The following is a 57671-nucleotide window of genomic DNA, read 5'->3' as shown; positions in this document are numbered from 1 at the left end:
TAACGCTAAGCTTGGATCATATTTATTATTCTCAATTGCATTTATCGTTTGTCTAGAAACCTTGCATTTATCAGCTAATGCGCCTTGTGAAATATTATTTTCAGTGCGTAATTCATAGATTTGATTTTTCACACCATTGCTCCTAACCTGTAAAATCGTTTTTACAACATCAGTATATAATTGGCTCATATAGTTGTCAAAAGTTCCTCAAAGAAAAAGGGAGCAATTTTGCTCCCTTACAATAGTTATTTCGAAGCTAACGAATTTGTTAGTTCCTCTTTATTAGCGACAGCTTCTTTCTTTATTTGCATACGTAGAACTGGCCCTATCGCTAATAAAATAAGTGCCATCGCTATACAAAATACAGTAACTAGTGAAGTTAGTTCCTTTAATCCTCCAGCTAGTGAAGTTCCAATTAGCATTGCCCCCATAAACAGTGGTAAAATCGTCCCATTTACTCTTCCAACCATATTTTCTGGTACAAGTTGAATCATAAGCGTACCGACAACAATATTAACACAAGCTAAACAAATACCTGTTCCAAATCTCATGAAACTAGTAATCCAAAATGATGTAGATAGCCCTTCTACTAAAAATGATATCGCTAATATGCCCATACCGAATACAAACATCTTTTTCGGATTCACTTTTGAAGCGAAAATTGCAGCAACAATACCGCCGATTAACATACCTATTCCATCAGCTGCTGCTAAATATTGAACAGCTTCTTTTTCCATGCCTAAACGTTCAATTACAAGAAACACCTCTAATGGAGTTGTTAATCCAACAGCTAAACCCATAATTGTAAAAGTGATCGTAATCATACGTAAATTTTTCGTGTGAAGAACGTATTTCCATCCTTCTTTTATATCATTTTTTAATGAATCTCTTGCCACTTGCTCTTTTTCAACCCATTTTGGTAAAAATGAAAGGGCGATAGCCGATAACAAAAATAGAATGATTAAACTATATAGTGATGTAAATAAGCCAAGTTGTGTATACACAATTGATCCTACAACTGGTCCAAAAATCATAAATAATGACTGTAATGTTTGGTTAAATGCAATCGCATTTGCTACCTGTTCTTCTTTTACATAGCGCTTAAATATACGCGACGATGACGGTTGAGAAAACTGACCTACAATCGCGGAAATGAGTGTTGCAAAAAATATAGCCTGCCAATAATCCAGCTTTAACAACAGGACAATTCCTATAATAGACAGTACACTCAACACATCTCCAGCGACCATTGTTCTTTTCGGATTCCAGCGATCTGCTAATGCACCACCAATGAACGAGAAAATAAAGATAGGTGCATACTCCATGACAGATAATAGAGACACTGAAACTGGATCATTATTTGTCCGCTCCATTATGAAATATAAAAGAGCCATATTTCTGATCCAAATTGCAAATTGTTGTAAAATATCAGATGCCATAACGAGCATAAATGCTCGGTTTTTAAATAAAGCTTTCACTTTCATCCCCCTTCCATAAACCGACCGTTCGGTCTAATTTGTTTTGTAAGAAAAGCAACTGACTTATTATTCAGCTGCCATTCCTTTTAACAATACATCTATTGCCTTTTTATAAATACGTTTCAGCTCTTTATAATCTAACTCGTAGTAAAGTACTCCAAGCCCTGATAATAATCCGTTCACAATATACATAAGATCACGAGCATTATCTTCACGGAACTCTCCAGACTGTATACCTGCTTCAATTAATTTCTCAAACATAACATATGATTCTCTAGTTAAAGCTAACAGTTCATCCAGAATCTCTTTACTTACAACTTGGCTCATAGAGAATTCCTCTATTGCATTTGAAATTGGTTGCTGTATGTCCTCTACATGATATTCCGCGAGACCATATAGTTTTTCAGTACTAGTACTATACAACTTCTCTTTTTCATTCCATTTTTCAACCCAATCATACGTATGCTGTTTCACTACAAATAAAAATAATTCTTCTTTACTTTTAAAGTGATAATAAATGCTTCCTTTACTTCGCTCTGTAATTTCACAAATCTCTTCCATAGATGTAGCTGCATAGCCCTTCTGTGAAAATAGACTTTCTGCTTTATATGCAATTTCTTTCTTTATCTCTTCTGCACTTCTTCTCATATTCACACCTCTTTAAACCGACCGTTCAGTCTAATAATAACAAATCAAAAACCTCTATCGCAAGAAGCTATATTCCTTATTTAAGAAAACGTACTTTCAAACCAAGTTCGAATCATATGTATTGTTCCAAATTTAAATGCTAATTTAACAAGAATTACACCTCCCGCAGCTAATAAAAACAACACTACTTTCCCCTTATTTTTCACTTTCGGTTCCCTTTTCATTTCCATTCCCCTTAGTATGTTAAAAATATTAATCAAACGTTTGTTTAACTGTGTTTATGCATATGTAAGCCGACTAATCAAACGTTTGTTTAAAAAGAAATACGCCTATATAAGGCGCATTTTCATCAATCACCACCGCAGCTTCCTCCGCTATCTCCCCCAAAAGACCCTCCACAATCATGTGAGCCACCATCATGCGAGCTATCATTATCAGATCCAGCAAAGAAAAATAATGGTGATGAGCTGTTAGATGAATTATGAATGTTATTTTGTTTTGTAAGATTTACCTTCTTTTTGTTCGATCGAACTGCTGTTACGATTATTCCAACTACAACAAATAATAGTATGACAATAATAAATTCCATATAAAAGCCTCCCTTATTCCTCGAATAATTGAATGGTTCTCTCTAGATTTTCAAGTGAAATGAAGCGCGATTCTCGAAGGATCTCTTTTCCATTATAAAATAATAAAATTGTCGGTCCTGTAAATACGGCATATCGCCCCGCAATCTCTTGCATGTCTTGTAGTAATATCTCTATTTTCTCTACGTAATCATAATTCTCTAATACGCAATTTACTTTTCTTAGCATAACATCACAAACACCACAATTTTCCGTTTTAATAAACAGAAGTACCAATTGTTGTTCTTCGATATAGGTCGCTAATTCTTCTATCGTTTTAAATGTAGTCATCTTATCCCTCTTAGCGTAATTTACGAAATACTTTTTCTTGATACATACGAAAAGCTGAACTATCTTTAATCTTTCTCTTTTCCATTACCTGCTGAAAACGAAGCGTTTTTACTGTTAACTCTTCTCTTAATTTCTTTCTCTCTTCTTCATCATAACAGCAAGCAATTAGATCCTCTATTTTTAATATATCTTTTTGTAGTTCCATTTCTGGTGGAATCATTCCCGCATTTTTTAAAATTTTATAACTCATTCTAAGTTCTGGAGGTACCATTGAAAAATCTTCTAATTGTAGTGGTTTTCCTTTTCCCGGAAGATAATCAAGATCACCATTCCGTATTGCTTTTCGAATTTTTTCTTCAGCAATGTTCAAAAACACATCCACACTATTCCCTCCTTTACATATTTTTACTATTATTTTACATGATATTTCCTTATCTTTCTACGTCTTTAATAATTGGCTCCATACAATTTTTTCTCAAATTTATTTATAATGAGCTATTTCCTCCCATACCGATCTTTCGTTTTCATATATAGTTTGTATTCAAGCCTTTTTGTATTGAGAAAGTCTTTTACAACTGAATAAAGCGTTTACACTAAATCTTACATTTGTTACGATTTAATCACCCCCAGCTCCCTTGTATAGACTTCGTGATGTCTGATCATTTTATCTAGACGTTTCATACGTCTAGATTCATTTTGATTTATTGGCGTATGCCTTTAAATATATCTTTTATTTTGAAAGGAGAAATGGCTATGAGGTCTCAAAAATTCACACTGCTATTACTATCTCTACTACTTTTCTTACCTCTTTTTCTCACAAATTTTATTACTCCAAATCTCGCATTAGCAGATTCACCAAAGCAAAATCAAAAAATTGTTGGGTACTTTCCTTCGTGGGGCGTTTACGGACGTAATTATCAAGTTGCTGACATTGATGCATCAAAACTTACTCACCTTAACTATGCTTTCGCTGATATTTGTTGGAATGGAAAACATGGAAACCCTTCTACTCATCCTGATAATCCAAATAAACAAACGTGGAACTGTAAAGAATCTGGTGTACCATTGCAAAATAAAGAGGTTCCTAATGGTACTCTTGTACTCGGGGAACCATGGGCTGATGTTACCAAATCGTATCCTGGCTCAGGTACAACTTGGGAAGATTGCGATAAATATGCCCGTTGCGGAAATTTCGGAGAACTAAAACGATTAAAAGCTAAATATCCTCACTTAAAAACAATTATTTCCGTTGGTGGCTGGACTTGGTCTAACCGCTTTTCTGATATGGCCGCTGATGAAAAAACAAGAAAAGTATTTGCTGAATCTACAGTAGCTTTTCTTCGCGCATATGGGTTTGATGGCGTAGATTTAGACTGGGAATATCCGGGCGTTGAAACGATTCCTGGTGGTAGTTATCGTCCTGAAGATAAACAAAATTTCACTCTCCTTCTTCAAGACGTCCGAAATGCTTTGAATAAAGCAGGTACTGAAGATGGCAAACAATATTTACTAACAATCGCTTCAGGTGCAAGCCAACGCTACGCTGATCATACAGAGCTAAAGAAAATTTCTCAAATACTCAATTGGATTAATATTATGACATATGATTTCCACGGCGGATGGGAAGCTACTTCTAATCATAATGCAGCTCTATATAAGGATCCAAATGACCCAGCAGCAAATACGAATTTTTACGTAGATGGTGCTATAAATGTTTATACAAATGAAGGTGTTCCAGTCGATAAACTAGTATTAGGCGTACCCTTTTACGGACGTGGCTGGAAAAGTTGTGGCAAAGAAAATAACGGACAATATCAACCTTGCAAACCAGGTAGCGATGGGAAACTTGCTTCTAAAGGTACTTGGGATGATTATTCTACCGGTGACACAGGTGTGTATGATTACGGTGATTTAGCAGCCAATTACGTTAATAAAAATGGTTTTGTACGCTACTGGAATGACACAGCTAAAGTACCTTACTTATATAATGCGACTACAGGCACATTTATTAGCTACGATGACAATGAATCTATGAAATATAAAACAGACTATATAAAGACGAAGGGTTTAAGTGGAGCAATGTTTTGGGAACTAAGCGGGGATTGCCGTACAAGTCCAAAATATAGTTGTAGTGGTCCAAAATTACTTGATACGCTAGTAAAAGAATTACTTGGTGGACCTATTAGTCAAAAAGATACTGAGCCACCAACGAATGTTAAAAATATTGTAGTTACGAATAAAAATTCAAACTCAGTTCAATTAAACTGGACTGCATCTACTGATAACGTAGGAGTTACGGAATATGAAATTACTGCTGGAGAAGAGAAATGGAGTACAACAACAAATAGCATTACAATTAAAAACTTAAAACCTAATACAGAATACACATTTTCAGTAATTGCCAAAGATGCTGCTGGAAATAAATCACAACCTACCGCTCTTACTGTCAAAACGGATGAAACTAATACGACACCTCCTGATGGAAATGGCACTGCTACATTTTCAGTCACTTCGAATTGGGGCAGCGGTTATAACTTCTCGATTATAATCAAAAATAATGGAACGACTCCTATTAAAAATTGGAAATTAGAATTTGATTATAGCGGCAATTTAACACAAGTTTGGGATTCTAAAATTAGTAGTAAAACAAATAATCATTATGTAATTACAAACGCAGGATGGAATGGCGAAATTCCTCCTGGTGGATCTATTACAATTGGTGGTGCAGGAACAGGTAATCCTGCCGAACTTTTAAATGCCGTCATTAGCGAAAACTAGACGTAATATCCATTAATTATTTCACTAAAGTTTGAATTTAGGTTCGAGCAAGACTTCCTAAATTCAAACTTTTAATTTTATGAAAAATCAAAAATATTACAATAACCTATTATAATTATATTTAGTTTCTAATATGAAGTTTATATGAAGTTCATTTGAATTTTACATGAATTTCCTTTAATTTCTATTGTCTTCCTATAATATCCACATTATCCTTTATATATAGGAATTATTTTCATTCCGTTTTGAACTATCTATATATATAAAGAAAGATAGTCACCTGTTAGGGAAAGGCTTTCGTATTATTATAAATATAACAAAAGAAAAAGCACGCTTATAAGCGCACCATAAGAGTGCTTCTTCATACAATTCTCATGTAAGAGTTCTCGAAAATCATGTTAATCACAAAGAAAAGGCATTAGCTCATAAAAGCTAATGCCTTTTCTTTATTCATATTGTTCAGCATTCCAATCTTCTATATTCCATACTTTTGTTATCCACGATTCATAGAAAGAAGGTTCATGTGAGACAATTAAAATCGTTCCTTTGTATTGTTGTAACGCTTCCTGTAAAGCCATCTTAGTTTCTACATCCAAATGATTAGTCGGTTCGTCTAAAATTAAAACATTGCTTTTCGTTACGATAAGTTCACATAAACGCACTTTCGTTTGCTCTCCACCGCTTAATAAACGAATAGGTTTTAATACGTGTTCTTCTTTCAATCCACACTTCGCTAATGCTTGGCGCGCTTCTTTCTTTGTCATATCTGGTCGTTCTGCCCAAACTTTCTCTAACGGTGTTATTTCTGAAGCAAACTCTTCCTGTGCAAAATAAGCAGGATTTACTCGGTCCCCAACAAAAATCGAACCGCTTAGCGGCTTTATTTGACCTAATAACGTTTTTAATATTGTCGTTTTTCCAATACCATTCTGACCAACAATAGCTATCTTTTCTCCTTTTTTCACTTGTAAATTCAAGTCTGGAAATAACGGCTCACTATAACCCACTCTTAGTTTCTCAGCCTGTAATATACGACTTACTGGTTCATTATAAACAGTACAAGCAAAACAGGACTGAGGTACATTATTTACCTTTTCAACCCTTCGCATTTTCTCCAATACTTTCTCTCGACTTTTTGCCTGTTTTGCTTTTCGAATTTTATTTTTTTGAATAAATGTTTCTAACTGAGCAATTTCTTTTTGTTGTTTCACATACGCCGATTGTAATTGTTTCCTTTGTACTTGGTAACTTTGTAAAAACTTTTCATAATCCCCTACATATCGCTTAACTTTTCGTTCTTCTAGATGGTAAATGACATTCGTAATATTGTTCAAAAATACTTCATCATGCGAAATGATAATATAAGCTTTTTCGTACAGTTTCAAGTACGATTGCAACCATTCTATATGTGCTGTATCTAAATAGTTCGTTGGTTCATCTAGCAATAAAACATCAGCTTTTTCTAGAAGAAGCTTTCCTAGTAATAACTTTGTCCGCTGTCCTCCACTTAACTTTGAAACATCCTTTTCCAATCCTATTTCAAACAGCCCTAAACCAATTGCCACTTCTTCAATTTCTGTATGAATTTGATAGAAATTAGAGTTTTCCAATATAGTTTGTAACTCTCCATACCTTACTAACAATTTTTCTACTTCTACTGCTTCAGCCATCTCTTCTGCAATTTTTAACATTTCGTATTCAATCGCATACAAGTTAGAAAATGCACTTTGCAAGTATCCTTCAATTGTTATTCCTTCTTGTAAATCTATATGCTGCTGCAAAAATCCAACCTTCACATGTGGAAACCATTCAATGTTCCCATCATCATGTATAAGTTCTCCTGTTAAAATTCTTAGCAGTGTTGATTTTCCAATCCCATTTTTCCCTACTAACCCAACATGCTCCCCCTTTAATAATCGAAAGCACGCATTATATAAGATGGTTTTCTCACCATACGAATGACTTAAATTTTCTACTGTTAATATACTCATTTTTTTCTCTCCTTTACTTATCGTCCATAAGCTAAATAGAGAGACCAACAGTATGAAGCCTTATTTAATTATGCATATAAAAATGGGTAAGGTGAATACACCTTACCCATTACATATTATCGTAAAAAAGGATTAAGGTTCTTTACCTGCTGTCTTCAATTTAGCTTAATCTTAAAAAATGGGCAGACTTCTCCCATATCAAGCTAAAACCATTTGAAGAACAGTTGATAAAGTCATTTTATCCTTTCACTCCTTTAACATTTGTTATATTAAGAGTATAAACTACTCTGTTATATTCTATTCTCTATTTTCCCTTTTGTTCCTTCTCCATCTTTTCATATTCTAAAAAAAGCCTCTTAACAGTAATTATACTAAAAACTGTTAAAAGGCTTTTTCTATTTTTTCATATAAGGAGCTAACACACTTAAAATCTCTTCTTTATCCTTTTTTAATTCGAGTGATGTTAACATATCCATCGTTCTCGGTCTAGGTAATTTCACTTGTACCTCGCCAACTATTGACGCTGGTCTTTGAGATAAAATAAATACGCAATCTGAAAGCAAGATTGCCTCATCTAAGTCATGTGTAACCATAACGATTGTTTGCTTCTCTTGATGCCAAGAGTTTAAAAGCCAGCTATGTACTTCCATTTTTGTAAATGCATCTAACTTTCCAAAAGGCTCATCAAGCAGCATAATTGGCTTTTCACATAAATATGTGCGCAGAAAACTAATTCTTTGACGCATACCACCAGACAATTCATCTGGATAATGGTCTGCATATTCATCTAGTTCGAACTGCTTTAATGCTTCCATTCCTTCTGTCAGCCTTTGTTTTTTCGGCTTTCCTTCAATTTCTAACGGAAGAACGATATTTTGCAAAGCTGATCGCCACGGTAGTAATAAATCTTGTTGTGGCATATAACTAACAACATCTTGCTCTTGTACTTGCTTATCTTTATACATTACGTTCCCGCTTGTTGGTTTTTCAACATTTGCAATCATGTTTAATAATGTGCTTTTCCCGCAACCACTCGGTCCTACAAAAGAAACAAACTCTCCCTCTTGTATAGAGGCACTAATATTCTCTAATACATTCTTTCCGTCGAAAGATTTCACTATATTTTTTATTTGTAATCCGCTCATTTTTCACTTGGAAGGAATTCATTTGTAAAAGCATCTTTTACATCGATTTTCTTTTTAATAACTTTGTTGTCATATAAGAAATTCATGTAATTCGTCCAAATTTCTTCCTTCTGTACTCCCCATGCTTTCGCATCATCTTGATACTTCGTACTTAACCATTTCTGGCTTTCTTGAACTAAATCTTTATTTACATCTGGAACAGCTTTAATTAAAATATCAGCAGCTTCTTTCGGTTCCTTAATTGCAAAATTATAACCTTCTGTTGTTGCACTCATAAACTTTTTCACAAAGTCTTTATCTTGCTTCGTATGTTTTTCACTCGTAATAATAACAGGACTATAGAAATCAAGCGCTGGATCTAAGTCTTTCACCATAATCGTATTTAACTCTTTTCCTTGGCGCTTCGCTTCAATACCATCCCAACCGTAATAAATCCATTCGAAATCTGCATCACGGCCGATTGATTTAAAGAAATCTGTTTGTCCTAAGAGGATTTTTTCAACTTTATTAAAATCAGCTTGATGCTTATCCATAATCGTCTTTAATGTCGCTTCTTCCGCTGGTCCTCCCCAGCCGCCATAACGTTTACCTTCAAAATCTTTCGGTGACGTCATATTATCTTTCTTAAGCGATGCAAACGCTGAAGTGTTATGCTGAATAATCGCTCCTACAGATACAACAGGAATTCCTTCCACACGAGCTAATGTTACATTTTCTTGTGCGCTTATTGCGAAGTCTGCTTTTCCTGATGCTATCATTTGCTCTGCTGTTACATTGTCACCTGGTTGAATAATTTCTACATCTAATCCTTGCTTTTTGTAATAATCTTTCGTTTGCGCTACATACAAGCCAGTATGATTCGTATTTGGAAACCAATCTAATACTACTTTTACTTTTTGATCTTTACTTGCACTTTCTTCTTTCTTCGCCGGATTACATCCAGCCACACCTACCGCTACTAAGGCAGCTAACATAACTTTCAAACCTTTTTTCATTTTCTGCCGTCCTTTCTATATATCCATGGTGCTGTTATTCTTGCCATAAACTCTACGATAAAATACAGGCATAATGTCACTATAACGATGATTGCTGCAACACCAAATACTCGGGCAGTCAAAAAGGATTTTGTAGCCCTCGTAAGCATAACGCCTAATCCTTCACTTGCACCGAGCCATTCTCCGATAATTGCCCCCATTACGCTATATGTAACTGCAATTTTTAAACCGGAGAAAAAGTATGGAAGCACTGCTGGAAATTTTACTTTCTGGTAAACTTGCCATTTTGTCGCCTTCATTGTTTGTAACAGCTTCAACATGTTTTTATCTACTGTTTGAAAACCTTCTAAAATACTAAGCGCAATTGGGAAGAAACAAACGAGTATTACGACCATTACTTTCGGCAACATCCCATATCCAAACCAAATAATAAATAGCGGTGCAAGTACAACAATTGGAATTGTTTGCGAAATAACGAGCAATGGATTTATTAAAATACGAAATAACGGTATAACGTCCATAATAATTGCGATGCTCGTCCCCAATAAAATTGCAAAGAATAGTCCAATTATAACTTCCTGCAGTGTTTGCATCGTATTTGGTAATAGTAAATCTTTCATCCCAATTAATTCTTGAACAATGGCAGAAGGCTTTGGTAAAATCCACGGTTCGATTTTAAATAATGAAACAGATCCTTCCCATATCGCAATGAGAAGGATAAGCCAAATAGTTGTAATAAGTTTAGATTGCTTCTGGTTTTGCATATTCATCACGGTACTTCCAAACCTTTTCATCTATCGTTACACCAGTGCTTGGACGATAATGGATTTTAATAGAAGTAATCACTTCTTCTGCTCCAGCATCGACGCAAGCTTGTTGCGCACGTTTAACGACATCAAGAAGTACATCTAATTCTCCTTCCAAAGTTGTTTCCATTGCCCCTACTTCATAACGAACTCCCGATTGTTGCACAACTTCAATTGCTTTATCGACAACAGAATATACATCTTTCGTTTTCGCTTGTGGTACTACTGAAAATGACATTGTAACTTGTTGTGACATAATAAAATCCCCCTTATAAAATTAGATTTCAAAAATAAGAAAAGGCTTTCCTACTGCGTAGGAAAGCCTTGTATGCAAGTTATTATAGAATAACATATGCTACATCACTTTAAGTAACTCCCTACGCTGGCATTATCCAGATCAGGTTGAGGGTCGATGTTTACTTACATCCTCTCAGCCAATTGGCTCCCCGGTCCTTAATTCGTTTTCATTGTAGCATGATTTATTTTATTGAACAAACAAAAGCATGCATAATCATTTCATTATTTTTGGAAAATATCCAACTTTTTCACCATGAGCTAATAACTGCTGTATAAATTCTTTATTGATTGCTGGTACTATCAATTCTTTTTTCTTAATCCATTCATTCGTTCTACGCGTACCCATTACAATCTCAGATTGCTGCGCTCCATCTCCTGCAACTTGAGAAGCAATTAACTCTGCTATTACTTCATTTTCCTTCGCTAATTCAAGTCCGGTATTTACATATTCTGAAAGTGGAACCATTTCAAGATTGTATCCACACTCTCCAATTAACTGTATAAATTGTTCAAACTCAATTTGATGTGGATGACAAATATGTAACGTCTCTCCTACAATTTGCGAATCTTTTAAATACAATACAATTGATTTACTAGCAAAATCAATTGGTGTGAAATCAACTTTCCACTTCACATTTGGTGCTTTCCCAATTAATAGCATTGTTTTAATAAGACGATAAAATGCGTTTCCTTCAATATTTTGTTGGAACGAACCTGTTTCTGAATGACATGCTAAATTACCTGCACGATAAATATTTCCGCGCAAACCATTTTTCATTGCTTCACGAACAATGTTTTCCGCTTGTAGTTTACTATTTGAATATACATTCTCTAAGTCTACACTGTAATTAAAATCACCAGTTTTCATGTATGTATCCCATTGATCTACCGCTAATTCTAACGGGATACCAATTGTAGAAATAAAATGGAATGTAGCACCTTTCTCCGCTAATGCTAGCATACGGCTAGTTCCTTGGACATTTATATTTTCAAATTGTTTTACATCTCCAAAATGTCTTACATCTGCACCGCAATGAATTATCGTATCCATCTTAGAACTGATGAACATAAATTCTTCTTCGCTCATCCCAAGATACTCTTCCCCCAGATCACCAGCTACGGCCTGTATACGCTGTAACCATTCTTCACATATATCACTAAAGTAGCCTGTTAATGTATCTATAATTCTTTGTTGCACATCTTTGGTTGGTCTTACTAAACAATAAATAGTAGCAGATGTATCTCTCAACAATTCATATAATATGTGTGATCCTAAATAACCAGTAGCTCCTGTTAAAAAGACATTTGAAATCTGGTTTTCTTCCAAAACGTTTGCATACGTGATAGTATCTGGTTCGTGAATCACTTTATATTCACGAAATACTTCTTCTTTCTCTACTTTTACTTCTCGCTCAATTCGAGCTAATCCATATATCGTTCTTTCTTTAAAGAAATCTTGAATTGTTAAATGTGAAAAATCTTCTTTTAACAATGTTAAGACTCGTAATACTTTTAATGAATGTCCACCAATTGTAAAGAAATCATCATGCACTCCAACTTTTGAAATTCCTAATACTTCCGCCCAAGCGCGCGCTATTTGTTTCTCTGCTTTATTAGAAGGTGCAACATATTCTTGTAGACGAACCGGTTCATACTTTTCTTCTAACTGAGCTAACTTCTTAACATCAATCTTTTTATTAGGTGTAAGTGGTAATTCATTAATATAAATTAGTTTAGATGGCACCATATAATCTGGTAATTGCTCTTGTAACTGATAAACTAATTCTGGTATTTCTTTTTTATTTAAAGTTGTATAGAACGCGATTAAATATTGGCTACCTTCCTTACTCTTCTTAGCAAACACAGCATTTTCTTTTATATTATGATTTTGAGAAATTTTACTTTGGATTTCTCCTAGTTCAATACGATGTCCTCTAATCTTTACTTGATCATCTTTCCGATGTAAAAATTCTATATTTCCATCCTCTAACAACTTAACAATATCACCTGTTTTATATATATTAACTATAGGATTGAAAGGGTTCTGAATAAAAGCTTCAATTGTTTTATTAGGCTTATTAAAATACCCTTTTGCTAATCCTACTGAATCTATATATAATTCACCAGGTACACCAATTGGACAAAGATTCATATTCTCATCCAAAATCATAACTTGATAATTAGCACATGGTTTACCAATGGGAATACTCGCAACATCCTCATTTAACTGACTAGGTATTTTATAGGTTGTCGTCACTACAGTACATTCTGTCGGTCCGTATACATTATGAATTTCAACATTTGTACCTATTCTTTCTCTCCACAATTTAATAACCTCTACAGGCAACATTTCACCGCCAATCGCAATTCTTTTTAGGGAAGCTAGCTTATATATATCTTCTTCTGCTAAATAAGTTGCTACTTGTCGAACAAAAATTGTTGCTAATGCCAAGATCGAAGTTGCTTTCACTTTATAGATTGCATTTGCAAATGCTTCTACAGACAATCGCTCTTCCTCTAATAATACATACAAGTTTCCTCCGCAGAATAAAGAAGCAAATGACTCCCATACAGAAGCATCGAAACTAAAAGAAGGAAATTGGGCAAATACATCCTCTTCTGTCAATTCATATTGCTTTTGCATCCAAGTGTACAGATTAACAACCCCTCTATGTGCTAACATCGTTCCCTTTGGATTCCCTGTTGAACCAGACGTATAAATCATATAAGCTACATCATCACAATGAATAGACAACTTTACATCTATATCTTCACAAGTTTCACTATCATACATTGAAACTGTTTGAACTCCATCACATGTTATAGGCGTCTCTTTCATCAATATAACTTTCGCTTGGCTATCTTGAATAATGTACTGTATTCTACTTTCCGGATAATCTGGATCAATCGGAACATACGCTGCACCAGCTTTTAATATAGCTACCATACTTACTACTGTGTCTATGCTACGTTTCATAAATATTCCAACATAGTCTCCTAATTGGACGCCATTTTTAATTAACATATGAGCTATTTGATTACTTTTTTTATTTAGCTCCTCATAAGTTAAAGTACCTTCCCTTGAAGATAAAGCTATACGATTTGGAAATTGAGTAACAGTATTATAGAACATATCGACGATACTTTTCTCAGGATATACTGCTGTCGTATCATTCACTTGACTATAAAGTGCCATCTCGGCCTCTGTAATAATATTAAAATTCTTTATATAATTATTCTTATTTTGTGATATACCAATTAAAACACCTTGTATTTGTTGTGCATAACGAGTAATCGTTGTTTCCTTCCAATTAACACTATTAAATATTATTTCTACACTTTGCATATTTTTACTAAATACAAATTGTAATGTATTCGTGTCTTGTAGCTCATAATATGTTTCACCAATAATAATAAGTGACATTTCATATAATGTATTACCGTTTTGAAACTCTTCTATTTCTTCCTCATTCATTTCTTTAATTTGTTCCAGTTGCTCTTCAATCTGTAAATTCAAACTTTCATAGGAGAGAAAATTAGAAACTTCAATAGTAATCGGAAATAAACTTCCTCTTACATGATAAAGCACGACAATATGTTTTTCTTTAGAAATATGATATAACCACGTTGCAGTCGCTCCTATTAAATCTACAATGTGAGTCAAATTTGGAAATAGTTCAGTTTTCCTTTTTATCCTAAGTTCCGTTCCTTGCACATCTTTAGGTATTTTAATACTTCCTTCTACTTTCCCTAAAAATTCTTTTACCGTCTCATTATAAGAAATTGCTAATTTCATATTTATGTAAATTCCTCTCTTAAATATAATAAAGGTGTGAAAATTCACACCTTTTTCATCCCTTATTAACGGGCAGATTCGTTCAATTCATAATCAGTAGCGGAGATATCCCCTTTGATTAGAATTGAACTTTCTCCTTATTCGCTTTTAAACTCACCAATAAGCTCTTGTAATTCCTGAGAAAGCCAACTTAAAGAAGTCGCTAATTCTGCAATATCTTGTACTGATATTTCTTGCTCTTTCATGCTTTCTTCAACATTACTACTGCTGTTGGCATAAGTGTTTGCAATATGTGATAATTCATTTACGACTTGAACGATATTCTGGCTATTTTGTAAAATGTCACTCGAATTACCCGAAACAGCTTTTACTTGATCTGTAACAGATTGCGCTGATTTGGAGATTTTTTCAAAGAAATTCCCACTACTTTGAACAAGTGAAATTCCAGTTTCTACTTCTTTTGAACCTTTTTGCATTGAAACTACAGCATCTTCTGTCTCAGCTTGTGTTTCACCAATTAATTTCGCTATATCTTTAGCAGACGCTTCCGTTTGTTCTGCTAATTTTCGTACTTCATCAGCAACAACTGCAAACCCTCTCCCCGCTGCTCCAGCACGTGAAGCCTCAATAGAAGCATTTAAAGCTAATAAATTTGTTTGATTTGAAATACCTGTAATTACAGTTACGATATCACTAATTTCTTTTGACCTTGTTTCTAACGAATAAATGATGGAAGATAAATCTTGTACTGCATTTTGAATTAAACTCATTTGATTAATAATTTGTCCAATCACTTCATTACCTTCAATTGAATGTTGCTCCATACCTTCAGAAGCAACCGCAACTTGTTTCGCAGCCCCAGTTATCTCTTCTACCTTATCTTCCATTCCATGTACAATCCCTAAACATTGTTGTACTGAAGTTTTTTGAGACTGTGCCCCTACTCTTAAACCTTCAATAGAACTTGCAATCTCTTGAACTGCCATGCTGTTTTCCTCTGTACTCGCCGACAATTCTTGTGAAGAAGAAGAAACTTGCTCAGCAGTTTGCCTTACTTTATCTATAATCCCTTTAAATTTTTCAATCGTGTTATTGAAATAAACATTAATAATTCCAATATCATCTGGTCTTTCTTTTAATTTAATACTTAAGTCACCTTCACCAATTTTACGTAACCCTTCTCGTAAATCTTTTAATGGAGCTAACGAGTGACGCACGATAAAGAATTGAGTAATAGTCGCAATTGCTAATGAAATAATGATAAAGAGTAAGCCCTGTATCATAAACTTCTCTTTTGTAATAGGAACAATGGAAGCATCTAAGTCAGCCGCAATAATTGCAACAATATTATTTTCTCCATCTGTAATTGGTTCTAATATTGTCACCCACGAACCTATTTCATCTTCATATACTTCTGTCATTTGGGCCTTTTTCGTATCAATGACTTTATCGTATGCCTTCATCCAATGAGCGGGTTGTTCATAATAATCTCCCGGCTTTATAGGGAACGCTTTTGTTAACTCTGTAGTCAAACCAACGAGTTGTAATTCTCGCTTTTCATTCGGCTTTGCTCCTGTAACATACGTTTGTCCAACACTTTTCAATTCTTTTGACACTTCATCTAATTTCTCTGTTAACTTTTCTTTTTTCACTTTTTCGGCTGTAGGATCTTTCGCCATGTCTCTAACTAATTCTACATCCAATTTTTTCAATACTATTTCTCCTGTTTCAATAGACTGCCTTTCAAATAAAGACATCATACTATTTTGAAACATGTTGAAACTTAGTGCACCCATACTTCCAACAAGTGTCAAAATAACTAATACGGTTAATAAGACGTTCTTTTGAAGGAACGATAACTTATGCCAATATTTTTTCATTAATATCCACCTTCCTTAATTAACATAAACAAAAAAACAAAATATATGAATATTTTGTTTGAAAATGTTTCTCAATATGTTCGAGAATAAAAAAAAGCCAATGTAAAAGCATTGGCCAAGACCAACCCTATCCGTCCGGTAACTGGCTAGCATAGCCTTTCGACCTTAGCTCCTGTAGTTTTGCGTCCTCATGTTTCCATCAGTTTGCCTTTCTCGCTGAACGAGTTGAACGATATGGGAGTTCTATGAGAATTAATTTATTCTCTTTCAAAGATTACAACATATAAATCAAAATGTCTACTTATTTAGAGATATAAATACAAATTTTTAATGCATTGCTTTTTCAAAATAATTTCAAAAAGTACGTGAATGTTACTTTTTTTGTGTTATATAATAAAAAATGTATAAACAACAAGGATTTCTTCGGGTATTTATTTAATTTTCATTCAAATTAAACTATTCGAATATATCTTAACTAATGAATTTCGGAGGTAGTTTATCATGTTTTGGCTACAATTTCTTACCTTGTTACTCTGTATTTTTATTGGTGCACGCCTAGGCGGAGTTGGTTTAGGAGTAATGGGTGGAGTTGGTATGGCAATACTCGTTTTTGTCTTCCACTTACAACCAACCGCGCCTCCTATCGATGTAATGCTTATGATTTTGGCAGTAATTACAGCTGCTGGTGCTTTGCAAGCTGCTGGAGGAATGGACTATCTTGTTCATCTAGCTGAAAAGGCATTACGAAAAAATCCAAAGCGTATTACTTTTTTTGCTCCAATTGTTACTTATTTATTCACACTATGTGCAGGCACTGGTCACGTTGCCTATTCTGTACTTCCTGTTATTGCAGAAGTCTCTCGTGAATCAGGGATTAGACCGGAACGCCCAATGTCGATTGCCGTAATCGCTTCTCAACAAGCAATTACAGCTAGTCCAATTTCAGCTGCCACAGTTGCTCTTTTAGCAATGTTAGCTGACTATAAAATCACTTTATTAGATATTTTAAAAGTGAGTATTCCCTCCACTTTCATTGCTTGTATGTTAGCAGCATTCGTTGCTAGTAAGATGGGAAAAGAATTAAGTGAGGACCCTGAATACTTAAAACGATTAAAAGAAGGAATGATTCCTAAGCTTGAAGAGAAAAAAGAATTTGTAGGTGTAAAGGGCGCAAAATTATCAGTTATCCTTTTCCTTGTAGGAACCTTCCTTGTTGTACTTCTTGGTTCATTTGAAGCACTTCGTCCAGGATGGATAGTCGATGGGAAGTTAGCTCGCCTTTCCATGCCGAACACAATTGAGATGGTTATGTTAACTATCGCGGCTCTTATTATTATTTTCTGTAAACCAAATGTAGAAAGCATTGTGTCTGGTAACGTCTTTAAAGCAGGGGCAACAGCAGTTGTTGCTATTTTCGGTATCGCTTGGATGGGAGATACTTTCTTTAACGGAAACTTAAATATGATTCAAGGATCTATTCAGCATTTAGTAACAAGTGCACCTTGGCTATTTGCCATCGCGCTATTCATTCTATCTATTTTACTGTACAGCCAAGCAGCAACAGTACGTGCCTTAATGCCACTTGGACTATCCCTTGGTATTCCACCAGCACTACTGATTGCAATGTTCCCTGCAGTAAACGGATATTTCTTCATTCCAAACTATGGAACAATCGTTGCTGCCATTAACTTTGACCGTACTGGTACAACAGGTATCGGTAAATACGTATTAAATCATAGCTTTATGATTCCAGGTTTAATCGCAACATTTACTTCTATCGGCATTGGAATGCTTTTAATTTCTATTATGTTTTAAAGAAAAAGCACAAACCCTTATTTAAAAAGGTTTGTGCTTTTTTAATCAAACGTTTGTTTAAAATTTTGGGCAGTCCATTTCTCCATGTAGCACTTAAAATACTACACGTCCTTCCCTACAAACTTCTCTTTACTTCTTCAGCTAATTTTCTCGTACTTTCATACGCAGATTCAGCTAAACTAATTGCTGAAATAACTGAAACACCGTCCGCACCCGCTTCTATAACTGCTGCTGTATTTTCAATTGTAATCCCACCAATACCAACGATCGGCACTGTAATTCCTTGTTCTCTAAAATAAGCTAATCCTTTCGTTCCTTGAACCGCTTTCGTATCTTTTTTCGTACTCGTTGTGAAAATAGGTCCAACGCCTAAATAATCTGCTCCATTTTCGATTGCAAAGCGTGCTTCTTCAATTGTATGAGCAGATACGCCGATAATTTTATCTCCCATTTTTTCACGAACAGATGTAATTCCTTCATCATCTTGTCCTACATGAACACCATCTGCATCTAATTCAATGGCTAATTCTACATCATCATTTACAATGAAAGGAACACTATATTCCTTACAAAGCGTCTGCAATTCTTTTGCAAAGCGCACTCTATCTTCTCCGATTAAAGAACCTTCCCCCTTCTCGCGAAACTGAAAAAGTGTCACTCCACCATCTAACGCTTCTTTCAATACAGCTAAAGGATCCTTCGTGCAGTTATTGCTTCCCATAATAAAATACACTTGTAATAACTTAGACATTTTCTTTGTTTCAATGCGCATCGTATGTTTCATCCCCCTTACTCTAACTCCTCAATCTTTCCATACTTCTCAATATCACCAGCAGTAGTATTCGCTAACTGATTTAAAAATTCAATTTGGAAACTACCAGGTCCCTTTTCCACGGTCTTAGCAGCTGCCAGTTCCGAAGCTACACCATAAAACGTTAATGCTGCTACTGCTGCTTTTACATAATCTTTTTCCACTGCTACAAATGCTCCTATTACAGACGTTAGTAAACAACCTGTTCCCGTAACTTTCGTTAAAATAGGGTGACCGTTTCGAATAACAATAGTTCTCTCTCCATCTGTAACAACATCTTCTTTTCCAGTAATAACCGCAACTGTATTTAATTCGTCTGCTGCCTGCCTTGCAATACTTACAACATTGCCATTTCCAGTACCAGCGTCTACCCCTTTAATTTCCCATTTCTCATTAATAACGTTTGCTATTTCAGCCGCATTGCCGCGGATAATTGCTAAATCTATTTCGGCTGGAATATGTCTCGCAACTTCTGTTCGATACGAAGTTGCTCCTGCACCAACTGGATCAAATAGTACTGGCACATTGTTCACATTTGCTGATTTACCAGCAAGTAACATCGCTTCTACTTCCTCAGGACGAAGTGTTCCCATATTTAATACTAAAGCTCCAGCAATGCTAGCCATTTCTGCTACTTCTTCTTTTGCATACGCCATTACAGGCGATGCCCCAAGTGCCAACAAACCGTTAGCAGTAAAATTTGTTACAACAACATTTGTAATATTATGAACGAGCGGATTAGATTCTCTCACCAAATCCACTACTTTACTAATTTCTTTCATATTCATCCTTTTCATCTCCTAACTATAATGATGGGAGATACACAAAAAGGCACTTTGCGCGTACGCAAAGTGCCTGAATATGTGCTTTTACACTCTCCCTACGCTGGCATTATCCAACAGGTTCAAATGGTCAATGACGGACTAGTAGCCATACTCTCAGTTTGTATCCACAAACTCCCATGTGTTTCTTATTCATCTACTTCAAAGTCTACTCTTATTCTAGTAAAATAACAAGTTCTTTACTTTTTCTATTTAATATAGAAGCAACTGATAAAGTGAAACTTTAATTAGTTGGGATTTTGTTCCCTCCATTAAAAACCGATCAAATATGGAGCGAAACTGAATCTCAAGAAGATGTATGCTATATTTAACTTATGGAAATTTGAAAGGATGTTTTTAATATGTCAAAAAGCGTTGTAATCGCTGAAAAACCTTCCGTTGCACGAGATATTGCTCGTGTACTGAAGTGTGATAAAAAAGGAAACGGCTATCTTGAGGGTAGTAAATATATTGTAACTTGGGCTTTAGGTCATCTCGTTACATTAGCAGATCCAGAAAGTTATGATGTGAAATATAAAAAGTGGAATTTAGAAGATTTACCGATGCTACCTGAGCGTTTGAAATTAACGGTTATTAAACAAACTGGTAAACAATTTAATGCTGTAAAAAGTCAGCTACTTAGAAAAGATGTAAATGAAATTATTGTAGCAACAGACATCGACTTATCTCTATAAAATATATCTGCACATAAATTCTAAAACACCTTTCATCCTTCATTTAACAATGATATCTAATATATTTATAATTGCACATAAAAAGAAAATTGTACGTTAAGACTAGCTTTCTTATTAGGTGTATTTTCCCTAAAGAAAAGGCACCCTTTCGAGTGCCTGCCACCATGAGCTATGTTATTTGAAAGAATATAGGCTCAAGTTTATTATGGTAGTAAATTTATAAATTTTGATAGTAGTTACAATAAAATGTATTAAGTTTTAAAACAGCTTGTAATACTTTTTTCGGATCATTTTTCTCAAGCATTTGTGTAATTGATAAATAATATAACTTGTCATTTAATTGGTTTAATTTTATGGTCATTCTTAACCCTTTAAGTTCGTTTAGCATTAAATGATATCTTTTAGCATCGTCGGGATTACTAGGGATATTTTGTTTTATAATACGCTCACAATCTAGAGCTAAACTTATAAATTCATGATGATTTGTCATGCTATCCTCCTAATAAATTTTATTGTAACCAACTGTTATCTATCTTATTAATCCAGTATTGCATAGCTCCACCTTCTCTATATTCTTGAACTATACTTGTACCTTTAAGATATTGAGTTTGCGAAGCTGTAAATCCTTTAAGTATTCTCGTTCCTTTAGGTACCGTGATTTTATATTGTATATTAAGCGGATTCCCCCAAGCTTCTAATACGGCTAACTCATTTCTAGTTTCTTCAATATTTCTTTCTTTATCTCCCCACCAATAGCCAAGACCATATTTAGATTCCGGTTCACCAGCCTTGCTTCTTCTATATAAAGTAAGTAGCTGATCAGTCTCTATAATTTCTATTTTTAATTCCTTAAATGCTAATACATCCGAATTTGTTTCTTTAAAATCAAAATTAGAAAATCCTGAAGAACGTATTACCTCTCTCTTTAAACTTGCTCGTTCCATTATACTCAGATTTAAATTATCTATTTTATCTAGGGCCTGATTCATTTCTTTAACTGACCAATTATTCAAATCACTATTTCTAATATAGCTAATTTTTTCTCCTAGATTAATATTATCATTAAAAACACTAGTCATTTGCTCAATATTGCTTAAATTGATGTTTTTTTCCTTTGCATATGTAACCGATAAAGGAAAAGAACTTATTAATAAAATTAACATGATTATAATAGAAAAATACTTTTTCATACTTAATTCTGTCTCCTTATATGAATCTATTTTTAACTATTTCAATTAGAAATAAAATCTAATTTTCTTAAAATAAATTTCCATACCGTTTCTTCTCCTGTAATGACAGAAGCTCTACCAACCATTCCTGTATGTAGTTCTTGTAAATCTTTTGTATCAATTGTGGCTTCTAGTTCATACATATACCCTTTAGTATTTTTATCAAAAGTAGGATATGCTGATACATATGTTATTTGCCCCATTTGTTTATCCGTTTTCTGTAACTTAAACGAATATTGTACTTTATCTCCTTTTTTTATTCCTTTTATCTCTTGAGCTGGTAATAAGATTCTTACTTTTTTTTGGTCTTCTTTTGGGATAATCGAAACAATTTCTTGGCCAGGATTAATTAAATCCCCTTGTTGTAAGATGGCAGGAAATTGTACAATCCCGTCTTTTTGTGCTTTTATAATTGTCGTTTCATTTTGATGACGCAGTCCATCTAACTCTTGCTTTTTAATAAATAGTTCTTGTTCTAGGGATTGAATACGTTGATTCACTGAAATCATAGATTCTTCTTTATATTGTTTTAAAGCATCTTTCTTTTGTTCTTGCTTTCCTTCTTTAGTAACATCCACTTTTGTTCTTTCATGCTCTAAAGTTTCTTTTCGTTGTTGAATACGCTTTTCTACACTATTTTTTTGGGATTCTAAATTTTCTTTTTTATCATCCATTACTTGTTTTTGTTCTTCTAATATATTTTCTTTTGTTTTTTGTTTTTCAATTATGTCTATTTCTCTTTGGATATTTTCGTTTTCTGCAATTAATCCTTGTAAAACTTCATCTTGTTCGCTTGAAATTTTACTATTTTCTATTGTTTTTATTTCATTGTCTTTTTCATTTTGTATAGATTGATATCTTTGATCATAAGCCTGATATTCTTCTCTTATTTTTTTATCCACATCATCAAGAAAAGAAGATTTATGAGACTGGATACTCTCTTTCAACTGTTCTAACATCCCTTTTTGTTTTTCTAAATGTTCCACAATTTGATTCATCTGATTTTGTTTATCTGTTAATTCCTGATTTTTTAATTGAATTAAAATATTTCCTTTTTTCACTTCATCACCAGGCTTAACAGCAACTGTATCAACCACACCTACAATTTGAGTACGAGACACACTTGCATCTGATTTTCCTTGTATCATTGCCGTTCCCTTACTTACAATATCTATCTTACTGACATAAGCCCAGATTAAGAAAACAAATAAGCTCATCAAAAGAAAAACAAGTAATCCAGCAATAAAACGAGGTGGTTTTCTTTCTAATAATTCCTTACTATCAGTTAGTTGATCAAACGAATAAAGCTTACTCATCTTGAACACCTCGCATTACATAAGATTGAGATTCTATGTGTTCTATATGAACAGTTTGATTCTTCCACAAACGGTAATACTCTCCTTTATGGAATAATAATTCTTCATGGGCGCCTTGCTCTTTAATATTTCCTTGTTCCATCACGAAAATTTGATTTGCATGCTGTATTGTACTTAATCGATGCGCAATCATAATTACAGTAACTCCTTGTAATCCCAACTCCTTTAACATATCCGTAATATGTTTTTCCGTTGTAGAATCTAAATTACTTGTCGCTTCATCTAAAATTAAGATATCTGGTTTTTTTAATAACGCTCTTGCAATTGCTAAACGTTGTCTTTGTCCACCAGATAAATTGGACGCATTTTCTTCTAAGAGAGTTTCATAACGTAACGGTAATTCACCGATAAACTCATGTATACAAGCTTGCTTACATACGTCTATAACCTCTTCTAGAGTAACTGGTCGTGCTAAACCAAAACATAAATTTTCATAAATAGAAGCACTAAAGAAGAATGACTCTTGAGAGACATATGCAATTCGATCACGTAATGCAGTACGGCTTATCTCTTTGATATGATAATCATCATAATATATATTTCCTTGCTGAGATTCATAATAATGCATTAATAGTTTTGAAATGGTTGTTTTACCTGATCCACTCTCTCCTACAAATGCTACTTGACTACCTGACTCAATTGAAAAACTTATGTTATTTAGTACATTTTTACGTGTTCCATAACGAAATGTAACATTTGAACATTGTATTTTACCTGATAATTTTTTAGGAGATACTTTATTATCCTCTTTTTCACTCTTTTCTTGATCTAAATCAAAAATTTCATTTAATCGTTCTCCAGCGACTAGTGCAGATTGCATGGTAGGCTGAATACCAATCAAATTTTCAATTGGATTTAAAAAATATACTAAAAGTGCATTATATGTAATTAACTCACCTATCGTCATATTCCCTTTTAATACTTGTATGGAACCAACCCAAAGGATGATAGTTCCACCAATTAATTCAAGTCCCATTTTAATAGAACCTTGTAAATTGGATAGCATTCCTCTTTTAAATACATGCCTTAATAGATTAATAAAACGACTTTCAGTTTGAAAAAACACTTCTTTTTCTGCGTTATAAGACTTTACAGTTGCAATTCCATTTAAAGATTCTACTAAATAGGAATTTAATTTTGCATTACTTTCCATTTCTTTGCGATTAATAGATTGATACGGCTTATGGAAGGCAAAAATAATACCAATATAGAAAGGTATTATTAATAAAGTCACACCAAATAAAATAGGACTATGGACATATAACAAAACAGCTCCTATTGTAACCATTAATGTATCAATCATTAAAGTAACTGTTATGGTTGACAAAGCATCGCGTATTTTACTTGCGTCCATAAATCGAGAAATAATTTCGCCCACTTTTCTTGTTTCAAAGAAATTCATTGGTAATCCTACAACATGACGATAATACCCAAGCATTAAATGAATATCTATTCTCCTACTTAAATATAAGATTAAATGAGTACGAAAATAAGAAAGCAGTATCTTAAATATATACAATATAATAATTCCAATTGATACAATATGAAGTGTCTGTATCAATTGATTCGCCACGATATCATCAATTAAAAATTTAAAATAAAATGCTCCCAATAACCCAAATAAATTAAAGAAAATAGAAGCAAAAAACAATGGTATTAATAAACTTTTTTGTTGTTTTAATAATACAAGAAATCGTGAAAATGTTCCCTTTGATTCTTTTCCTTTTTGAAAATTTTGTCCAGGAGACATTAATACAAGAATACCTGTCCAAATTTGACAGAATTCTTCTAACAAGTACGTAACCAATCCCTTTTCTGGATCAGCAATATAAATTTTATTATCTTTAACCTTATGAATTACTACATAGTGTAACAAACCACCATTGACTACAACATGAGCAATTGAAGGTAATGGAATTTCTTTTAAATCTTCGGGTTTTGTTGCTTTTACAGCTTTTACTTCAAACCCTAGTTTTTCACCAGCCTCCATCAAACCTTTAATATTTGTTCCCGCTAAATCTGTACCAGCCACTTCTCTAATCTTTGAAATAGAAGTAGTAAACCCATAATGGCGAGAAATCATCGCTAAACATGCTGGACCACAATCTTTTAAATCCTGTTGCCTAATACAAAAAAACTCTTTTTTGAACAAAATCGCAGCCTCATTTCCTTTATATTTAAATATAACAAGTTAAATATTATATCTAAATATAATAAAAAAATAGACAATATGTAATTTTGCATATTGTCTACCTTTCCTGGAAATAAGTGTTATTATAAAACCCGTGATTGTTATATCGCGATTAAGAAATTTTAATAATAACATTTTTATACTATTAACTAATTAATTACGTGTAATAATCAAAAACATAATAATAAGGGGTATGAATCATTATGAAATTAGAATTACTTACAGAAAAAGAACTTTTAGAAATTTCAGCTGGTGGGGCTGGTAAATGTGTAGCAGGTATCGCTTCTGGCGCAGTTGGTGGATTCCTAACAGGAGCTAGCTACACTTGGGAATTTGGTCCTGCTGTAATTTATGGCGGCGGAGTAGGCGCTTTAGCTGGCGGCGTTGCTGGCGGAATTGCTGGTTGCTAATAAAAAATAAAAGGAGAATCATATTATGAACTTAGAGACACTTACAGAAAAAGAACTTTTAGAAATTTCAGCTGGTGGAGCTGGTAAATGTGTAGCAGGCATCGCTTCTGGCGCAGCATTAGGATTCCTGAATGGCGCTAGCTACACTTGGGAATTTGGCCCCGCTGTAATTTATGGCGGCGGAGTAGGCGCTTTAGCTGGCGGCGTTGCTGGCGGAATTGGTAGTTGCTAATAAAAAATAAAAGGAGAATCATATTATGAACTTAGAGACACTTACAGAAAAAGAACTTTTAGAAATTTCAGCTGGTGGAGCTGGTAAATGTGTAGCAGGCATCGCTTCTGGCGCAGTTAGCGGATTCCTAACAGGAGCTGGATACACTTGGGAATTTGGTCCTGCTGTAATTTATGGCGGCGGAGTAGGCGCTTTAGCTGGCGGCATTGCTGGCGGCGTTGGTGGTTGCTAATAAATTATATATCTAATAATGATTAGAATGAAAAAAGCGATTAAATTAGGTTTTTAATTTAATCGCTTTTAATTTATATAAGCTAGAACTAGCAATTGTAATATGTATAAAATTTCTTACCTTCTAATGGTATGCTTAAAATATATGTTATCCAATTTTAGAATTTACAGAAAGAAGGGTTTAATTCTATAGACCATATTTCACTTATATTCTAATTTCAACTAATATAACTTTTTCAAATTAAATAATGAAATTACATACATGCTAGAACCAAAGAATAGGCCTGCACAAACCCATATAATAATATCAGAGAAAGAAACTGATATTTTTCCTGAGCTTAAATAAGGAAAAACATAACACATTAATATAAACATTTCAAAGGTCCAAAGCAAACCCGCTCTAATACTAGATTTTTTAATCTGTTTTTTCTTTTTAAAAAATTCTTCTTTTGTAGAGCACTCTATATCATTCAATCTTTTCTTTTTTAATTTCCACATTAGATAGTTAGCGTAAAGCATATTGACCACAAAGGTAATTATAGTTCCTATGGATAAGGTGTGATTAATAGTATCAACTACTAGCATAATAAACATAGCTAGTATATTTACATACCATAACATTAACCCTGCAATAGCAAACTCTTTGTTTATTTCTTGTATTTGATATTCATCTCTTTCGCTTACTTTGTTTATAAATCTTAAGTACATTTTTTCTAAGATATTTTTCATTATTACAACTCCTCCCAAAACAAATCATTTAAAGTAACTCCAAGGGTTTGACAAATCTTAATACAAAGATTTAAAGATGGATTATATGCGCCTTGTTCAATTAAACCTATTGTTTGCCTGCTAACATTTGTCAATTTTGCTAATTCTCCTTGTGTCATACCTTTTTCAAGTCGAATCCGCTTAACTTTGGTAAGCATCTAAAAACCCTCCAATACTATAGTTTACTTTTGTTAGTTATATATTACATTTGTTTTTTATATATGTCAAGCGTCATATATATATGAGATCCCAGTGCGAATTCCGACATAAAATAAGCCGAATTTTCTATCCTAAGAAAATTCGGCTCTCATTATTTGGAGGTAATCACTAATTTTTTCATATTTTTCTTCATATTCTTTTATTCATAAGCATTATTTTATATTATAATTAACACATTTAACATGCTATATCAGTTCAGTTATATGTGAAATTCCATTTTAAATAATTCATTTTGAATTTTCTTGAACTACATTTTCCACAACAAGAGGGAAAGAACAATCCGCAATACTCCTCAAATTTTCTTTTCTATACCGTATCAATGATTGGAATTTCACTTTAGGAATCCCTTGTTTTTTTAATAAAAATCTCCCTTTATAGAAGGGGATAATATGGTACAACTTTATTTAAAAGCTACATCCATATTGGTTAATTTAAATTGTACATAACAAAAAAGAATTGCCCATCAAAACTTTAGATAGACAATTCCTTTTTATTCATTTAATCAAACTTTAATTTCTTTAAAGCTTCTGCGAATGGGTTGTTTAATGGCTCTTCTTCTTTTTTCTGTTGTTTCATATATTTTTGAACGTCGCGTTTATCAGCTTTATTTCCAGATTCTTTTTTACGTCTTTCTTGGAATGTCGATAATTTCTCGCGATAGCCACATTTACATGCAAAGATTTGACCTGCACCTTCACCACGTAATTCCAGTTTCTTCTTACATTGCGGGCAACGAGCATTTGTTGTACGAGATACATTTTTACGGTGTCCACATTCACGGTCTTGGCATACAAGCATTTTTCCTTTTTTGCCGTTTACCTCTAGCATTGGTTTACCACAGTCTGGACAAGACTTCGTTGAAATGTTGTCATGTTTATATTTTTTATCACTCGATTTAATTTCAGAAACAATTTCCTTCGTATAGTTCTTCATTTCGGAAATGAATACTTCTTTTTTCAGTTTACCCTTTGCAATTGCCTCTAGCTTTTGTTCCCACTCACCAGTTAGTGTAGGCGATTTTAACTCTTCTGGTACTAAATCAAGTAACTGACGGCCTTTTGAAGTAATATGAATATCTTTACCACGTTTTTCAATTAAGAATGAATTGAAAAGTTTGTCGATAATATCGGCACGTGTCGCTACAGTACCTAATCCACCAGTCGATTTTAACGTATCAGCAAGTTGTTTATTTTGCGTATCCATATATTTTGTAGGATTCTCCATTGCTGAAAGTAAAGTCGCTTCGTTAAAGCGTGCAGGTGCTTTCGTTTGACCTGATGTTTGCATAATTAGCTTTACAGTTAATGTATCGCCTTTTTCAATGCGAGGTAAAAGTTGCTCTTTTACGTCATCAGTTACATCATCGTCTTCAAATCGATTTTCGTATACTTCCTTCCAACCAGCATGTAAAATCGTTTTTCCGCGTGCAATGAACGTTTCACTACCAACTTTGGTACGTAATGTTAGTTGCTCATATTCGAATGCTGGGAATAAAACAGCTAAGAAACGTTTTACAACTAAATCATAAATTTTGCGTTCTTTATCTGTGAATGCTGAGAAGTTAACGTATCCTTCTGTTGGAATAATCGCATGATGATCGCTTACTTTACTATCATCAACAAATGATTTGTTAGGTTTGATAGGCTTTTGTAATACTTTATGTGCGAAGGGACGGTATTCTCCAACACCACATGCTTTTAGACGTTCTGGAAGTGTTCCAACGATATCAGATGAAATGTAGCGTGAATCTGTACGAGGGTACGTTAGCACTTTATGCTGTTCATACAATTTTTGCATAATATTTAATGTTTCTTTCGCAGAGTAACCGAATTTTTTATTTGCATCACGTTGCAATTCAGTTAAATCGTAAAGACCAGGAGAGAATGACTTCTTCTGTTTCTTATCAATTTCCACAACAGTAGCATTTTGTTTATCTAAACTTTTTACAATACCATCGATTTTTTCTTTATTAAAACTACGGCTATTGCCATTTGCATCTTGCCAAGTAAGTTTGAGCTTCTCCATTGTTTGAGCTTCGATGCCGTAGTAAGTTTGTGCTTTGAAGTTCTTGATTTCATCCTCACGACTAGCGATCATAGCAACAGTAGGGGTTTGTACACGCCCGCAATTTAACTGGGCATTAAAGCGAGTTGTTAAAGCGCGAGTTGCATTAAGACCGATATACCAGTCAGCTTCTGAACGTGCAACTGCTGAAGCGTATAAATTGTCATAGACTTTACCTGGTTTTAAATTTGCAAAACCATCTTTAATTGCTTTATCTGTTACAGAAGAAATCCATAAACGCTTAATTGGTTTATTTACTTTTGCTTTTTCAATTATCCAACGTGCGACTAATTCACCCTCTCTTCCTGCATCGGTAGCCACAATCACCTCATTAACGTCATTTCGAGTAAGTTGATGTTTCACAGCATTAAACTGTTTTCCCGTTTGCTTTATAACAACTAATTTCATACGTTCTGGAAGCATTGGAAGATCTTCAAGATTCCATGTTTTATACTTATTATCATAAGCCTCAGGATCTGCAAGCGTCACTAAATGCCCCAGAGCCCAAGTCACGATGTATTTGTCACCTTCTAAAAATCCATTACCTTTTTTTGTACACTTTAATACTTTTGCTATATCACGTGCAACTGATGGTTTCTCAGCAATTACTACACTCTTTGCCATTTATTCAAACTCCTTTACTAACTATATACCGTTTAATATACCACAGTTTTCAAGAAGAGCAGTAAGGATCACCTTATATATCAGCCATAATTGACATAACTAGTTTAAGAATCACCAAACAGAAGCATTAAAAAAATTAAAATTTGATTAAACAAAAAGGTTCCTACCTCTATCGGTAGGAACCTTTTATTTTAGTGAATGATTTTACTTCCTTTTGCATTCTCAACAAATTTTTCACTTGATTTGTTAATTGGTGTTTTCAGTAATAACGCAGCAACAATCATAACTACTACGAAAGCACTTAACACAAGTAAATCTCGCGTTACGATATCCCAAAGCATTCCACCAACTGTTTCACGAATTGCGCTAATTGCGTATGTGAATGGTAAGAACGGATAAATCGCTTGGAAGAACGCTGGTGTCATTTGGATTGGGAATGTTCCGCCCGATCCTGCTACTTGTAGTACAAGTAAAATAATCGCCATCGATTTCCCAACGTTTCCGAAAATAGAAACGAGTGAGTATACGATACAAACGAAGACTCCACCAATAAATAAACTAAATAACACAAACCAGAACTTATCGACTACGTACGTACCGAGTAAGAATATATCTCCCATCGATACGATAAACGCTTGTGAAAGACCTATCGTTAAGAATGTTAATAAACGTCCGAAGTAAATTTCATGGCTCTTATAATTCGCGCCCTCTTCGTGTACTTCTACCGTTAATAATGAAACCATTAATAATGCGCCTACCCATAATGCAAGCACTGTATAGAATGGTGACATCGCTGAACCGTAGTTCGGCATCGCAAATAATTTATTTTCTTTTAAATTTACTGGATTCGCAAAGTAATCACTTTGCTTTTCAACATCATTTTTCAATAAGCGTATAATGTCTTTTAAATCCTCTTCAGATTCAAAATCACGAATTTTATCTGCTAATTCTTTAATCTTTTTCTCAGTAGCTGGCATTTCAGCTTTAATGTCTGCTAATTTCTTTTTACCATCTACTAAACCTTTTGATGAATCTTCTAGTAATTTTTTAACATCTGGAAGCTTTTTGTCTGCCTCTTTTAAAATTTGAGATGTATTTTTAGACATCTCTTTTGTGCGAGCAATTGCTGCATTGAAATTTGGAGTGATTTCTGAGTCATATTTAGCTAAAATGTCACCAATTTGGCCCGAAACACTTTTAGACACTTGATTAATACTTTCAATAACATCAGCTGCTGGTTTTTGACCTTTATTAATAGCGTCAATTCCTTTATCAGTTAAATCCATTCCTTTTTGCAAACCATCTTTTGCTTTATTTAACTTAGAAATTGTACCATTAAGGTTTTTATCACTATTCACATCAGCTAACACTTTATTTGTACTTTCCAGAACTGGAATCATGTCATTAACTAAATTCCAACTTGATTTGAACTGCCCATTCAAATCATTTAAGGCTACTTTTGTAGAATCTAATCCGTTAACACCTTTGTTACTTAAGTCTTCTCTTGCTTTTTCAAGCTCTGTTTTTAATCTGCTGTAATCATTTACAGCTTTATCATATTTCTCTCTACCATTGTCTAACGCTTCATTTGTTTGGTTTACTAACTCATTTGCCTTTTTGATATCTTGATTTAAATTACCTCTTAGTTGCTGCGCATCTTCTTTTACATTCTCAGCTTTGTTTTTCAATTGCTCAGCTGTGCTTACTGCTTTTTCGAAATCTGCTACAAACGTCGCATTATAATCTGCTTCTGCTTGATTTACCAAGTTATTTATTGTATCCAATTTTTTATTAGCAGCATCTCTTACATCTTGCTTCACTTCTTGCCCTGTACCAATAATATTGGCAATATCTTTAACGCCACCATTTGCATTTTCAATAGCTGATTTAAGATTTGTTAATCTTTCTATTCTCTTTTGGAAGAATTCTTTTCCAAAATCAGTTGATGCAGACTCTTTAAATTTAGTAAAGACATCAATTAAATATGAAACACTATCTGCTCGACCTTGCAGCGTCTCAGAAACCTTATTAAGATCTTGTTTCGCTTTTTCTGGATCAAAATTACCATTTTGCAACCCATTTATAACGCCTTGTGCATAAGTTGTTCCAACACGTATTGAACTAAAAACATTATTTACAGTTTGATTAATATTTTTAGCAATGTTTTTATACCCCTCACCATTCACTTGCGGTAACGCTGGAATTTCTGGTATTTGTGGTACTTGCGGAATAGTTATATTAGGCAACACTGGGAATTTAGCTGGATCTGGAAGTGCCAGATTGAAATCCAATGATGGATTCTTTAAGAAATCCGTAATTGCCGCCGCACCATCTAAACCTTTTTGCATTACCATTAAATTATTCTTAATAGTTCCCGGAGCACGATTCAATGTTTCATCATTTCTCGCAAAGAATTTATCTAAATTCCCTAACGCTTCTTGCCCATCATTCATAACACTCTCTACAACTGGCAACTCTTTTTGCGCTACTTTCACAACATCTTCTGCTCGAGTTGCATCATCTAATGCCTTATCCATAAGTGTATTCATTTCTGGGAACTGCGCTTCTAACTTAAATACAAGATCTTTTACTTTTTCGATACTTGGTAAGTTTGTTTCTAAATCGATTCCAAGGTCATTGAAAATTTTAAAAATCTCACCGTTTGCTGTTTTTACAAAGTTTTTACTAATTTCTTCTGTAATACCTGATGCACCTTTTGCTGTAATCTTCGGTGCAATCGCGTTTACTTTTTCATTCACATAGTAATCCAGTTCTGGTTTTTTGGGATTTTCATCCAGAACAGTTGCAATTTTTTCAGAGAAGTCTTTTGGAATCGTAATACTTGCATAATAATCCCCACGCTCAACTCCGTAAATCGCTTGTTTTTCATCTACAAATTTCCAGCCAAGATTTTTGTTTTTCTTAAGGGAGTCTACAATCTCTTTCCCGATATTAATATCTTTCCCTCTTAAATTAGAACCTGCATCTTGGTTAGAAACTGCAATGGGAACCTCTTTTGTATTTCCATACGGATCCCAAGAAGCTTTAATGTTAAACCATGCATATAACGATGGTAAAATCATTAATCCTAAAACAATAACAATTGCAGCCCAATGTTTGGCTACATTCCGTAAATCTGTCTTATAAATACGCCAAATCTGTTTCATAGAAGTTATCACCTAATTATATATTTTTCCTTCTTTAGAAAATGATACATGCATTTTGCAATTATATCACTTTCTACATCGTGTATTAACCAAAAACGTACTATTTTTTCCCATTAACTTTCACTTACTTTATTATATAACGAAGTGAGTCAAAGTATGAATACAAAATGACCAAATCGGTTTTACATTCAATAATAACAAATATATATGAAATGTCATAAAAAATACAAGTATTTTCTCTTGGAAATACTTGTATTCCTAAAAAAAATCCTCACAGCTTTTATTCTCTGTGAGGATTTCTTCTATTATATATCCAATTGAACCTCTACACCGAAATGATCTGAAATTACATTTCTGTTTGTACCATTAAAAATAACTTTTGAAGAATGAACTTTTTTACTTTGGTTACACAATATTAGATCGATTCGCAAATTATGTTTATTTTCATCCCAACCAGCAATCTCGCCTTGGACAGTCGTTCCTTCATCATTCTCTATTGCTAATTCATATGTGTCATACAACCCTTTTTGCATCATATACTCATAACCTTCGCCTTCCAAGCGAGCATTGTTATTAAAATCCCCCATTAAGAAGGCGAGCTTATTACTATCTACACGCTCCATCAAACGATCAACTTGCCCTTTGAATGACTCTTCTTCATCATTCCACCAACCGAGATGGCAAGAGTAAAACGTTATATCTTTACCATTATAAGCAATTGTTGTACTTACAATTTTACGCGTTTTCCAATACGTTGTATCCTCGTTTTCTGAAATAAAGAACGTATCTTCTTTTATAATATTATGCTTCGTTATAATCGCTAATCCTTCTTCGTACACGTCATAACCAATATGAGAGAAATCCCAAGTAATATTGTAATCTTTTACATGTAGTGCTTTTAACTCTTCTAATAGTAAAAGTCCAAAATTATCTTTTTTCTTGTTACCGCATACATTTTCAGCTTGTATGGACTGACTTACTTCTTGCAATGCGATGACATCGTACTCTTCTTCTTGAATTACTTTAGCAAGGTATTTTATCTTTTCTATTTGATTCTCTTCTTGCCAAGAATGACAGTTTAAAGTTAGCAATTTCATATTATTACGCACCTAACATATCTTGAATGTCTGACTTTAATACGTCAGCTTTCGGACCATATACTGCTTGTACACCTTTATCTTTTACAATAAGCCCTAAAGCACCATTTTGTTTCCACTGTGCTTCTGGTGCAACAACATCTAAGTCTTTTACTGTTACACGTAAGCGTGTCATACAAGCATCTACGTCAGCAATATTTTCTTTTCCACCTAATAAATCGATAACTTTTGTTGCTAATGAACCATCTTGTACATTTCCTGTTCCTTCTGATGCCTCATCTTCATTATCTATATAGTTACCTGCACGCCCTGGTGTTGGTAAGTTGAATTTTTTAATTAAGAAATTAAATAGTGAAAAGTTAAGACCGAAGAACACTAATGAAACAATAACAAAGTTGATTAAGTCTCTTGTTAAACCTGCGTTAACCATCATTGGTGTACGAGTAATTAACTCAATAAATCCGAATGCATGAACACGTAAGTTAATTAAATCAGCTAGCGCGAATGCAAGTCCTGTTGTAATAGCATATACAACATATAATACTGGAGCAATAAACATGAACATGAATTCAATTGGTTCTGTTACACCTGTTAAGAATACTGCTAATGCTGCTGATAAAAACATTGGTTTATATTTTGCACGCTTTTCTTTATCAACGTTACGGAACATCGCAAATGCAATCCCCATTAACGCTGCTGTTGAGCCGATAACTTGTCCAGCTTTGAAACGAGCTGGTACAACGTTATTTAATAAATCGTTATATGCCTTCGTATCTCCATTTGCTAATAAATTATTTAAATCTGTAATCCATGCAAGCCATAATGGATCTTGTCCTGCTACAACTTGTCCAACTTTTGAACCAGTTAGCATCGTATATGTTCCGCCTAGCTCTGTATAGTTCATCGGAATCGTTAACATATGGTGTAAACCAAATGGTAATAATAAACGCTCTAACGTTCCATATACAAACGGTGCAACAACTGGTGCACTATCTTTTGAAGCTGCAATCCAGCGACCAAATTCATTTAACCCACTTTGGATGAATGGCCATAGAAGTGATAATACAATCGCAGTAACTGTAGACCAAAGAATTACAACGAATGGTACAAATCGTTTTCCATTAAAGAATGCTAATGCCTGTGGCAGTTTATTATAGTTATAATATTTGTTATATAGATTAGCTCCTAAGAAACCTGTGATAATCCCCACGAAAACTCCCATGTTTAATGCTGGTGCACCAAGTACAGAAGTAAAGTAATCTTTTACAAGTAAATCTCCTGCTATTACTGAAGAAACTGTCGCTTTTGAATCCGCTAACATTTGAGCGTTTACGCCAAATATAGCTCCTGTAATTCGGTTTGTTAAGACGAATGCTAATAGCGCTGCAAATGCACCACCTGCACGATCCTTCGCCCAAGATCCCCCAATTGCTACTGCGAATAAGATGTGTAGATTTGTAATGATTGCCCAACCGATGTCTTCCATTACGCGAGCGATTGTATGAACTGCGTTAACATCCCCAGCAGACATACCAATTAACTTACCGATGGAAATCATTAAACCAGCTGCTGGCATTACGGCTACAACAACTAATAACGCTTTCCCGAACTTTTGCCAAAAATCAAAAGACGTAATTTTCATCTGTTCTTCCTCCCCTTTATTTATAACAACATAATGATTTAAATTATAATTTCTGTTCCCTTTATGAAAACGATTCCTTATGTTACTTTATTTTTATCTTTACGCAACCGTTTTCATAAATCTATTTTAATAAAAGCGTTTTCACTTTGCAATAGAAATTTATTTTTTTTCATAAAAAAAGATGCTCAAAGAGCATCCTTTTTTATTATGAAATGCGATAAACCCTTGTTTCATAAGGTTTTAAAGCAATTGTTGTTACTTCTTCATGTTCCGCAACTTCATAGTTATTTAAAAGCAAACGTTTGCGTTCTAGTGCAAATAAATCCTCATTATACACTGCTTCCTCTTTTGAGATATTACTAATTACAATGACTTTTTCATCCTGTAACGTACGTGTATATGCATAAATTTGTGGATCGTCTTCTAAAAGTAAATCGTACGTACCATAGTTCAGTACATCGTGCTCTTTTTTCAGGGCAATCATTTTCTTATAGAAATTGAAAATAGACTTTTCTTCATTTTTTTGCTTTTCAACATTAATTTCTTTGTAATTTGGATTCATGCTAAACCAAGGTGTACTTGTTGTGAAACCAGCATTCATCTCATCATTCCACTGCATAGGTGTACGTGAATTATCGCGGCAAGAAGCCCATATAATCTCCATCATATCTTGATGTGGTACGCCCTCTGCAATTTTCTCGCGATATAAATTTTTAATTGCTACATCATCGTAATCTTCAATATTTGGTAACTGAACATTTGTCATACCAATTTCTTGTCCTTGATAAATAAACGGTGTACCGTGCATAAAGAAATACATCGCTCCTAGAGCTGTTGCACTTTCACGCCAATATTGTTTATCATCTCCCCATGTTGAAACGATACGTGGTTTATCGTGATTTTCAATATATAAAGCGTTCCATCCTTTATTCTCTAATCCTTTTTGCCATTTCGTTAATACTTTTTTCAATCCTACAACATCAAGGTCTTTCTTCTTCTCTGCATCCCATAAACTTAAATGTTCAAACTGGAATACCATATTGAACTTACCTTGCTCTTCTCCAACCCAAAGCTCAGCATCTTCAATCTTAACGCCATTTGCTTCACCAACAGTCATAATATCGTACTTAGAGAATGTATTTTCTTTTAGCTCTTCTAATAAAGGTTGAATACCTTTCACATTCATATGTTTATCAAAAGATGGCACATATTTTAACTCTTTTGGATTTGGCATATCCTTAAGGCCTTCTTCTTTTTTAATATGACTGATCGCATCAACGCGGAAACCATCAATACCTTTATCAAGCCACCAATTAACCGTATCATATAGTACTTCGCGAACTTCTTTATTCTCCCAGTTCAAATCTGGTTGTTTACGTGAGAATAGATGTAAATAATATTGTTCTGTTTCTTCATCATATTCCCATGCCGAACCATTAAAAATACTTTCCCAGTTGTTTGGCTCCGCACCATCTTTACCATCATGCCAAATATACCAATCACGCTTCGGATTATCTTTAGATGAACGTGATTCAATAAACCATGGATGTTCATCACTCGTATGATTAATAACTAAATCAATAATAAGCTTCATATCACGCTTATGAACTTCATCTAGTAAAGCATCAAAGTCTGCCATTGTACCAAACTCATCCATAATATCTTGATAATCACTAATATCATAACCATTATCATCATTAGGTGACTTATACATTGGACAAATCCAAATTACATCTATACCTAAATCTTTTAAATAATCCAGTTTTGCAATAATACCTTGTAAATCTCCAATACCATCACCATTTGAATCCATAAAGCTTCGTGGATAAATTTGATAAGCAACTGCTTCTTTCCACCATGTCTTATTCATAGTCCTTCTCTCCTTTTGCATCCCATCAGAATTTTATGCAAACGTTTTCGTAACACTATCATAACAAAATATGAACAGTTTGCAACTGTTTTCATTGAACTCTATGTAGATTCTTTATTCTTATGCTTTATTTATTTCTCACAAAGGTAAATCTCATTCTCCACCTCTCCTTGTCCACGCGTATTACAGACATTTTTCATATATTAATAAAAAGCTCTGATTATTTTGGAAAGGAGTAAGAAATTGAAGCAAACAAAATTAACAGGTCGTATCGTTGTTCCCACAGATCCTGACTACAATGTAGCCCGAATGAATTTAAATTTAAGTATTCCAAAACTCCCTTGTATTATTGTTTTTTGTCAAAATAACAAGGATATCTGTAACGCCTTAAAATGGGCACGTGAACGTCATATACCATTTCGGTTAAGAAGTGGACGTCATAGCTATGAAAATTTTTCTCTTTTAAATAGAGGACTTATTATTGATGTGAGTGAAATGCATCGCATTACTGTTAATACAGAGAAATTAACAGCAACAATTGAGGCTGGTGCAAATCTTGGCACTGTTTATAAAGAACTTTGGAATTACGGTGTTACAATTCCTGCTGGTACAAGTGCAAGCGTTGGAGTTGTTGGATTAGCACTTGGCGGTGGTATTGGTATGCTTTCGCGCTTATTTGGATTAACATGTGATCAATTAATAGAAGTGGAAATGGTACAAGCGTGTGGAAAATTTGGTGCAAAACTCATTCGTGCAAATGAACAAGAAAACTCTAACCTTTTTTGGGCATGCCGTGGTGGCGGTGGTGGAAACTTCGGAATTGTCACTTCCTTAACTTTTCGAGTCCACCCGATAAAAAATGTATCAATTTTCTCAATTACATGGGAATGGGAAGACTTTATTGCTGCATTTCAAGCGTGGCAAAACTGGGCACCTTATATAGATGAACGTCTCACTTCATCGATCGAATTATTCGCCAAGCAACGAAATAAAATTGAAGCACAAGGCGAGTTTGTCGGTTCTCCCTCTGAACTCCATTCCCTATTATCCCCTCTTCTTGAAACTGGTAGCCCCTCTCTCTTTATAGAAGAAGTTCCTTATATAAAGGCTGTCGAATTTTTTAATGGCGGTAACATCCCTGAAAATTTCAAGCGCTCTGGTTCCTATGTCTATAAACCTATTCCCCTTAAAGGCATTCAAATCATGCAATACTTTCTTTCTCATGCACCAAATAAAGATGCTAGTATTTGGCATCAATCGCTCATAGGTGCTGTTGAAAATATTTCGCCGAATGAGACGGCTTATTTTCATCGTAAAGCAATTATTGCTCAAGAATACATTACCTCTTGGAAATGCGATGATGAAGAAAATCAAAATATACGCTGGGTTAAAGATTTACGAGAAAGCTTAGATCCTTATACACTAGGTGACTATGTGAACTGGCCCGATATCGACATTAAAAATTGGCAAACTAGTTATTATGGCTCTAACTTTCACAGATTGCGTAAAGTAAAAACCATGTATGATCCTTGTGATGTTTTTCATTTCCAACAAAGTATTCCTCCTTTTCATACGTGAAACAAGGGGATAACATAAAAAATCATCCAATATACCGTTACCTTGCAGTATGTTGGATGATTCAAGTTGATTTTCTATATCGTTTCAAATTATTGCTCCTACTCATAAACTTTTACTTACAGATTAATTGTACTTCGTATCATTTTCATGCAATGAATGTAATTTAATATTTGGTACTTTATCTTTTTCAATACCATTATTATAAGAAACAGGAACTTGAAATTCGAATTGTTTTGTCTCGTGTTTTTGTAAATAGACTGGTTTCGGTACTGAATAACTTTTTGAATTCTCGTTTGCATTATCATATAAAACAACTTTTAATGCTTGTGAATGATTACGATAATTTTTTAAAGTAACAATGCACTTCGGTTCGATATTATCTCCATTTTTCTCCATACTACACTGGCTATCTTCTTTTTTATATTCTATTGCTTCTACCCCTGTTTTTCCTGCGTAGTACCATGTTTTATTCAATGTCTGGATGATGTTATTTAAAATAAACGGCATCATTACAATCAATATACTAATGCCTACTACTTTTATCTTATTCATTTTTCTAAATGTACTAGACTCCTTTTTTCCTAGCCATTTTAAAAATAATATAAATGCAATTACATGTAGTATGAAAGAAACAATCAATATATTTGAGACTTTATAATTCATATAAACATACGTATGTATCGGAACCTTATAGACATTGAATAGTTTTTCCCCAATTAATTCATTATCATTTGGAATTTTTAATAATAACAAAACCCCTATACTGTAACAAATAGCTACTAATCGATCATACTCAATACGAATCATTCTTTCTCCCCTTCACTTTGTTTTTTATTATCGATTTTAGCTATTATTACCATACTATACAATCTTTTTATAGAGGATAACGTAAAAAAGTTCCTTATAAATATATAAAGAACCTTATTAATATACATTATGAATTAAAAAATCAATATACAATTTTCACATTGAGATTTCTTCAAAATATGTTGGATTGTGTATTGTAATTTTTTTATCTAAAATTGTAACAATGCTATCATTTTTTAATTGTTTTAATACGCTGCTAACTGTCTCTCGAGATGTTCCAGATATTTTGGATATTTCAATTGTTGTAAGTGGACATGAAATTACAATCTTTTCCCCACTCTGTTCTCCTAAATCCTGCATTAAATAATTTAACGTTTGGATAACACGATCTTGTGCATTAGGAATTGTAATATTTTGCACTCGATTTTCATTCAATTTTAATATAGATGATAATTGCTGAACAACGTACATCAATTGCGTTCTGCTGGATTTTACCATATCTTCAAAGATTACCGTTGGAATATAATATACCTCCACATCCGTCATTGCTTCTGCTGTATAGTTATATCCTCTGTCTGTAAACATACCACCATAAGGAAAAATAGAATACCGCTTTACATAGTCATCGTATAATAAGTTCCCATTTTGATTAACCCGCTCTAACTTTACAAAACCATCTAACATGAAGTAAATTCTTTCCCTTGAATCCCCTTCTAAAAATAAAAATTGACCTTTTTTATAAGTTCGCCAATAAACAAACTCTGTTAAGCCTTTCAATTTTTTTTCTGTTAAATGAGCAAATAATTCGAACTGCTTTAAGTCTTTCACTACGTTCCGTCTATTCATAAAATTCCCTCTCTCTTGCTGTATGTTGGAGCGAAAAATCAAGAAAGCGTATTCAATTTGAATTTTATCATAATTAACTTGTATATTCAGATTTCATCATGAAAACTTTATGAACAATGAATACAAAAAATATTAATAAATAAAAAGAATGAAGTTACTAACTCCATTCTTTTTTAATACTAAGTAGCGTACATAATAATTTTAAACACACATGCATACATTCTGTTTTGAAATAATAGTACCGGCTTTTTCTTCTAGTGCTTCATATACTTTTTCTAAAGACGTAATAATTGTTTTTCTTTTTGGATTTGTATTAACAAAATTAATAGCAGCTTCAATTTTTGGAAGCATGCTTCCCGCAGCAAATTGTTGTTCTTCAATATATTCTTCTAATTGATTCACTGTGACATACTCTAATTTTTTTTGATTCGGTTGATTATAATTTACATACACATGATCAACTGCAGTTAAAATAACGAGCGTATCGGCATCTACTAATTCTGCTAATTTCTGCGCAGCGAAATCTTTATCGATAACCGCTTCAGTTCCTTTTAACCCTTCTTCAGAATCAATTACTGGAATTCCACCTCCGCCCACAGCTATCACTATGTTTCCATCTTCGACCAAAGAATTAATCACTTTATGTTCATGAATACTTACAGGCTTCGGTGATGGAACAACACGTCTCCATCCTCTACCAGCATCTTCTTTAAATACTGCTTTTGTTTCATCCATTAATCTTCTGGCCTCTTCTTCTGTATAAAAAGGACCAATTGGTTTAGTTGGATTTTTAAATGCCTCATCTTTTTTATCCACAACAACACGTGTTATAACCGTTGCTACATCTTTGTTTATATTCCGTTTTTTCAATGCCTTTTCAATTGCATTTTCCATCCAATATCCAATCATCCCTTGGCTCATTGCCCCACAAGTATCTAATGGCATTGCAGGTGTCTTTTCCGTTTCTGCAGCTTTTTGCTGTAATAAAATATTCCCCACTTGCGGGCCATTTCCATGCGCAATTACTATATCCACATCATTTTCCATTATTTTCACAAGTTGTTCCGCCGTTTTTTCCAACGCTTCTTGCTGCGCTCCCGCAGTAGCCTCTCCAGACTGTATCGCATTTCCCCCTAGTGCAACTACAATTTTTCTTCGTACCATATTTCAGCCCTCCAGTTCATTTCGCTTTCACAGCGCTTTATAAAGTAATACTGCCTGTAATTAATCCATAAATCGCAAAGAATGCTAAAGCACCAATTGCTACGGATGATGCTAATTCCACTCGAGTAAATATTTGCTTCGAACTCTTTTGCTTTTGAACATTGTAAAAAATAAAAATACCTGGCGCATATAAAGTCATTGTTAATAATAAATACTCTAAACCGGCTGCATAAACTAACCACACGCCATAAATACTTGCGATCAAGCCAATTATTATATTTTTATTTCGATCTGCTTCTTCAGACTTTAAGCTATGCTTCAGTTGATAAAATGCTGAAAAAGCATATGGGATTAAAATAGCTGAAGATGCTAAAGAGAATGCAAAGTTATACGCCTGATCAGAAACGACGAATGTTAACAAGAATATTTGTATTAAACCATTTGTTATCCATAATGAATTTACTGGAGCCTTATTTTTATTTTCTTTTGCGAACCATTTTGGAAATACTCCATCTTTAGCCGCTAAATATGGAATTTCAGAAGCGAGCAAAGTCCAACCTAACCAAGCACCTAATACAGAGATGACTAAACCTAAATTAATAAAGATAGCACCCCATTTTCCAACAACACTTTCAAATAAATAAGCCATAGCCGGATTTTTCAAACCAGCAATATCTGCTTGTTGCATAAGTCCAAGAGACAATAATGTGATTAAAATGTAAATGATGAGTGTACCAATTAAACCAATAACCGTTGCTTTCCCTACATCACTTCTATTTTTTGCTCGACTGGATAAAACAACAGCCCCTTCTACCCCAATAAATACCCATAGAGTTACAAGCATTGTACTTTTAACTTGGCTGCCAACTGCTCCCCATGAAAAAGAACCAGTTTGCCCCCAAAATCCATCTAAGAACGTATCAATATGAAACGCGAAGATTCCTATAACAATAAATACAAATACAGGTACTAATTTTGCGATTGTAGTTACTAAATTCACAAGTGCTGCTGATTGAACTCCACGTAAAATTAACATGTGAACACACCACAATAATACGCTTGCACCAATAATGGATTCTACATTTTGACCGCCTTCAAAGATCGGGAAGAAATATCCTAATGAAGAAAATAATAATGTACCGTAAGCTACATTCCCAAGCCAAGCAGATAGCCAGTATCCCCACGCACTATTAAACCCCATAAAATCACCAAATCCTGCTTTTGCATAGCTAAAAATACCACCATCTAAATCTGGCCGTTTTACAGTTAGATTTTGAAAAGATAATCCAAGTGCAATCATCCCAATTCCTGTTATAACCCAGCCAATAATAATGGCTCCAGCACCAGCACCTTTTGCCATATCACTCGCTAAATTAAAGGCTCCACCGCCAATCATAGACCCAACTACAAGAGCCGTTAGTGTAAACAACCCTAATTTCTTATCTTCACCCATTCCACTCACCTCTCTTTAATTGCAATAACAATACAAAAGCAATAGTGAATGATAGTGTCTAAAGGAGGAGAAAGAAGAAAGGAAGACTCCCTTTCTTCTTTACTCCATGTTTCCTAAAGTAGCTGCCATAACCGCTTTAATTGTATGCATTCTATTTTCAGCTTGATCAAATACTTTTGAATGTTTACTGCGGAATACTTCGTCAGTTACCTCCATTTCTTTCAACCCATATTTCTCGTAAACTTCTTCGCCATACATCGTTTCAACATCATGAAATGCAGGTAAACAATGTAAGAAAATCACGTTTTCATTCCCTGTTTCTTTAATCATTTTCATATTTACTTGATAAGGTCTCAATAACTCGACACGTTCAGCAAATTTTTCTTCTTCCCCCATAGACACCCATACATCTGTATAAATTACATCTGCATTCGCAACAGCTTCTTCCACATTACTTGTTATCATTACCTGTTCATTATATTTTTTTGCTAAATCAATTACTTCTTGTGCAGGCCATAAAGATTCTGGTGTGCAAATACGTACATCCATTCCAACGATTGCTCCACCAACTAGTAAGCTATTAGCAACATTATTTCGTCCATCTCCAACGTAAACGAGCTTCACATTTTTCAACTTCCCTACATGTTCTCTAATTGTTAATAAATCTGCTAGTGTTTGTGTTGGATGCCACATGTCTGTTAATCCATTCCAAACTGGCACACCAGAATTTTGTGCTAAAGATTCTACAGTCTCATGATTAAATCCACGAAACTCAATTCCGTCAAACATACGCCCTAACACTTTTGCTGTATCCTCTACGGATTCTTTTTTCCCAAGCTGAATATCACCTTTCCCTAAATATTCAGGATTCGCCCCTAAATCTGTACACGCTACTGTAAATGCACAGCGCGTACGAGTGGAGGTTTTTTCAAATAAGAGCGCTACATTCTTATCTTCTAAATAATGATGCGGGATACCATTTTTCTTTTTCTCTTTTAATTCTGCTGCCAAATCTAGAAAATATAACAATTCTTCTTGTGTAAAATCTTTTTCTGCTAGAAAGCTTCTTCCTTTTAAATTTGGTCTAGTCATTAACATACTTCATCCCTACTTTCTCCGTTATTTATACTAAATATCTTTACGAACAATTGGCATACTCATGCAACGTGGACCCCCACGACCACGAGATAATTCCGAACTTAGCACTTCAATTACTTCTATACCATGCTCCCGTAATAACGTATTGGATACATAGTTGCGATCATATGTAACAACTACACCTGGTGCGATTGCTAATGTGTTCGAGCCATCATTCCATTGTTCACGAGCAGAAGCAATTACATCTCCTCCTCCACATGGAATAAGAACTAATTCACTTAAGCCTAATACCTCTTTTAATGCTTCCATTAAAGAAGTACGATGTGTAATTTTAAGAGTTTCCTCATCTGATCCTTTTTCTAAAATATAAATATTCATATTCCCTTTTGGCCCTTGAATGGCTGGATGAATTGTAAACTTGTCATAATCAACCATTGTAAATACTGTATCTAAATGCATAAATGCTCGGCATTTTGGAATTTCTATCGCTAACACTTTCTTAATTTTATTTTGTCGGCTAAAGAGATTTTTAGCTAAACGTTCAATTGCTTTAGCTGAAGTACGAGCAGACACTCCAATCGCAATTGTTTCTTCATTTAAAATTAGCTCGTCGCCACCTTCAATTGGAAATTTATAATCACGATCTAACCAGATTGGTACATTATGTTTTGCAAATCTTGGATGATATTTGATGATGTACTCCATGAATAATGATTCACGTCTACGCGCTGGTTCTCTCATCTTATTTATCGTTAAGCCATCGCCCACGCTAGCTGCTGGATCACGAGTAAAATATAAATTAGGCATTGGATCTAAGTAAAACGGATAATGATCTTCCATTAATTCATATAAATGTGTCTTCTTACTTGTTTCAATTTCGTTTTTCCGTACACCGCCCATAATTTTTTGAATTAATTCTTCATTTGAAAAGGAAAGTAAATATTCTTTTAAAGTTTGATGTGCAACATTTACGTCAGCCTGTCCTTCTTTTAAAATACGATCAACAAATTCTTCTCGAAGTTTTTTATCTACTAACGCCTCAGCGGCTAGTTTTTCTAAATAAAGAACTTCAACACCCCGATTGCGTAACGTTTGTGCAAAATAATCATGCTCTTTTTGAATAATTGGTAAGTATGGAATATCATCAAATAATAATTGCTGCAAATAATCTGGCGTCAAGTTTTCCACTTCTTTACCCGGTCGTTTTAATAAAACCGTTTGTAATTCCCCAATTTCTGAAGTAACATGTATCGGATGTTTCATTTGTTGTACCTCCTTTTAAATATGTTTGATGTCTTACAAGTACATAATAAATGCTCTGCACTTTTATCTTTGTGAAAGCATCCACATTATCATTGTGAAATATTAAACAAGTTATTTTTTTAAAATCATACGAATTTGTATTTTTATAACAAACTCTCTCGCTTTTTCAATAAAAAACACATATATTACGCATATATGTTGAATATTTAACTTCCGCATTTAAACAAAAATCCTGTTTTTAATTTTATTAAAAACAGGATTTTTGCATCTAAATAATTAAATTTAATCTTTCTTCTATAATCTCCCTATCTGATTTCGACTGTGAAATTATAAGGCATGTATCATTTCCACATATACATCCTATTTTTTCTTTCCAATCTAACTCATCAAATAAAACACCAATAACATGTGCATTACCAGGTAAGGTTTTAATAACCATTAATTGATCTACACAATCAATTTTCACAACAACTTCTCGTAATTTTTTCTTTAACTTTATATCAGTTTGTAAATGCTCTTCTGAGAAAACTTTATATATCATTAATCCTTCTTGAGAAGGTACCTTCGTTAAGTTTAACTCACGAATATCGCGAGAAACCGTAGCTTGTGTTACTAATACATCTTTTTTTGCTAACAATTCTACTAATCTTTCTTGCTTATCTATTTCATACTCCTTTACAAATTGTTTAATTAACCGTTGTCTTTTTTCTTTTTTCATAAAAGACACCCCTTTTAATATTATAGCTCGCTATAATTTTCATCCGAAAGGGAGAGAAAAGAATGTTGCGGAAACGTTCATAGTTTAACTGTAAATATTAAATCAAACTAAATAAAAAAGAGAAGAACAGCATTCTGTTCTTCCTTTTACATTGAAAATCGTTCAATTGTTTGTTTCAAATCAGTTGCTTGCTTCTCTAAATCCTTTAATAATTGATCGATTACTATCATATTTTTAGACTGTTGTAGCGTCACACGCGCCACTTCTTGCGAACCAGCTGACGTTTCTTCAGCAATTGCTGCTACAGCTTTTGTTTGTGCTCCTGTTTGATGAATGTGGCTCACTTGTTCATTCATATAACTACTAATTTGCTGAGTTGCATCGGCTACTTCCATAACACTTGATGACATTTCTTTTAAAATTAATTCCGTAGCTTCCCCACGTTTCGCCTCTTCTTTAGCTATTTTCACTTGTTCTGTCATTTTCATTGCAACTTGTTGTACTTCATCTTGCATATTCCGTAATAACTGAGATATGTTTCTTGCAGAATGATCACTTTCATCAGCAAGTTTACGTACTTCTTCCGCAACAACCGCAAAACCTCTTCCATGCTCTCCTGCGCGAGCTGCCTCAATAGAAGCATTTAGTGCTAATAAATTCGTTTGGCTAGCAATCGCACTCACAACAGACACAATATGTTCTACTTGTTTCATTCGTTCTTCTAACTTCTGTACATTTTGCATGGAATCTTCATTTTCTTTTGCCAATGTTTGAATACCTTGAATTAAAGACGTAAAGACACGAGTACTATGCCCTAAAGCTTGAACCATTTCTGAAGACAACGTATCAGACTGCTTCGCTTTTTCTTCTACTTCACTTGCAATAGACGTCGTTGTATCAACAGCAGAAACAATTGCTTGAATTGATGCTGCTGATTGCTCAGCGCCTGAAGAAATCTCTGCAAGAGTCTCAGATACACCTTGCGCTTGTCTCGTTGCTTCGCCTGTTTGTTTTCTAATCTGCTGTACTTGATTGTTTGTATAAGAAAATGTTGTATCAATATTTTTTACCATGCCCCTTAAGTTTCCTAACATCATATTAAATGCAACACTTAAAGATTTAATTTCATCATCTGTCTTCGGTAATGGAACATCTTCACGAATATCACCCTCAGCTGCTTTTCTTGCCGCTTCCTCTAACTTGCGAAGCGGTTTAATTAAAAATACGGCTGCTCCATATGCTAAAATTCCAGACCATACTACCCCTAATAACATAACGATAATATTATATACTGTTTGACTTACATAACTTTGAAAATAATCGTATATCACGTAAATAAAAAATATACTTGTTGAATATGTAATGAGAGCTAAAACTGTAGTGAATAGCATAAGTTGTGTACGTAATCCAAAAGAAAATGTTTTCCTTTCTTTTTCCATCTTCTCTTTCCCCCTTTTTATAAGCAATATAAATACTACCTATATATTATTATCCATATTTTCATTATAGAAGGATATAGGGATTTTAAAAATTATTATTTCTTTGAATATCAAATTGCACGAAAAAAATAAAGGATTCTGACAATTTGTGACTAATAACAGAAATAAGGGGCAACATTTGTAAAATATATTTTTAACTGGGGGTTTTGTATGATTCAAGTTCGAAATCTAGTAAAATCATTCGGTTCACTTGATGTGTTAAAAGGAATTGATTTAGAAGTAAAAGAAAAAGAAGTTGTTGTTTTAATTGGTGCCAGTGGTTCTGGTAAAAGTACATTACTTCGCTGTCTTAACTTTTTAGAAATGTACGATGAAGGCGAAATTCACTTACAAGGTGAGCGAATTGATCCAAAGCATTCAAATTTAAATAAAGTCCGTGAAAATGTCGGTATGGTTTTTCAGCACTTTAACCTCTTTCCTCATATGACCTCACTAGAAAACATCATAGAAGCACCTATTCACGTAAAAAAATTAGAGAAAGCAAATGCAAAGGATATTGGAAATCAACTTCTCCAAAAAGTCGGCCTTCAAGATAAAGCGGATGTAACTCCTCATCTTCTTTCAGGTGGTCAAAAACAGCGCATTGCCATTGCACGAGCTCTTGCAATGAGCCCTAAGATTATGCTATTTGATGAACCTACCTCAGCTTTAGACCCTGAACTTGTTGGAGAAGTATTGCAAGTTATGAAAGAACTTGCTGAAGAAGGGATGACAATGGTTATTGTTACTCATGAAATGAATTTCGCAAGAGACGTAGCTGATCGCGTCATCTTTATGGATGATGGAAAGATTGTAGAAGATGCTACGCCAGCACAATTCTTTTCAGCTCCATCACATGAACGAGCAAAACAATTTTTACGCAACGTTTTATAATGTAACTTCTGTTTCAAACGAAAAGGAATACATTCATACGGTGCACAACTAATCATCCAAATAAAATATTTCAATAACATACTAAAAAACCATCCGTATGATCAATATATAGGAGGGGTTTTATGAAAAGAAAACTATTAACCATTGTTGCGAGCATTACACTATGTACATCCTTCATACTAGGAGCTTGTAGCAAAGAAAGCTCTACTACTTCATCAAATGGTGAAAAAGAATTTCGCTATGCGATGAGTGGATTATACAAACCTTTTAACTATAAAGAAAATGACGGCAAACTTGTCGGCTTTGATGTAGAAATCGGTGAAGCTCTTGCTAAAAAGATGAACATGAAGGCTACGCCCGTTACAAACCCATGGGAAACGCTGATTCAAGGTCTTCAAGCGAAGAAATATGATGTAATACTGGGTAGTATGGCAATTACAGAGGAGCGCTTAAAAGCTGTTAGTTTCTCAAATCCGTACTATCGCTCTGGCGCCCAAATTTTTGTAGCTAAAAAGAATACCGCTATCTCTTCTCCAGAAGATTTAAAAGGTAAGAAAATTGGTGTTGTAAAAGCTAGTACCTTTAAAAATCTTGTTGCAAAATATACAGATCAAATCACAGAATATGACAGCGATATTACTGCTCTTATGGACTTAGAGCCTGGGCGTGTCGACGCAGTAATTACGGATCAAATGGTTGGTCTACGTATGATAAAAGAAGGAAAATCAAATATAAAAGAAGCCGGAAAACCATTAAATCTTGATGAAATGGGAATTGCTATTCGCAAAGATGATAAAGAAATGGTTGAGAAAGTAAATAAAGCGTTAGATGAAATCATTAAAGATGGTACGTATGAAAAAATCAGTAAAAAATGGTTCGGGCGTAATATTCTTGGTGAAGAGGAAAAAACGAAGTAAGTAAGTTAGCCATTCAAAAGATTCATAAACAGTGCCCCACTGATTAAGTGTTCATTTTATGTGGGGCATTTCATTCTCTACTAAAATCTATACAATATGAGGTGAAACGCATGTTTGAAATTTTTATCTCTACCTATCCCACACTCTTAAAAGCTACTATTGTCACATTACAATTAACATTAACTTCCCTAGTACTCGGTTCATTAATTGGATTATTATTCGCTTTCTTTCGAATCTCTAACAATAAAGTTTTAAATAGTATCGCTCATATCTATATTGCTATTATTCGTGGTACACCTTTAATCGTTCAAATCGCAATTCTCTATTTTGGCATTACATCTGTCATTGTTTTCTCCCCTTTTTGGGCAGGAGCAATCGCTTTAGCAATTCATAACGGTGCATATGTTACGGAAATTTTCCGAGGATCCATTCAATCCGTCGACCGTGGACAATTGGAAGCCGCTCGCTCCTTAGGTATGCCTTACCCTTTAGCTATGCGCCGGATTATATTACCACAAGCATTTCGTCTGTCTCTTCCTCCTCTAGGAAACCAATTTATTATCGGATTAAAAGACTCTTCACTTGTTGCTTACGTAGGACTGTCCGAATTATGGGGATCAGGTTTATCAATTGCAGCAGGTAACTTCCAACAATTAGATACTTACATGATTGTTGGTGTATACTACCTCGTAATTGTTCTTCTATTTACTTATTTCGTTAATCTTTTAGAAAAACGATTACAACGAAAAGAAACTAACTCCGTCCAATTCCATAAAAAGAACAAAAAGGAAGTTTCTTTATAAGAAAAAGCAAGCCTGAGATGGCTTGCTTTTTCACTGCAAAAATATATTAATTTTTACTGATTTACTTTTTTAATACTCTCGTCTTCCTCTATATGTTCCTCACGATATGAAATATTATGAGGATCTAGTCCATTTCCTAAAGAACCATAGAAATGCTCTCTATGCGGATCCACTAATTCACTTCCGTGATAATACACACGTGGTGTATTCCATAGGGCTGCTAATGCTTTTGTCATCGGCATTTCGTGATAACGTTCCGGCCACATTTCTTTAATCTTCTCTTTTACTAACGGATAGTATTTTGAACTCATAGCCGGGAACAGATGATGTTCTGTATGATATGAGAAATTGAAATGTAAAACGTCTACCCAGCGCGGCACTGTTACTGATAAACAGTTTGCTAACGGATCATTTACTGGAACAATTGGATTTAAGCGGTGATTTGTTGCGATATATGCCATTACAATAAAGTTAGCAATTAACAACGGAATGACATATGCAAATAACCATTTTCCAGGTCCCATAATAAACAATAAACTAATCCAAACTGTCCAAGGCAAAAGAAGTTGAAGCCATACAGATTTTTGATTGGATGACTTGAACTCTTTTATAAAATGAAAGAACATTCGAGTCGAATGCAATGTAAATTGAATTGTTAGTGACAGAAAACTAAAGAATGAACGTACATGTAGAGGCATACGATATACCCAACTCAAAAACTTACTCTTCTTAAGTTTCTCAAGTGTCGGCCATGCATCCGGATCATTCTCTTCATGCTGTGTATGAACATGATGCGTTGCATTATGCCACTTTCTCCAAAGCTTTGGCCCTGTTGATAATGGCATAAATGCAATCGCGCCTAAGAAGTCACGAAGCCATGCCTTTCTTACAACAGTTCCATGTAAAATTTCATGCCCTAAAAATCCTAGTGAAGCAAAACATAATCCAAGAACAATCGCAATTCCTAGATTCGCCCACACATTCAATTCAAATACACCAATCGATATTAATCCCGCCAATGCCACAAGCAAATAAGCCAGTCCACCAAATAAACGAGTAGGCACTGGTTTAAATGCTTTTTTCGGCAAATGTGGTGATACACGTGCTGCATACCACCCAAACGTATGAAGCTCCTTCATCCTTTTGCCCCTTTCTTATGCCGCGCCTTGCGCAACTTACATATATCAATTCTTGCTTCCAGATTGATTTTACTAGATGATCCAAAAAGCATCTATTATAAGGAAAATATACTCACTCTATCGTCACTTATTTTTCGCTTTTATTATCAATGAAAAACATTTCTCTTTTTACCCTCTATCAACCTTTCCACATGATGAATCATAACAATAGAATTTCTATATTGTCAACACCTTTTATGACCTAGTAATAAAAGGTGGTTATATTTTTATAATCATACTTTATTTCACTAAAGAAAATGTATAGATTTCATAAGGATTTACCCACTATATATAGACATTTTCTTAAACGGCATAGACTCTATCTCATTCAATAACTCTCTATGTAATCAACAAATAGAATCATTTGAATTTAGTTTTATATAAATCCTACTTCTTCATAATGCCCCACCTAATTAATTATATTAAAATAATTCATACACTCTTTTAATAAAAATAGACTTCCTCTAAAACAACACACATGAATTTCATATAATATGGAAATATTAAAAGGAAAATTGTTCTAAAATCAGGAGGTTTCCGCAATGACAGGTGATACATTCCCACAACTGCCGCTATCTTATTGGATTGAATCTACTCAATTTCCTACTTTCCCTCGTTTATCCGAAAATATAAAGACGAAAGTTGCTATTATCGGTGCTGGTATTACAGGTATTACTACTGCCTATTTACTTGCAAAAGAAGGCATCGATGTTGTTTTAATTGATTCTGGTCGTATTTTAAACGGAACGACTGGGCATACAACAGCGAAAGTAACAGCACAACATGATCTTATTTATGATGAATTAATAAATCATTTCGGTGTAGAAAAGGCCCGGCTTTACTATGAATCAAATAATAAGGCTCTACAATTCATAAATAAAACTGTTCAAACATATAAAATCGACTGTAATTTCTCAAATGAAGATTCATATTTATATACAACTACCGATAACGGATTAAGAAATTTATCGAAAGAATATGAAGCTTATCAAAAATTAAATATACCTTGTGACTATGTTCAATCTCTATCGATTCCTATTCCAGTACAATCTGCGCTTGTAATGAAAAATCAAGCACAATTCCATCCCCTTCTTTATTTAAAAACACTTTTAGAAAAGTTTGTGGAGATGGGCGGAAAGGTCTACGAACAAACAACAGCCATGGATGTGGAAAAGGGCGATTATCCACAAATAATCACAAAAGAGGGCCATCATATCACTTGTGAATATGTCGTCTCTTGTTCACATTTTCCTTTTTATGATGCGAATAGCTTTTTCTTTACGCGAATGTACGCAGAACGCTCCTACGCTCTTGCAATAAAAGTAAAAACGGAGTATCCAGGTGGCATGTATTTAAGTATTGATGATCCAAAGCGCTCCTTACGCTATATAACAAACAATGGAGAAAAATTAATTTTGATTGGCGGAGAGAGTCATAAAACAGGACAAGGAATAAATACGATGCTTCATTATGAAGCACTCTATTCTTTTGCTGAAGCCACTTTTGGAATAGATGAAGTTCCTTATAGATGGTCAGCACAAGATTTAATTACTCTAGATAAGCTTCCTTATATCGGACATATTAACGAAAGAAATCCAAATATATTTGTTGCAACTGGATATCGCAAATGGGGAATGACAACTGGAACTGCTGCCGCTCACCTACTGAAGGACTCCATCCTAAAAGTTCACAGTCCCTATAAAGAACTGTATGCACCATCACGCTTCCATGCAAATCCAGATATAAAAACGTTCCTCTCCCAAAACATTGATGTTGCGAAACATTTAATTGCAGGAAAGATTGAAACCGCATTACGTAAGCCAGAAGATCTCGAAGTTGGTGAAGGATCTGTCGTACATGTTAACGGTAAACGAGCAGGTGCTTATAAGGACAAAGAAGGAAAATTACATATCGTCGATACAACTTGTACACATCTCGGCTGTGAAGTTGAATGGAATAATGGTGATTGTACTTGGGATTGCCCTTGCCATGGTTCTCGTTTTTCAATTGAGGGAGACGTTCTTGAAGGCCCAGCAGATCAACCGTTAAAACGAGTTGATAATGAGTAAACAAATAAAGAAGTTCAACAGAATTACTGTTGAACTTCTTTATTTGTTATAAAACCTTTTCAGATAAAATTCGACACAAGGAGGAAAATATTAACATTAAATAAAATAATATATTCATCTACACATTAAAAGGGGTGAATATTATGCAACCTTCAGCTTCAGCTCCACCTCATCTAGAATCTACAGAAACTATCTTTCCAATCTCTATTACAAAACTTGTTGTTTTTATTTGTTGGCTAGCCATTTTAGCTGATGGATATGATTTAGGTATTTACGGTGCCGTTCTACCAAAGCTCCTAGAAGACAAAAGCTGGGCGCTATCACCAGCGCATGCTGGTACAATTGCAAGCTATGCTTTATTTGGGATGTTTATTGGGGCTATTCTAGTTGGAACGATTACAGATCTAATTGGGCGTAAATGGACGCTTATATGCTGTTTAGCACTTTTTTCTATCACAATGGGTTTAGCGGCTATCGCTCCTTCTCCTGAGTTATTTGGATTATCTCGATTTATAGGAGGAATCGGATTAGGCGGTGTTATCCCAACAGCTTCAGCACTTACTGTTGAATATTCACCAAAAAAAAGGCAATCTTTTATTTATGCTCTTATGTTTACTGGCTATCCTTTAGGTATCGTGTTAGGTGCTATTTTGTCCATGCTTATGTTAGAAGATTTCGGATGGAGAATTATGTTTGGTATCGGAATGATTCCACTACTCCTCATTCCTTTCATTATTCGCTATTTACCCGAGTCCATTCAATTTTTATTATCACGTAATCGCCAAGAAGAAGTGAACCAAATTCTTAATCGTTTTCAAATTGAATTTCATGTAAAAGATAAAACTCATCAAGACCCATCTACTATACGAAAGAAAAATGGATTTTTCACTTTATTCTCAAAAGAATACATAAAAGCAACGCTACTTTTTTGGATCACTTATATAATGGGAATGTTTTTAATATATGGTTTAAACACTTGGTTACCACAGATGATGCGCCAGGCAGGATATCCTCTTGGGTCTAGTCTGTCATTTCTACTTATGCTAAATATTACCGCAGCTATCGGCGCATTATTCGCTGGAGCAATTGCTGATCGTATAGGAGCAAAAATTGTTATTAGCATCTCTTATCTTATGGCAGCCATATGTATCGGACTATTAACAATCAAACCATCTGTTACAATCATTTATCTTTTAATTGGCCTTGCTGGTATTGGATCAGTCGGTATTACTCAAATATTAAATGCATATGTAACACAATACTTCCCATCACATATCCGAGCTACCTCCTTAGGCTGGGGACTGGGGCTTGGCCGAGTTGGTGCAATTGCTGGCCCAATTCTCGTCGGTATTATTATGACAATGCAATATGACTTAGCATGGAATTTTTACTTATTCTCCTTTGCAGGTCTTATCGCAGCTATATCTGTTTTCTTCATTCCTACAAAATAAAAAGAGCACAAACTTACTGAACTGCACCCCAATTGTTAGACACAGTCTAACAATTGGGGGTGCAGTTTTTCTATGGCTAAATTTACAGCTGATGAAAAAATACAAATCGTTCTACGTTATTTGAACGGAAATGAAAGTTATCGAGAAATAGGTAGATCGCTCGGTATAAATGACACAATCATTTTGAATTGGGTAAACCAATATAAACAGAATGGTCTGGAAGCTTTTCTAAAACGATGTACAAATTACACACAACAATTTAAACTAGACGTACTAAACTTTATGATTGAAAACGGTATGTCCTTATTTGAGACGGCAGCTATCTTTAATATTCCTGCCCCTTCAACGATTTCTGTTTGGAAAAAACAGCTCGAAACACAAGGAATTGATGCCCTTCAATCTAAGAAAAAGGGGCGTCCATCCATGAAAAAAGATTCAAATAAACAATTAAAACAACCTTTAGCTGAAGGGTCAGTCGAAGCACTTGAAGCACGCATTAAACAGCTTGAGATGGAAAATGAGTACTTAAAAAAGTTAAATGCCTTAGTTCAAAACAAGGAAAAATCACAAAACAAGACAAAGCGCAAGTAGTCTATGAATTAAGGCATAAATATTCGGTGAAGGCACTCGTGGAGCTAGCTACTATTCCTCGAAGCACGTATTATGATTTAGTAAAGAAAATGAATCGTCCAGATGTAGATGCCGATTTGAAAATTGAGATTAAAGCGATTTATGAGGAAAATAAAGGTCGTTATGGTTACCGTCGCATTCGTGATGAATTAACGAATCGTGGCCAGAAAGTGAACCACAAGAAGGTTCAGCGCATTATGAAAGAGCTTGGGTTAAAGTGTGTTGTGCGTATGAAGAAATATAAATCCTATAAAGGAAAAGTCGGTAGAATTGCACCTAATATTTTAGAGCGTAATTTTCATACAGATGCACCGAATCAAAAGTGGGTAACAGACATCACAGAGTTTAAATTGTTTGGAGAAAAACTGTATGTATCACCTGTATTAGATTTGTATAATGGTGAAATTATTACCTATACAATTGGTTCTAGACCGACGTATTCGCTTGTTTCAGACATGTTAGAGAAAGCATTGGAACGTTTACCTGAAACCCACCAGCTACTGATGCATTCAGATCAAGGATGGCATTATCAAATGAGACAGTACGTCCGTACACTTGAATCAAGAGCTATCGTCCAGAGTATGTCTCGAAAAGGCAACTGTTACGACAACGCAGTAATAGAAAATTTCTTTGGGATTATGAAGTCGGAGTTCCTCTACATAAAAGAATTTGAAAATGTAGAGCACTTTAAAATAGAATTAGAAAAATATATAGATTATTATAATACGAAACGGATTAAGGCAAAATTAAAAATGAGCCCGGTACAATACCGGACTCATTTTTATCAAGCTGCCTAATGAAATAACCGTGTCTAACTTTTAGGGGTCACTTCACTTACTTGTGCTCTTTTTCATATGCTTCAAACAACATATCTCGAAACAATGTATTTAAACTCTCAATATCGATTCCTGATCCCTTTTCAATTCCTTTTACATATTGCTGATAGTAATGAATTTGTTCTTCTAAAAATTGATTTAGCACCTTAATTTTCAATCCAACATCTAATTCAGTACCTGCTTTTTTCTTTATTAACAACTTTTCAATTTCATCTAATACGCTACGTTCTAATGATAATTCTTTAATCAATCGGTCAAATTCTACAGGAGGTAAGGTCGTTTTCTCTTCTAGCCACTTACAAGCTAAAATGGGACGTAATACATAAAAGTACTTTTTCAGCTTTACATTCTCACCTTGCAAAAATTCACGATAATTTTTCGACGCCATATGTAAATAATGATATATCGTTGCTTTTGGATCAAAATTCTTCTCACTCATCTGTTGAAGTAGTTCTGGAAAATTAGAGTTTTTCGAATAAAAAATTGGTGATCGAA

At 34.2% G+C, this 57671-nt stretch carries 48 protein-coding genes, 3 pseudogenes and 3 riboswitches (2 of these 54 only partly in view); of the genes and pseudogenes, 13 read left to right on the top strand and 38 right to left on the bottom strand.

Translation table 11 applies throughout. The features are described from left to right. From AC3EMB_RS02375 to AC3EMB_RS02345, 7 genes are all read right to left on the bottom strand, one after another. Nucleotides 1-189 carry the 5' portion of a helix-turn-helix transcriptional regulator gene (locus AC3EMB_RS02375; protein WP_002023181.1) on the bottom strand. 63 nt of this gene lie to the left of the window's left edge, so 189 of the gene's 252 nt are visible here — the first part of the coding sequence; the start codon lies at nucleotides 187-189; its stop codon lies off the left edge, out of view. 56 nt (nucleotides 190-245) lie between these two features. Then, on the bottom strand, nucleotides 246-1478 hold the full coding sequence (locus AC3EMB_RS02370) for an MFS transporter (protein ID WP_098125818.1): 1233 nt from the start codon (nucleotides 1476-1478) through the stop codon (nucleotides 246-248). Nucleotides 1479-1544: 66 nt separating this feature from the next. Beyond that, nucleotides 1545-2126, bottom strand: coding sequence for a TetR/AcrR family transcriptional regulator (locus tag AC3EMB_RS02365; protein WP_001254447.1), 582 nt, complete (start codon nucleotides 2124-2126; stop codon nucleotides 1545-1547). Nucleotides 2127-2206: 80 nt separating this feature from the next. Beyond that, nucleotides 2207-2350 carry a hypothetical protein gene (locus tag AC3EMB_RS02360; protein WP_000817985.1) on the bottom strand — a complete coding sequence of 48 codons (144 nt, stop codon included), beginning with the start codon at nucleotides 2348-2350 and terminating at the stop codon, nucleotides 2207-2209. A gap of 125 nt (nucleotides 2351-2475) precedes the next feature. Continuing rightward, nucleotides 2476-2715: a hypothetical protein gene (locus AC3EMB_RS02355; RefSeq protein WP_089170349.1), complete on the bottom strand. Its 240-nt coding sequence runs from the start codon at nucleotides 2713-2715 to the stop codon at nucleotides 2476-2478. A 13-nt stretch (nucleotides 2716-2728) separates the two neighbouring features. Beyond that, nucleotides 2729-3043, bottom strand: coding sequence for a thioredoxin family protein (locus tag AC3EMB_RS02350; protein WP_064532164.1), 315 nt, complete (start codon nucleotides 3041-3043; stop codon nucleotides 2729-2731). A 10-nt stretch (nucleotides 3044-3053) separates the two neighbouring features. Next, nucleotides 3054-3425: a DnaJ family domain-containing protein gene (locus tag AC3EMB_RS02345; protein ID WP_017657409.1), complete on the bottom strand. Its 372-nt coding sequence runs from the start codon at nucleotides 3423-3425 to the stop codon at nucleotides 3054-3056. A gap of 371 nt (nucleotides 3426-3796) precedes the next feature. Here AC3EMB_RS02345 and AC3EMB_RS02340 point away from each other — a divergent pair, with 371 nt between their 5' ends. After that, nucleotides 3797-5821 carry a glycosyl hydrolase family 18 protein gene (locus AC3EMB_RS02340; RefSeq protein WP_488517440.1) on the top strand — a complete coding sequence of 675 codons (2025 nt, stop codon included), beginning with the start codon at nucleotides 3797-3799 and terminating at the stop codon, nucleotides 5819-5821. Between the two features lie 446 nt (nucleotides 5822-6267). On the opposite strand, the gene AC3EMB_RS02335 is transcribed toward AC3EMB_RS02340, so the two are convergent. The 7 genes from AC3EMB_RS02335 to AC3EMB_RS02305 all read right to left on the bottom strand — a co-directional run bounded on the left by AC3EMB_RS02335 (nucleotide 6268) and on the right by AC3EMB_RS02305 (nucleotide 16731). Beyond that, nucleotides 6268-7812 (bottom strand): ABC-F family ATP-binding cassette domain-containing protein, encoded by a 1545-nt coding sequence (locus AC3EMB_RS02335; RefSeq protein ID WP_488517439.1) that lies wholly within the window; start codon nucleotides 7810-7812, stop codon nucleotides 6268-6270. Nucleotides 7813-8207: 395 nt separating this feature from the next. Continuing rightward, nucleotides 8208-8957 (bottom strand): ABC transporter ATP-binding protein, encoded by a 750-nt coding sequence (locus tag AC3EMB_RS02330; RefSeq protein WP_098311787.1) that lies wholly within the window; start codon nucleotides 8955-8957, stop codon nucleotides 8208-8210. Further along, a complete protein-coding gene (locus AC3EMB_RS02325; protein ID WP_488517438.1) occupies nucleotides 8954-9952 on the bottom strand; it encodes an ABC transporter substrate-binding protein in 999 nt (332 codons plus the stop codon). Before AC3EMB_RS02325 ends, AC3EMB_RS02330 begins: the two co-directional genes overlap by 4 nt. After that, nucleotides 9949-10722: an ABC transporter permease gene (locus AC3EMB_RS02320; RefSeq protein ID WP_001057164.1), complete on the bottom strand. Its 774-nt coding sequence runs from the start codon at nucleotides 10720-10722 to the stop codon at nucleotides 9949-9951. Before AC3EMB_RS02320 ends, AC3EMB_RS02325 begins: the two co-directional genes overlap by 4 nt. Beyond that, nucleotides 10694-11014 (bottom strand): MTH1187 family thiamine-binding protein, encoded by a 321-nt coding sequence (locus tag AC3EMB_RS02315; RefSeq protein ID WP_000082906.1) that lies wholly within the window; start codon nucleotides 11012-11014, stop codon nucleotides 10694-10696. Before AC3EMB_RS02315 ends, AC3EMB_RS02320 begins: the two co-directional genes overlap by 29 nt. 101 nt (nucleotides 11015-11115) lie before the next feature. Further along, a riboswitch (TPP riboswitch) is annotated at nucleotides 11116-11217 on the bottom strand. A gap of 52 nt (nucleotides 11218-11269) precedes the next feature. Then, the gene (locus AC3EMB_RS02310) at nucleotides 11270-14851 is read right to left on the bottom strand and encodes a non-ribosomal peptide synthetase family protein (protein WP_488517437.1); all 3582 of its coding nucleotides are present in this window, start codon (nucleotides 14849-14851) and stop codon (nucleotides 11270-11272) included. A 137-nt stretch (nucleotides 14852-14988) separates the two neighbouring features. Beyond that, entirely contained in the window at nucleotides 14989-16731 is a 1743-nt protein-coding gene (locus AC3EMB_RS02305; protein ID WP_000761077.1) for a methyl-accepting chemotaxis protein, read from the bottom strand. 134 nt (nucleotides 16732-16865) lie between these two features. After that, a riboswitch (cyclic di-GMP riboswitch) is annotated at nucleotides 16866-16950 on the bottom strand. A 282-nt stretch (nucleotides 16951-17232) separates the two neighbouring features. Here AC3EMB_RS02305 and AC3EMB_RS02300 point away from each other — a divergent pair. Beyond that, entirely contained in the window at nucleotides 17233-18546 is a 1314-nt protein-coding gene (locus AC3EMB_RS02300) for an anaerobic C4-dicarboxylate transporter family protein (protein WP_064532153.1), read from the top strand. A gap of 115 nt (nucleotides 18547-18661) precedes the next feature. Here AC3EMB_RS02300 and thiE read toward each other — a convergent pair whose 3' ends face one another. Together thiE and thiM are read right to left on the bottom strand one after the other, a co-directional pair. Next, nucleotides 18662-19318 carry a thiamine phosphate synthase gene (thiE, locus tag AC3EMB_RS02295; RefSeq protein WP_488192531.1) on the bottom strand — a complete coding sequence of 219 codons (657 nt, stop codon included), beginning with the start codon at nucleotides 19316-19318 and terminating at the stop codon, nucleotides 18662-18664. Nucleotides 19319-19335: 17 nt separating this feature from the next. After that, nucleotides 19336-20145 carry a hydroxyethylthiazole kinase gene (gene thiM, locus AC3EMB_RS02290; protein ID WP_001056105.1) on the bottom strand — a complete coding sequence of 270 codons (810 nt, stop codon included), beginning with the start codon at nucleotides 20143-20145 and terminating at the stop codon, nucleotides 19336-19338. A 72-nt stretch (nucleotides 20146-20217) separates the two neighbouring features. Continuing rightward, a riboswitch (TPP riboswitch) is annotated at nucleotides 20218-20330 on the bottom strand. A 210-nt stretch (nucleotides 20331-20540) separates the two neighbouring features. Here thiM and AC3EMB_RS02285 point away from each other — a divergent pair. Then, a pseudogene (locus AC3EMB_RS02285) lies at nucleotides 20541-20855 on the top strand (toprim domain-containing protein); the annotation flags it as partial. Nucleotides 20856-21090: 235 nt separating this feature from the next. Here the strand turns inward: AC3EMB_RS02285 and AC3EMB_RS02280 are convergent. Genes AC3EMB_RS02280 through AC3EMB_RS02265 form a run of 4 tightly spaced genes read right to left on the bottom strand, consistent with a single transcriptional unit; the run spans nucleotide 21091 to nucleotide 25630 of the window. Next, nucleotides 21091-21363: a hypothetical protein gene (locus tag AC3EMB_RS02280; protein ID WP_137013139.1), complete on the bottom strand. Its 273-nt coding sequence runs from the start codon at nucleotides 21361-21363 to the stop codon at nucleotides 21091-21093. 19 nt (nucleotides 21364-21382) lie between these two features. Then, on the bottom strand, nucleotides 21383-22063 hold the full coding sequence (locus AC3EMB_RS02275; RefSeq protein WP_488517436.1) for an autotransporter: 681 nt from the start codon (nucleotides 22061-22063) through the stop codon (nucleotides 21383-21385). A gap of 41 nt (nucleotides 22064-22104) precedes the next feature. Then, nucleotides 22105-23418, bottom strand: a complete 1314-nt coding sequence (locus AC3EMB_RS02270) for an HlyD family efflux transporter periplasmic adaptor subunit (RefSeq protein WP_326293667.1) — start codon at nucleotides 23416-23418, stop codon at nucleotides 22105-22107. Then, the gene (locus AC3EMB_RS02265; protein ID WP_488517435.1) at nucleotides 23411-25630 is read right to left on the bottom strand and encodes a peptidase domain-containing ABC transporter; all 2220 of its coding nucleotides are present in this window, start codon (nucleotides 25628-25630) and stop codon (nucleotides 23411-23413) included. Before AC3EMB_RS02265 ends, AC3EMB_RS02270 begins: the two co-directional genes overlap by 8 nt. A gap of 242 nt (nucleotides 25631-25872) precedes the next feature. Between AC3EMB_RS02265 and AC3EMB_RS02260 the strand changes: the two genes are divergently transcribed. The 3 genes from AC3EMB_RS02260 to AC3EMB_RS02250 are packed head-to-tail and all read left to right on the top strand — an operon-like array spanning nucleotide 25873 to nucleotide 26543. After that, nucleotides 25873-26079: a Blp family class II bacteriocin gene (locus AC3EMB_RS02260; RefSeq protein ID WP_044784121.1), complete on the top strand. Its 207-nt coding sequence runs from the start codon at nucleotides 25873-25875 to the stop codon at nucleotides 26077-26079. A gap of 25 nt (nucleotides 26080-26104) precedes the next feature. Then, nucleotides 26105-26311 carry a Blp family class II bacteriocin gene (locus AC3EMB_RS02255; RefSeq protein WP_001047700.1) on the top strand — a complete coding sequence of 69 codons (207 nt, stop codon included), beginning with the start codon at nucleotides 26105-26107 and terminating at the stop codon, nucleotides 26309-26311. A gap of 25 nt (nucleotides 26312-26336) precedes the next feature. After that, nucleotides 26337-26543, top strand: a complete 207-nt coding sequence (locus tag AC3EMB_RS02250) for a Blp family class II bacteriocin (protein WP_044784124.1) — start codon at nucleotides 26337-26339, stop codon at nucleotides 26541-26543. Between the two features lie 221 nt (nucleotides 26544-26764). Here AC3EMB_RS02250 and AC3EMB_RS02245 read toward each other — a convergent pair whose 3' ends face one another. From AC3EMB_RS02245 to AC3EMB_RS02215, 7 genes are all read right to left on the bottom strand, one after another. After that, nucleotides 26765-27271: a DUF3278 domain-containing protein gene (locus AC3EMB_RS02245; RefSeq protein ID WP_080786528.1), complete on the bottom strand. Its 507-nt coding sequence runs from the start codon at nucleotides 27269-27271 to the stop codon at nucleotides 26765-26767. A gap of 2 nt (nucleotides 27272-27273) precedes the next feature. Further along, nucleotides 27274-27468, bottom strand: a complete 195-nt coding sequence (locus AC3EMB_RS02240; protein WP_000956454.1) for a helix-turn-helix transcriptional regulator — start codon at nucleotides 27466-27468, stop codon at nucleotides 27274-27276. Between the two features lie 559 nt (nucleotides 27469-28027). Continuing rightward, nucleotides 28028-30217 carry a DNA topoisomerase III gene (gene topB, locus AC3EMB_RS02235; protein WP_488517434.1) on the bottom strand — a complete coding sequence of 730 codons (2190 nt, stop codon included), beginning with the start codon at nucleotides 30215-30217 and terminating at the stop codon, nucleotides 28028-28030. Between the two features lie 191 nt (nucleotides 30218-30408). Beyond that, a complete protein-coding gene (locus tag AC3EMB_RS02230; RefSeq protein ID WP_488517433.1) occupies nucleotides 30409-33384 on the bottom strand; it encodes a YhgE/Pip family protein in 2976 nt (991 codons plus the stop codon). Nucleotides 33385-33689: 305 nt separating this feature from the next. Continuing rightward, nucleotides 33690-34481 carry an endonuclease/exonuclease/phosphatase family protein gene (locus AC3EMB_RS02225; RefSeq protein ID WP_098125809.1) on the bottom strand — a complete coding sequence of 264 codons (792 nt, stop codon included), beginning with the start codon at nucleotides 34479-34481 and terminating at the stop codon, nucleotides 33690-33692. A 4-nt stretch (nucleotides 34482-34485) separates the two neighbouring features. Beyond that, nucleotides 34486-36123 (bottom strand): PTS transporter subunit IIBC, encoded by a 1638-nt coding sequence (locus tag AC3EMB_RS02220; protein WP_098125808.1) that lies wholly within the window; start codon nucleotides 36121-36123, stop codon nucleotides 34486-34488. 205 nt (nucleotides 36124-36328) lie between these two features. After that, nucleotides 36329-37993, bottom strand: a complete 1665-nt coding sequence (locus AC3EMB_RS02215; protein WP_001044701.1) for a glycoside hydrolase family 13 protein — start codon at nucleotides 37991-37993, stop codon at nucleotides 36329-36331. A gap of 243 nt (nucleotides 37994-38236) precedes the next feature. On the opposite strand from AC3EMB_RS02215, the gene AC3EMB_RS02210 reads away from it, so the two are divergent. Beyond that, entirely contained in the window at nucleotides 38237-39571 is a 1335-nt protein-coding gene (locus tag AC3EMB_RS02210; protein WP_488517432.1) for an FAD-binding oxidoreductase, read from the top strand. A 123-nt stretch (nucleotides 39572-39694) separates the two neighbouring features. Here AC3EMB_RS02210 and AC3EMB_RS02205 read toward each other — a convergent pair whose 3' ends face one another. The 9 genes and pseudogenes from AC3EMB_RS02205 to AC3EMB_RS02165 form a co-directional block, all read right to left on the bottom strand. Next, on the bottom strand, nucleotides 39695-40378 hold the full coding sequence (locus tag AC3EMB_RS02205) for an ABC transporter permease (protein WP_488517431.1): 684 nt from the start codon (nucleotides 40376-40378) through the stop codon (nucleotides 39695-39697). Nucleotides 40379-40534: 156 nt separating this feature from the next. Next, the gene (locus AC3EMB_RS02200; protein ID WP_001081906.1) at nucleotides 40535-41224 is read right to left on the bottom strand and encodes a Crp/Fnr family transcriptional regulator; all 690 of its coding nucleotides are present in this window, start codon (nucleotides 41222-41224) and stop codon (nucleotides 40535-40537) included. 201 nt (nucleotides 41225-41425) lie between these two features. After that, entirely contained in the window at nucleotides 41426-42388 is a 963-nt protein-coding gene (arcC, locus tag AC3EMB_RS02195; RefSeq protein ID WP_098236019.1) for a carbamate kinase, read from the bottom strand. A gap of 37 nt (nucleotides 42389-42425) precedes the next feature. Then, nucleotides 42426-43841, bottom strand: a complete 1416-nt coding sequence (gene arcD / locus AC3EMB_RS02190; protein WP_488517430.1) for an arginine-ornithine antiporter — start codon at nucleotides 43839-43841, stop codon at nucleotides 42426-42428. 99 nt (nucleotides 43842-43940) lie between these two features. Beyond that, entirely contained in the window at nucleotides 43941-44939 is a 999-nt protein-coding gene (gene argF / locus AC3EMB_RS02185) for an ornithine carbamoyltransferase (protein ID WP_000930283.1), read from the bottom strand. Nucleotides 44940-44969: 30 nt separating this feature from the next. Next, nucleotides 44970-46202, bottom strand: a complete 1233-nt coding sequence (arcA, locus tag AC3EMB_RS02180) for an arginine deiminase (protein WP_000682331.1) — start codon at nucleotides 46200-46202, stop codon at nucleotides 44970-44972. A 268-nt stretch (nucleotides 46203-46470) separates the two neighbouring features. Further along, complete coding sequence (gene argR / locus AC3EMB_RS02175; protein WP_000711826.1) at nucleotides 46471-46920, bottom strand: arginine repressor; 450 nt, start codon at nucleotides 46918-46920, stop codon at nucleotides 46471-46473. A 146-nt stretch (nucleotides 46921-47066) separates the two neighbouring features. After that, nucleotides 47067-47639, bottom strand: a pseudogene (locus AC3EMB_RS02170) (methyl-accepting chemotaxis protein); the annotation flags it as partial. A 369-nt stretch (nucleotides 47640-48008) separates the two neighbouring features. Continuing rightward, nucleotides 48009-48194 (bottom strand): annotated as a pseudogene (locus AC3EMB_RS02165) (HAMP domain-containing protein); the annotation flags it as partial. Between the two features lie 375 nt (nucleotides 48195-48569). On the opposite strand from AC3EMB_RS02165, the gene AC3EMB_RS02160 reads away from it, so the two are divergent. From AC3EMB_RS02160 to AC3EMB_RS02150, 3 genes are all read left to right on the top strand, one after another. Then, nucleotides 48570-49292 (top strand): amino acid ABC transporter ATP-binding protein, encoded by a 723-nt coding sequence (locus AC3EMB_RS02160; protein WP_053565361.1) that lies wholly within the window; start codon nucleotides 48570-48572, stop codon nucleotides 49290-49292. Nucleotides 49293-49414: 122 nt separating this feature from the next. Next, nucleotides 49415-50209, top strand: a complete 795-nt coding sequence (locus tag AC3EMB_RS02155) for an ABC transporter substrate-binding protein (protein WP_000823754.1) — start codon at nucleotides 49415-49417, stop codon at nucleotides 50207-50209. Nucleotides 50210-50256: 47 nt separating this feature from the next. Further along, entirely contained in the window at nucleotides 50257-51012 is a 756-nt protein-coding gene (locus AC3EMB_RS02150; RefSeq protein WP_488517429.1) for an amino acid ABC transporter permease, read from the top strand. A 53-nt stretch (nucleotides 51013-51065) separates the two neighbouring features. On the opposite strand, the gene desB is transcribed toward AC3EMB_RS02150, so the two are convergent. Then, complete coding sequence (gene desB, locus AC3EMB_RS02145) at nucleotides 51066-52151, bottom strand: Delta(10) desaturase DesB (RefSeq protein ID WP_000661219.1); 1086 nt, start codon at nucleotides 52149-52151, stop codon at nucleotides 51066-51068. A gap of 581 nt (nucleotides 52152-52732) precedes the next feature. Between desB and AC3EMB_RS02140 the strand changes: the two genes are divergently transcribed. The 3 genes from AC3EMB_RS02140 to AC3EMB_RS02130 all read left to right on the top strand — a co-directional run bounded on the left by AC3EMB_RS02140 (nucleotide 52733) and on the right by AC3EMB_RS02130 (nucleotide 57137). Then, a complete protein-coding gene (locus AC3EMB_RS02140) occupies nucleotides 52733-54259 on the top strand; it encodes an FAD-dependent oxidoreductase (RefSeq protein ID WP_095691478.1) in 1527 nt (508 codons plus the stop codon). Between the two features lie 143 nt (nucleotides 54260-54402). Continuing rightward, entirely contained in the window at nucleotides 54403-55710 is a 1308-nt protein-coding gene (locus tag AC3EMB_RS02135) for an MFS transporter (protein WP_423098052.1), read from the top strand. A gap of 72 nt (nucleotides 55711-55782) precedes the next feature. Then, nucleotides 55783-57137, top strand: a protein-coding gene (locus AC3EMB_RS02130) for an IS3 family transposase (protein WP_488517191.1) whose coding sequence is annotated in 2 segments (ribosomal slippage) — nucleotides 55783-56236 and nucleotides 56236-57137 — 1356 coding nt in all. Because the reading frame shifts where the segments join, the coding sequence is not laid out codon by codon here. Between the two features lie 37 nt (nucleotides 57138-57174). On the opposite strand, the gene AC3EMB_RS02125 is transcribed toward AC3EMB_RS02130, so the two are convergent. Continuing rightward, a protein-coding gene (locus tag AC3EMB_RS02125; protein WP_071731326.1) for a nucleotidyltransferase domain-containing protein crosses the window boundary here: on the bottom strand, nucleotides 57175-57671 show its 3' portion. 286 nt of this gene lie beyond the right edge of the window; only the last 497 of its 783 coding nucleotides appear in the window; its start codon lies off the right edge, out of view; it ends in the stop codon at nucleotides 57175-57177.

The organism is Bacillus sp. LQ16, from assembly GCF_057784645.1.
This window is presented reverse-complemented; position numbering and strand designations above follow the sequence as displayed.

Coding starts and splice junctions, on each gene's coding strand:
- AC3EMB_RS02365 (WP_001254447.1), bottom strand. CDS start 2,126: ATGAGAAGAAGTGCAGAAGAGATAAAGAAAGAAATTGCATATAAAGCA.
- AC3EMB_RS02360 (WP_000817985.1), bottom strand. CDS start 2,350: ATGAAAAGGGAACCGAAAGTGAAAAATAAGGGGAAAGTAGTGTTGTTT.
- AC3EMB_RS02355 (WP_089170349.1), bottom strand. CDS start 2,715: ATGGAATTTATTATTGTCATACTATTATTTGTTGTAGTTGGAATAATC.
- AC3EMB_RS02350 (WP_064532164.1), bottom strand. CDS start 3,043: ATGACTACATTTAAAACGATAGAAGAATTAGCGACCTATATCGAAGAA.
- AC3EMB_RS02340 (WP_488517440.1), top strand. CDS start 3,797: ATGAGGTCTCAAAAATTCACACTGCTATTACTATCTCTACTACTTTTC.
- AC3EMB_RS02335 (WP_488517439.1), bottom strand. CDS start 7,812: ATGAGTATATTAACAGTAGAAAATTTAAGTCATTCGTATGGTGAGAAA.
- AC3EMB_RS02330 (WP_098311787.1), bottom strand. CDS start 8,957: ATGAGCGGATTACAAATAAAAAATATAGTGAAATCTTTCGACGGAAAG.
- AC3EMB_RS02325 (WP_488517438.1), bottom strand. CDS start 9,952: ATGAAAAAAGGTTTGAAAGTTATGTTAGCTGCCTTAGTAGCGGTAGGT.
- AC3EMB_RS02320 (WP_001057164.1), bottom strand. CDS start 10,722: ATGAATATGCAAAACCAGAAGCAATCTAAACTTATTACAACTATTTGG.
- AC3EMB_RS02315 (WP_000082906.1), bottom strand. CDS start 11,014: ATGTCACAACAAGTTACAATGTCATTTTCAGTAGTACCACAAGCGAAA.
- AC3EMB_RS02310 (WP_488517437.1), bottom strand. CDS start 14,851: ATGAAATTAGCAATTTCTTATAATGAGACGGTAAAAGAATTTTTAGGG.
- AC3EMB_RS02305 (WP_000761077.1), bottom strand. CDS start 16,731: ATGAAAAAATATTGGCATAAGTTATCGTTCCTTCAAAAGAACGTCTTA.
- AC3EMB_RS02300 (WP_064532153.1), top strand. CDS start 17,233: ATGTTTTGGCTACAATTTCTTACCTTGTTACTCTGTATTTTTATTGGT.
- thiE (WP_488192531.1), bottom strand. CDS start 19,318: ATGCGCATTGAAACAAAGAAAATGTCTAAGTTATTACAAGTGTATTTT.
- thiM (WP_001056105.1), bottom strand. CDS start 20,145: ATGAATATGAAAGAAATTAGTAAAGTAGTGGATTTGGTGAGAGAATCT.
- AC3EMB_RS02280 (WP_137013139.1), bottom strand. CDS start 21,363: ATGACAAATCATCATGAATTTATAAGTTTAGCTCTAGATTGTGAGCGT.
- AC3EMB_RS02275 (WP_488517436.1), bottom strand. CDS start 22,063: ATGAAAAAGTATTTTTCTATTATAATCATGTTAATTTTATTAATAAGT.
- AC3EMB_RS02270 (WP_326293667.1), bottom strand. CDS start 23,418: ATGAGTAAGCTTTATTCGTTTGATCAACTAACTGATAGTAAGGAATTA.
- AC3EMB_RS02260 (WP_044784121.1), top strand. CDS start 25,873: ATGAAATTAGAATTACTTACAGAAAAAGAACTTTTAGAAATTTCAGCT.
- AC3EMB_RS02255 (WP_001047700.1), top strand. CDS start 26,105: ATGAACTTAGAGACACTTACAGAAAAAGAACTTTTAGAAATTTCAGCT.
- AC3EMB_RS02250 (WP_044784124.1), top strand. CDS start 26,337: ATGAACTTAGAGACACTTACAGAAAAAGAACTTTTAGAAATTTCAGCT.
- AC3EMB_RS02245 (WP_080786528.1), bottom strand. CDS start 27,271: ATGAAAAATATCTTAGAAAAAATGTACTTAAGATTTATAAACAAAGTA.
- AC3EMB_RS02240 (WP_000956454.1), bottom strand. CDS start 27,468: ATGCTTACCAAAGTTAAGCGGATTCGACTTGAAAAAGGTATGACACAA.
- topB (WP_488517434.1), bottom strand. CDS start 30,217: ATGGCAAAGAGTGTAGTAATTGCTGAGAAACCATCAGTTGCACGTGAT.
- AC3EMB_RS02230 (WP_488517433.1), bottom strand. CDS start 33,384: ATGAAACAGATTTGGCGTATTTATAAGACAGATTTACGGAATGTAGCC.
- AC3EMB_RS02225 (WP_098125809.1), bottom strand. CDS start 34,481: ATGAAATTGCTAACTTTAAACTGTCATTCTTGGCAAGAAGAGAATCAA.
- AC3EMB_RS02220 (WP_098125808.1), bottom strand. CDS start 36,123: ATGAAAATTACGTCTTTTGATTTTTGGCAAAAGTTCGGGAAAGCGTTA.
- AC3EMB_RS02215 (WP_001044701.1), bottom strand. CDS start 37,993: ATGAATAAGACATGGTGGAAAGAAGCAGTTGCTTATCAAATTTATCCA.
- AC3EMB_RS02205 (WP_488517431.1), bottom strand. CDS start 40,378: ATGATTCGTATTGAGTATGATCGATTAGTAGCTATTTGTTACAGTATA.
- AC3EMB_RS02200 (WP_001081906.1), bottom strand. CDS start 41,224: ATGAATAGACGGAACGTAGTGAAAGACTTAAAGCAGTTCGAATTATTT.
- arcC (WP_098236019.1), bottom strand. CDS start 42,388: ATGGTACGAAGAAAAATTGTAGTTGCACTAGGGGGAAATGCGATACAG.
- arcD (WP_488517430.1), bottom strand. CDS start 43,841: ATGGGTGAAGATAAGAAATTAGGGTTGTTTACACTAACGGCTCTTGTA.
- argF (WP_000930283.1), bottom strand. CDS start 44,939: ATGTTAATGACTAGACCAAATTTAAAAGGAAGAAGCTTTCTAGCAGAA.
- arcA (WP_000682331.1), bottom strand. CDS start 46,202: ATGAAACATCCGATACATGTTACTTCAGAAATTGGGGAATTACAAACG.
- argR (WP_000711826.1), bottom strand. CDS start 46,920: ATGAAAAAAGAAAAAAGACAACGGTTAATTAAACAATTTGTAAAGGAG.
- AC3EMB_RS02160 (WP_053565361.1), top strand. CDS start 48,570: ATGATTCAAGTTCGAAATCTAGTAAAATCATTCGGTTCACTTGATGTG.
- AC3EMB_RS02155 (WP_000823754.1), top strand. CDS start 49,415: ATGAAAAGAAAACTATTAACCATTGTTGCGAGCATTACACTATGTACA.
- desB (WP_000661219.1), bottom strand. CDS start 52,151: ATGAAGGAGCTTCATACGTTTGGGTGGTATGCAGCACGTGTATCACCA.
- AC3EMB_RS02140 (WP_095691478.1), top strand. CDS start 52,733: ATGACAGGTGATACATTCCCACAACTGCCGCTATCTTATTGGATTGAA.
- AC3EMB_RS02135 (WP_423098052.1), top strand. CDS start 54,403: ATGCAACCTTCAGCTTCAGCTCCACCTCATCTAGAATCTACAGAAACT.